This is a genomic window from Bacillus cereus, assembly GCF_015071065.1.
Taxonomy (GTDB): Bacteria; Bacillota; Bacilli; order Bacillales; family Bacillaceae_G; genus Bacillus_A; species Bacillus_A cereus_BA.
The window spans coordinates 230685-288355 of record NZ_VOVA01000002.1 but is presented as its reverse complement, the minus strand read 5'-3'; the positions used below and the strand labels follow the sequence as shown (position 1 = coordinate 288355).

Genomic DNA, 57671 nt, shown 5'->3' with positions numbered 1-57671 from the left:
TCATTTCTGGCGGAATATTTCCGAATGTATCCACCGCTTTATCTAAATTGAAATACTTCTCATCTAATAAAGGACCGTATAATCCTGTTTCAGAGAAATCAAAAGGACTTGTCATAAAAATCAAGTTACGAATTGGCATGTCCGGATGAAGCGCTGCATAAATAGATGTTAACGTTCCACCCATGCAATAACCAAGTAAAGAAATTTCGTCCGATTTTGCAGTTCTCATTACTTTTTTCACTGCTTTTGCAATATAATCGAACACGAAATCATCAAACTTCAAATGACTATCTTCTAAACCAAATGTGCCCCAATCAAGCATATACACATCAAAACCACGATCTACTAAATATTCCACTAAACTATTTCCTGGAGTTAAATCCATAATATACGGTTTATTAATAAGAGCGTATATTAATAAGATTGGGACTCTCTGTGTTTTTTCTTGTTTTGGAATGTAACGATAAAGCTTCGTTTTATTCTTCGTCCAAATAACCTCTTTCGGTGTTAAACCAACTTGTGGTTCTGGTTCGCGTAATAAAACTTCGCTCGCTCTTTTCACACGGCGATATGCTTTGCGATATTCTTCTGGGTACAACTCTAATTGCTTCTCCCATTCCGTTACGAATGTAGTCATTTTTTTATCTCCTTTTCGGTCAATTTCTTTCTAAAAAAAGAAGTGCATTCCTGCTATGGATATGCACTTTTTTCTTACTTCATTACATGTATAATCCGCCGTTAATGTTTAATTGCTGACCTGTGATATACGCACCGTCACGGCATAGATATACTACACCTTTTGCAATTTCATCAGCTTGACCAAATCGTTTTTTCGGGATTTTCGCAACGATTTTTTGACGCACTTCTTCTGGTACTTCTGCTACCATTTCAGTATCAATAAATCCTGGGCAAATTGCGTTTACAGTTACATTTGTTCTTGCAAGTTCTAGTGCTAATGATTTTGTAAATCCTATCATACCTGCTTTTGCTGCTGAGTAGTTCGTTTGTCCAAATCCACCAGCTTGGCCAATAATAGAAGAAATACTAATGATTCTTCCTTCTTCTGCTTCCGATATGTATGGAAGTACCGCGCTTGTCGTATTAAATACACTGTTTAAGTTCACGTCAATTACGCGCTCCCAATCTTCACGATTTAATTTTTTGAATGTACGATCTCTTGTAATACCAGCATTATTAACAAGAATATCAACTTTACCAAAATGATTCACAGCTTCTTCTACAAGTCTGTTTGCATCTTCTACTTTAGAAACATCCGCTTGAACTGCATAAACATCATGTCCTTCTTTTCCTAATTCATTTACTAAGTTTTCAGCTGCTTCTTTACTGCTGTTATAGTTAATAACTACTTTTGCTCCCTCTTGTGCTAATGCTACTGTAATTGCTTTTCCAATTCCTTTTGCCCCACCTGTTACGATTGCTACTTTGCCATTTAATTGAACCATTTCTTTTCCCCCTTAAATGAATTTGTGAACGATTGTTATGAATCATTTTGGTACTCATACTAATTGAGTCCATATATTAATTATGTTTCGTTGTTTATACATGAAAAGAGATTCTCCCTCTCTCTTTTACACGTTATAAACAAACGCGATTATTATTTTTTATTTTCTGGCTTATTTACAGGCTTTACTTCTTCTTTTATAGGTACTTGTAGCTTAGCTAGTACTGCATTTTGCTTTTCTAGCAATTCTAAAATTTGATCAACTTTCGTTTCTAACGTGCGCATATCTTGTTTTACTTTCGTAACATCACGCTTTAATGTAGGAGCTTGTCCTAATGAATCCACTTTCTCTTCTAGAATTTCCTCGATGTTATCAACTTTATTTTCTAAGTTAATAACAAGCGTAGCTACTCTAGCGATATCCTCTCTCGTCGGCACATTCACCTGCTCTAAATAATTTTTTGTCGTATCATTTAATGCTTTTTGATAAAACAAATTCAAATCTAGAACGCTGCCCATCCAAGCAGAATATTCTTCTGTTTTAATTGTTTCATTGAGCGCTTTTCCCCAAAATGTTTCGGTTTGTTCATAAGCATTTTTCCATGCTTGCAATGGATCGAATTTTTGATCAATCACTTCGCCTACACTCCCTTTTTCGTTTTTGAAACAATTCAACCTATTCACTATTTTCTAATATTCCGAATAAAACTGCAAGTATATATTTTATTTTTCTTTATTTTCCAACAAATGTATTGACATTAAAAACAGATAGGTGTAAATTGCACTTATAAGCAAAAAATTCCATCTAACTGATTCATGAGGTGATGCACAATCATGCTACATAATGAACCAGAACACCAAGAAAGTTTGGAAAAAAACCAAGCCAAACAACCAAACTCCATGCCAAAAAACTTCTTAGTTCCTTTCTTACTTCTCTGTCTAAAAGACTGGAGTCTTCATGGTTACAAACTTATTCAAATGCTAATGGACATCGGCTTTTCTTCTGTTGACCAAGGTAATGTGTATAGGACACTACGCAAATTAGAAAAAGAAAATCTTATTTCTTCTACTTGGGATACAAGCGAAGGCGGGCCAGCGAAACGAATTTATTCTTTAACAGAATATGGAGAGCAATATTTAACAACATGTGCGACTTCTTTTGAACATTATCAAAATATGTTGCGGACGTTTTTCACGTTATACACCAATGCATTCTTTCCATTTTCTACTTCTCCAGAAAAGGATGAAAAGGATTCTTCATCTTCACCTGGTGGTACAGCAGAGTAATCTGCGTTCACAATATGCAAAAAAACATTTGGAGGTCAAACAATGGAAACTAAGCCATACGAATTAGTCGATGCATTTTGGAAAAACTGGTCTCAATCTCTTTCCCTCTTCTCTTCAGCTGGGAAACAATTAGAGCAACTTACTTTAGAAACGTTAAAACAACAACAAGACGCTTTGCATAAATTAACATCAGGAGTAGATGGACTAGAAAAAGAACTACACCAATTCACTGCTCAGTTCAATAACCAATATACAGACTATGTGAAGCAATTAACTGGAAACTCCTTAAATGATCAAATTAACGAGTGGCAAGAAAAGTGGAATGAGCTTTCTAATCAAATGCACCAACTTACTGTTTCGCCTACGAAAACATCTTTGTCTATTCTTACTCAAACTAGCGGCCAATTTGAAGAAACAACAAAACACTTTATCGAACAACAACAGTCGCAACGTGAAGAGGTTCAAAAACAGTTAGACGTTTTTTTGGGAGAGTTCAAGTCCAAACAACTAGAACTCGCAAAGCAGTTCGAGGAAAACTCAAAAAATCTATTTACTTCCATCAAATAAGAAAAATGTGGCAACTAACTGCAGCACAAACAAAACTCTTTCTTCCTCCTACTACATCAAGATGGCTTACATTTTTCGATATGGAAAAGAAGGAGGACAAAATGAATCCATTTCAAGAAGCACAAACTGTTCCGGAGCTTCGTTACGATGAGATTCAAGTCGGTGATCAAGCATCACTTACAAAAAAAATTACGGATGAGGACGTTATCAATTTTGCAAAATTGACTGGAGATGTAAATCCTATTCACATTCTAGACTCTTTTGCAAAAACGACAATGTTCAAAGAACGTATTGCCCATGGCATGCTCGTTTCAAGTTTTATTTCTACCATTCTTGGAACGAAACTTCCTGGAAAAAATACGATTTATTTATCACAAAACGTTTCATTCCGTGCTCCTGTCAAAATCGGTGATACACTTCGCGTTGTGGCAGAAGTTATTAAAAAACGGGACGATAAAAAAATCATCACATTGCAAACAAACATATACAATCAATCTGATGATATTGTCGTAGAAGGTACAGCGACAATACTGAAAAAAGAGTAGCAAACTTGCTACTCTTTTTTCTATCCAATAACTTCTAATCACACCGTTTACTTCCGTGTATGAGTACGTCGTTTACACATAAAATAACGTTACCAGATAGCACTTAGCTAAACTGGATTACTCTTTAAGGATGTGTATCAACATGGTGAAAACAAACAAATTACTAGTTCCGGGTGCAGAGCAAGCACTTGAACAATTCAAATATGAAATCGCACAAGAATTCGGTGTAAGTTTAGGATCTAATACAGCATCTCGTTCTAACGGATCAGTTGGCGGTGAAGTAACGAAACGTCTTGTTGCTTTAGCTCAACAACAATTACGCGGATAACTATATAACCTATGGCTTAGAGGCAGATATTCTCTGCCTCTTTCTTTTTTAACATACATAATAGTGCTTCTTCACATACTAGTAAGAGCAAATCGAAAGGAACGATATGTGAAATGAAACGGATTAACATTAGCATGAGTCCTCCCCGTGTTCTTACTTTGTCTTTTATTATGCTATCAATTATCGGTACGTGCCTATTGAAATTGCCAATTGCTACAACAACGTCTATTTCATGGCTCGATGCCTTATTTACAACGGTTTCTGCTTGTACGGTTACAGGGCTTGGTGTTGTGGACACTGGTAAAATATTCACCTTATTTGGCCAATGTGTCATTTTAACACTTATACAAGTTGGCGGGCTTGGCATTATGAGCTTTGCTGTTTTAATCGCAATTATGCTCGGCAGAAAAATCGGCCTTCAAAACCGCATTTTATTACAACAAGCATTAAACCAAACAAATGTCGGCGGAATCATTCGTCTTGCAAAAGCATTATTTTTATTTTCTTTTGCTGTAGAATGTATCGCTACTTTACTTCTCTCTTTTGAATGGGTACCAAAATACGGGATTGCCAAAGGTATATATTATAGCTTTTTTCATTCTATCTCTGCCTTTAACAACGCTGGCTTTTCTGTATGGAGCGATAATTTAATGTCCCACTCCCATAGCATTCTCGTCAACCTCGTTATTTCTTCCCTCATTATTTTAGGTGGGATTGGTTTTACTGTTATCGTAGATATAAAAAGAAAGAAAAACTTTAAAAACCTTACTTTGCACTCAAAACTTATGCTCTCTTCTACTCTTATCGTCAATATTATTGCTACAGCTTTTATTTTCATATTCGAGTTTCATAATTCAATTTCCATGAGAGGTTTTACACCATTTGAAGAAGGTATGGCTGCTTATTTTCAAGCGATTTCGACGCGCACTGCCGGGTTTAACACTGTTGATATATCTGCATTGTCAAAACCTTCTCTTTTATTAATGATGCTTCTTATGTTTATCGGTGCTGGTAGTGCCTCAACTGGTGGTGGAATTAAATTAACAACATTTTTAATTATGCTTTTTGGCGTGTTTAAATTTTTACAAGAACAAGATGATATTGTTGTATTTAAAAAATCCATTAAAGATACGCTCATTGTCAAATCATTAACGATTACCATTATTTCAATTTCGTTTATTTTTCTTTCCATTTTAATTTTAAGCATCACTGAGCGAGTTCCTTTATTAATGAGTGCTTTTGAAGTATTTTCAGCATTTGGAACTGTCGGCCTTAGCATGAATTTGACGCCACACTTAACAATCATTGGCAAAACAATTATTATCTTTATGATGTTTTTTGGAAAGATGGGGCCTTTAACATTAGCCTTTTCATTTGCACGTAAAAAACAAAGAAAAATAAAATATCCAAACGAAGATATTTTAACAGGTTGACAACCGTATAAATTATCCATATAATGAAAATACAATAGCATATCTCCAAAGGGGAGTAGCGTCCAAGAACTATTTCTTGGAAACAAAGTCGTCATTACGTAGAACTTAGTTCTTCCGGCTTTGTTGGCATTTTCATTACATATGTCTAGCAAGACCTTTGCCTATCAACGGCAGAGGTCTTTTTTGTTTTCAAATTTCTTCTACCGTTGATGCGCAGGAGTATGGGGAAACTAAACAGTGGGGAACTTCTTCACTTGTTTAGTCTTTATAGAAATGAGAGGAGAATGTACATGGATGTATCATTATTATTGGAGTATGGTTGGGTATTACTCATCCTAATTGCACTAGAGGGGATTTTAGCGGCTGATAACGCTCTCGTTCTCGCAATTATGGTAAAACATTTACCAGAAGAAAAACGAAAGAAAGCACTATTTTATGGATTAGCAGGAGCGTTCGTTTTCCGCTTCGGATCACTATTTATGATTTCGTTCCTAGTCGATGTATGGCAAGTGCAAGCAATTGGTGCGATTTATCTTATGTTTATCGCGGGGAATCACTTATTTAAAACGTATGTTAAAAAGAATACACATGAAGAAACAGAAGAAAAAGAAGCAAAGAAAAAACAAGAGAACTTTTGGTGGACTGTATTTAAAGTCGAAGTTGCTGATATCGCCTTCGCTGTTGATTCAATTTTAGCTGCTGTTGCATTAGCAGTGACTTTACCGAAAACAGGATTAGGTACGATTGGTAGTCTTGATACAGGTCAATTTATCGTTATCTTTACAGGTGGACTTATCGGATTAGTTATAATGCGATTTGCAGCAACTGCTTTCGTACAAATATTAAAACGTAAACCAGGACTTGAAACTGCAGCATTTTTAATTGTAGGTTGGGTTGGTGTGAAATTAACAGTTTATACCCTAGCACACCCTGCTTTAAATGTCCTTCCGCATTCATTCCCAGAATCTACTCCGTGGAAACTTACATTCTGGATTGTATTAGTTGGAATCGCAGTTGGCGGTTGGTTCTTCTCGAAAGAAGTAGAAGTAAAAGTAGAAAAGAATTTAGACGAAAAAGCGCTGTAATTACAGTGCTTTTTCTTTTTCTCTCGTTTCAATTCCCTCTCTATTTTTAGAAAAAATTCCATTATACTACCTTTTGTAAGCGTTTTCTTAAGTTTTGTATGTCCTTTTTGTGAAATATTGCACAAACTTATTGAAACTATGAACAAATCCATGTACTTTATTCATATAAGGAGTATTTATAGACGATGTACTAAAGGAGCGTATTACTCATGCTAGAACAAGGATTAGATTATGTTGTAAAACTGGCTAAGAGCAAAAAGCACATGCTAGATACAAATCCAATGCAATATTTCATTCGTGCTGCACTTGCTGGCATTTATATCGGTTTTATTATTGTACTATGCTTTAAATTAGGTAACTTTTTTCATATTGCAGATTCACCAGCAACATATTTAGCTTCCTCCATGTTTTTCGGAATTGCTCTGGTACTTATTATATATGGTGGCGCTGAATTATTTACTGGCAATACAATGTACTTCACAGTGGCAACTTTAAGAAAAGAAACAACTATTTCTGATACACTTCGCAACTGGGTTGCTTGCTATGCAGGTAACTTAGCTGGCGCTTTATTCTTTGCCTTACTATTTTACGCAACTGGAATTTTCGAAGCAATTGATCATGGTCATTTAATGAATAAAGTCGTTGAAGGAAAGATGAATACACCTACTATGCAATTATTCTTTAAAGCGATTTTATGTAACTGGCTCGTATGTCTTGCTTGCTTCTTACCTTCTCAAGTAAAAGGTGATACAGCAAAAATATTAATGATGATGATGCTCGTTTTCACATTCTTCTTATCCGGCTATGAGCATAGCATTGCAAACTTATCATTGTTTGCCTTATCTTTAGTTTCACCACATCCTGATACAATTACTTTTGCCGGCGCTATTCATAACTTGATTCCAGTTACAATCGGTAACATTATTGGCGGATCCGTATTTGTCGGTATGGTATATCATTACTTAACAAAGAAAGCACCTGTTGCTAAACAAGAAGAAACTGAATTAGTAGCAGCTCAAACAGAGGAAATTATTCCTTTACAAGCACATATGAAACACTAAAAACTCCAAAGTTTCACTTTGGAGTTTTTAGCTCCCTACATATTTCAAGGCAATATAAGGATTAATTTCTCCTTTTTCCTGCCCTCTCTCTATTCTCTGTTTCATCTGATGCATACCGATGACATCATTTGTATGAAGGTGAATTTCATTAACGGATAAACCTTCCCTGCAGAAAGCTTCTACGAAATCTAATCCACTTTTTTGTCGCCATCCCATATTATAATCGAGGGAAATAATATTCACCTCATTATCCCTAATAATTTGCAAGGTAGATTCTACTGTAGTTGCCAAAACATATCCGTACGGGCAACTTCTTTGATCATCCATATATACATTCATTTCCTATCTCCTCTCTATTTTGCATATGTGACCAACACATAACATATTGCTCCAAGGCTAATAAAGGGTCCAAACGGAATTGGGGTTCTTATTTTTATACGTTTTAACGCTATACCTATTCCGAAAAAACAAAGACTAAAGCAAGATGCTAAAAATAAAGTTATAAAAACCCCTTTCACTCCCACTATAAATCCGAGTAGCGAAAGTAATTTTACATCACCTCCGCCAAGACCATCTGGATAAATCCTTTGCATGCAATATAACAAAATGAATATAGTTCCACTACCAGCTAAACTATCTATCCAAGTAACTAACGGTACAAAAATACATTCTAAAATAAGCAAAAGAGAAAACCAAATTAAAATGCGATTAGGAATTAGCATATATACAAAATCTGTCACTGAAATAATAAGAAGTAAAGAAAATAGCGATAAAGTTATGATGAGCTCTCGTTCTATTCCAATTACATATACAGTAAGAAAAAATACACTCCCTGTAACAAATTCAAATAATACGTACATAATCGGAATTTCCCTCTTACAATTCGTACAACGCCCGTTTTGTATACAAAATGAAATGATTGGAATAAGTTCTTTCGGCTTTAATGTATACTTGCAGTAATGACAATACGAACGCGGCGTAATAATAGATTCCCCTGCTGGAACTCTCATCGCAATTACCATAAAAAAAGAACCAAACACCATCCCTGTTAACAATGCATATAAATAAGTGAACATCCCTTCCTCTCCTTTCCAAAAGAACATAACAAAAAAAGGAGAGAACTTCTACTTCATATTATCTTTATTCTATTAAAAAAGCAGGCCGTTTTCCGGCCTGCTTTCCCCTATTTTATACGATGAAATATACTGCTTTTAATGGTCCGTGTACTCCGACAACAAGATTCATTTCAATATCCGCAGAGTTACTTGGTCCTGTAATAAAGTTAATACAAGATGCTACTGCTTCACCTTTTTCCACACGAGAGTTCATATGTTGAACTGCTTGTGTAATACGAGGTACAAGTGTTTCACGTGGAATAATAGCAAAGTATACAGTCGGTAAAAAGTGTAAAGAACGCCCTTGGCCTTTATGACTCTGTACAACAATCGTACCTGATTCAGCTAAAGTATAATCACTAAATGCGATTCCAATATTCGCTTTTTCCGCTATACGCATATTCTCTTCTTTTTTCTCAGGATCCCATACATTTACTTCAACATTTTGCTTTGGAAGCTCCTCTTTAAATAAAGAAGTCAATCCATAGGAATCAAAACGTTCATCTGCTGATAATATAATAGGTCCCCCGCCGTTTTCAACGATTACTTTTTGAATATCTTCACGTAAACGGTCGTTTGTTGTTTCCACAACAGTTGTATGAATGTTTGTACATTGATTTTTAAATACTTCTAACAATTCTTCTTGTGAATAATCTTTTAACGTTTCTACATTCACATTACTTTTCCATGCTGGACGTTCTACTCCTTCTGTTTTACGCGCGCGCCCAAGTTCTTTTGCGATATTATCTAGAAAGGACTCACGGTTTTGAATTAATCCTGTCATTATTTGTCCCCGCCTTTCTTATGATCTTTATACCAATCACGGAATCTTTCTTTACTTGGAGCCGGGAATTCACGAATATCTGTCCAGTTTTTAAGTGGTCCAACGCCTTTTGATACACGGTTACCAGATGTAAATGGACTCATTGCTACCGGTGCCATTTTTGATCCCATTTTATATAAAGCTGCTGAAGAAGCACCCATGCTAAACATTTTCATTGCTAATTTTTCTGTAAGTGGGGCACGGCCTTCTTGCTCAACGATAACTTGGCGATGCTTTAATAATAAATCATGCAATGGAATTTTTACTGGACAAGCTTCTGTACATGCTCCGCATAAACTAGATGCATACGGAAGCTCTTTGTAATCGTCATACCCACCTAAAAGTGGTGTTAATACCGCACCGATTGGTCCTGAATAAATAGATCCATATGAATGTCCACCAACATGACGATATACAGGACATACGTTAACACAAGCAGCACAACGAATACATTGCAATATTGAACGGAATTCCGATCCAAGAATTTGAGAGCGGCCATTATCAACAACGACTAAATGAAACTCTTCTGGTCCATCTACCTCTTCCTCTTGAATCGGTCCTGCTACTGTTACATAACTTGTTAATTTTTGACCTACTGCACTACGACATAGTAAACCAACTAAAACATCTAATTCTTCCATTGTCGGAACCATACGTTCCATACCCATTACTGCAATTTGAGTTTTGGGAATCGACATAACAAGATCGGCATTACCTTCGTTCGTCACTAAACAAAGAGAGCCCGTATTTGCAACAGCGAAGTTACAACCTGTCACACCAATTTCTGCATCCATAAATTTCTCACGAAGCTGTTTACGAACAAACTTTGTCATTTCGTATGGATCATCAGAATTTTCATATCCAAGTTTTTCTTTAAATACATCACGAATTTGCGTTCTGTTTTTATGAAGTGCAGGCGCAATAATATGTGATGGTGGATCGTTATCTACTTGCAAGATATACTCTCCTAAGTCACTCTCTAACACTTCACAACCGATCTCTTCAAGGGCATGATTCATACTAATTTCTTCAGTTACCATTGACTTCGATTTTACAACTTTCTTCGCTTTCTTCTTTTTCGCAACGTCTTGAATATACTTTGCTGCATCCTCTTTCGTTTTCGCAAAATAAACGTGACCGCCTCTTTTTGATACATTTTCACTTAACTGCATTAAATAATAATCAAGATTTTCTAACGTATGTTGACGAATTTGTTCACCTAGTTCACGCCACTCTTCCCAGTTTCCCAACTCGTCAGCTGCTTTTAATCGATTTGTATATAAACGCGTTTGTGCAGAAGATACTGCTCCGCGCATAAACGAATCTTGAATTCCATCGCCAACGCGATCATTAAATTTTTTCTCACTGATTTTCATAGACATAGCTTATGTTCCCCCTTCATGAGCGACTATTCAAGACCTCAGCAATATGCATTACTTTTACTTCTTTGCCTAAACGCTCAATACGTCCGCCAATGTTTAACAAACACCCACAATCTGCACCGATTAAATAATCTGCACCTGTTTCCATTACACTATCTACTTTTTCATCTACCATTTGCTCAGAAATTGGAGTCATCTTAACTGAAAACGTTCCCCCAAACCCACAACAATTTTGCACGTTTGGCAGTTCTCTCACAATTAATCCTTTTACGTTTGATAATAAAATTCCTGGTGCCTCTTTTACTCCAAGCAGGCGTGTCATATGACAAGATTTATGAATAGTAGCTATCCCTGGTAAACTTGCACCAACATCTGTAACTTTTAAAACATCTACAATAAATTGTGTAAATTCATATGTTTTATCAGCAACCTTTTGTGCACGTTTAGCCCACTTCGGATCATCTTTAAAAACATGCGGATACTCATGAAACATTGTCGCACAAGAGCCAGATGGCGTAACGATATATTCTGCATCTTCGAAAGTTTCAATCATATGTTTCATCGCTTCTTTTGCTGCTTCTACATGGCCGCTATTATAAGCAGGCTGACCACAACAAACTTGTGCTTCTGGAAATTCAATTTCACAACCTAAACGCTCCAATACTTCAACTGTTGCTTTACCGACGTTTGTTTCAAACATATCGACTAAACAAGTAACAAATAAAGTAACTTTCATAACTATAATTCCCCCTCATTACAACTTCGCCAACAATCATATGGTCATCAGATGACTAAGATTAGAAGAAATAGGCTCAACCATGGCCTATCCTCTCCCTCTTCCAAAGAAAACGTTTACTTAATCTCTCTATTTTATCAGAAAATTATAAATTCAAAAGATTAAATTACAAATTTATATCGCTTTTACCTGTGACAATATGTTCTACATTTGTTAAATGATTTAGCATCGCTTGCTGCGCTAATTCCACATCTTGCTTTAACACCGCATTATATATAGATTGATGCTCTTCTAAAAGTCGTTCTGATGTTGTTTGTTCACCATATAAAATAATGCGTCTTGATTCACCAATCGTTTCAGCAATCATCTCTGAAACATGATTCATGAGCTCAAGTAAGATGTTATTATGCGAAGATTCTGCAATTCCCATATGAAAATGAAAGTCTGCTTTTTCGCCAGCCTTCTCATCTCCAATGCTCTTTGCCATTTCATCTAACCAATGTTTCATATTTTGCAAATTAGCTTCCGTACGTTTTGCCGCTGCCGCTCGAACTGCCCCCACTTCGAGTACCTTCCGTACTTCTAATAAATTCAAAATATCCTCTTTCTTCATTAATAACTTGTTATTTAGTGATTTTGTTAATGAAGAAGGATCGAAATTCCTTACATATGTACCTTCTCCTTGTTTCATTTCAATTAAGCCCATTGCTCTTAGCGCACTTAGCGCTTCACGAACAGCAGATCTGCCAACTTGAAACTGCTCAGCTAATTGATGAACAGGAAGCAGTTTGTCACCAGGTTTTAACGTACCATTTTTAATCATTGTTAAAATAGCTTCAGATACTTCTTCGTAAATTTTTTTCGGTTTAATAGATTTGTACTCCAGTTAAATCACCTCAGTATCTTCCAAACAACAATTGTAACGTTTTATAAGAACTTAGCATCCATAACCATTTTAGAACGAATTAGTAAGAAGTACAAATGTTTTGTTCATAAAATAGTCAAATTTTTGATATTTTTTGGATATTAATTAATACATTTACGCGTAACTATTTACCTTCAATATGAAGAGCATATTCCAAAAGTTAGAATATGCTCTCCTCATCTTGTGCTTTTAATTTAATAATAACTGTCGTTCCCTTACCTTTTTCACTTTCTATTCTCCACTCACCATCATGTATATGAACAATTTGTCTTACAATTGCAAGGCCTAAACCTGTTCCGCCATGTTGACGACTTCTCGCTTTATCTACTCGGTAAAAGCGTTCCCCGAGATTTTCTAAATGCTCTCTATCAATACCTATTCCTGTATCTTTTATGTGCAATTCACAGTAATCATCGATTTGCTTTAATGTTATTATGATATCCCCGTTTTGATTTGTATAACGTATCGCATTATCTAACACATTATGAAGTACTTGTTGCATACGATCCTCATCAATCATTGCGATAATTTCAGGATTTAAATCCGTTAAAATACGAAGTTTTTTTTCTATAAACTGTAATTCGTATGTATCTAGTACATCTTCAATAAGCTGTGAAAAAACGATAGGTTGTTTCTTTAGAGGAAAGTGTTCACCTTCTAGCTGCGCTAAATCTAATAAATCATGAACTAGGCGCTGCATGCGATCTGCTTCCTTATGGATGAGTTGCGTTACTTTTTCCTGCTGCGGCCCCTTCGCTACACCGTCTAAAATAGCTTCACTATATCCTTTAATATAACTAAGCGGTGTTCTAAGTTCATGCGAAACATTAGCTAAAAATTCCTTACGCTTTACATCTTCTGTTTCTAAAGAATTTGCCATTTTATTAAAAGCTTTTCCCAATCGTCCAATTTCATCTTCTGAAGAAATTGTAATCCGCTCTGAGAAATCTCCAGTGGCCAAATGATTTGCAACTCGTTCCATTTGCGAAAGCGGTCTCGTAATAGCAATAATAATTTTTCTACCAATCCATATTGTAATTAGAATCATTGCAAGTGCTAACGGCGCCAAAATAAGACCCATATCAAATATTAAGTCTTTTATACTTTTTAAAGGAATATAAGAGTATACAATACCAACTAATTTTTTATTATCTAAAACAGGGATGACAACACCCATAATATTACGATCAAAATGTTCTTCATACCCTATCTTTGTCACGGTTTTTCCATCTAATAGCGCCTGTCTATCCCCTTCACTTATAAGAGAATGATGGTGAACATCAAAAGGCAAACATGCGCTTAAATCACGCGGATTGTATACGAAAAGGACATCTGAACTAGATATTTGATCATATGCCCTTACTTTCTCTTCAAAAGTGGATACTCCTTCACGTTTATCATATTGCGTGGCAAGACGTTTCCCTTCCATTACTAATGAATCTTTTAAATTATCAACGTATAACTTTTCATATGAGTATAAAGATACAAAATAAAGAAAGGAAACTGTTACACATACTGCACATACTACTGTAAGCCAAAGCTTTTGTACCATCGTAAACATACGTTACACCTCAAATTTATAACCTACACCCCAAACGGTTTGAATGTAGTTTCCATTTTCTCCGAGCTTTAGACGCATCGTTTTCACATGCGTATCTACCGTTCTTGTACTTCCTGCATAATCATATCCCCACACCTTTTCAAGCAATTGTTCCCGGCTAAATACTTGTCCATTATGTTGGCAAAGAAAATATAGTAAATCAAACTCTTTTACTGTAAGAGGAATCGTCTCACCATTCGTCTCGACCCTCCTACTTTTTTCATTAATAAGAATCGGTCCAAATTGAATCTCTTCTTGCTGTTCTTGCTTTGTATATCGTCTTAAAACAGCTTCCATACGAGCAATTAGTTCCCCAGGACTAAATGGCTTTACAATATAATCATCTGCTCCCATACGTAAGCCGTTCACCCTATTCCACTCTTCACCTTTTGCTGTTAAAAATATAATAGGTACATCCGACGTCTTTCGAATCTCTTTACAAACTGAAAGCCCATCCATCTCAGGCATCATAATATCTAGTACAACGAAATCGTAATGATCCGTATCTAATTTTCGAAGTGCCTCTTTTCCATTTTCAGCTTCTCCCCACTCGTATCCGAAGTTATCTAAGTACATTCCGACAAGTTGCCTCATATCACTTTCGTCATCTACGACTAGCACGTTATATTTACTCATTGTCCTTCCCCTTCTCTCTCCATGAGTTGAAACGGTCCTTTTCCGACTTTAATTGTTTGTTTTATTTTCATATTCTTCATATCCATTACGCATACTTCATCGCTATCATAACTAGCTACATATCCTTCTGCACCACTTTTCAAAAATGCAAATGGATTGGATCCTACTTCTGCAAATCCTACCTCTTGATACGTACTTGCATCAAACTTTCTAAGCGTATTCGAACCGTGACTTAGTGCATATACATACTTATCATCCTTTGTTATATTCACAGGCATAAACGGAGCATGTAAAGAACGCATCATCTCTCCGCTCTGTAAAGAATACACTAATACTTTCTCATTCACTTGACTTCCATCACCATGTCCACCAATCCATATTTCTTTCCCGTCAGCGCTAACCGTCGCTCCTGTTGATGCTGGCGGAATCATAAAGGACTGTATCACTTCTTTTTTCTTTATATCAATGGTCGTTAGTTTCGTATCATAAAAGTTTAGTACAGATAACTGGTTATGATGCTCTACCATCGTTATCGGCCCTTTTCCTGTTGAAACACTCCCTGTCTCTTTTCCTTTTATCGTAAAGAACCTTACCTTTTGTTCATTTTGATCGGCAGCAAATAATTGTTTTCCATCATCTGATGCGATAACATTAGCAATTCCTTTTCCAGTCTTATATTTGTCCACTTGTCTTCCTTCTGCTAGTGAATATACATACATATATTCTAATTGCTTACCATAAACGAGTATTTCCTCGCCATTTGGAAGTAGCGTCCCCCCTGCAATCGGCTCATTTAATTCCCATGTTGTTAATAGCTTCTTTGTTTTTTTATCAATAAAACTAATACTACCCTCCTTTATATTCGTTGTTATAATAACACTTTTATCTTTAGCAATCGGTGTATACGAACTTCCTTGACACCCTACTAATAGACATAAAAAACAGAGAAGAAAAACATACTTTCTCAAAAGATTCCCTCCATCTTCGGATGATTTCGTTATAATTGTAAAATAACAAATAAATGTGTGGAAAATGTGAAATCTTCCTTTATTAATAAACTTACATATATAATGTACAACAAATAGAATTTGAGGTGTGCAAATTATGCTTTTTCCTGATTTAGCGAATAAAATTGTACGTGAAGTACGCAGATTAATTACTGAAAACATTATTATTATACAAGGAGTTATTATCGCAAGTACAGATGCGGAAAGAATCGGTCAATTTCATGAAGGTGCACTCCGCTGTGCGAAACAAAAGAAAACTGTCATTATTACAAAAGATGATGAACGACGACTGCAAGGTGTAAAAGCTGGAATGAATCTTCCTTTACTATTCCATGACGAAGTAATCGGCGTGATTGGAATTACAGGAGAACCTGAAAATATTTCACAATACGGAGAAATATTACGTAAGATGACCGAATTATTAATTCATGAAAACTACTTTTTAGAACAACTAGAACTTGAGCACCGTTCTTATGAAGCATTTGTCTTTGATTGGCTTCAAAATACAGACTGGTCTTCAAGTTTTCTCGATCGTGCAAAAACGCTTGGCATTGATTTATATAAGGAGAAACAACTTATTTTATTATCAATCGCCCAAGATAATACGATGCTCCAGCGTAAAATTTGGCAACATATGCGCAACATTTTAGCAAAAGAAAATTTATTTGTTCGCTGGGGAAATGATCGGTTTATTTTGTTTACAGCAATGCAATCTAAAGAGCAAACCTTTCAATTTTTAAAACGGTTAAAACAAGACTGTGAAACTTTATTTTCTATTACTTTATACATCGGGATTGGACAAACCGTTACGCCAAGCAATATGAACTTATCGTACGAACAAGCATTACGCGCCCTTTCAGTATCACTTGAGACAAAAAAAATTGTATTTAATGAAGATTTACGTTTAGAAATGTGCTTACAAGATATTTCTACTGAAACTCGGGAACAGTTTCTAGAGCGTACCATTGAAAACTTAGTATCCTCTCCTGAGCTTATGCACACTTTACGTTTATTTATCGATTATAACCAATCTTATAAGCAGACAGCTGAGCAATTACATATACACATTAACACATTGCATTACAGGCTAAAAAAGATTGAAGAACATACAGGACTTGACCCGAAACAATTCAAAGATTTAAATATTTTATACTTCGCACTCCTTTTATTAGATAATCATACAAAAAGTAACGATAAAATAGATTAATCTTTAGATGATTATACATAGAAAGAATCCCCCGACTTTTTTATCATTATAATGAAAGCACTGTTACAACGTTTTTTATTATGACGAAATACGTTAACAGTTTGAGGGGGATTTCCAATGTTAGAAAAGCAAATTATTGATTCATTCGTATCTATTGTTGGCGAAGATAATGTAGATACATCCAATATGGGGCGTTTAACTTATAGTTATGATGCCACTCCAAACTTCCAAGCGATGCCTGATGCAGTCATTGCTCCTCGTAATACAAATGAAGTAGCAGACGTGTTAAAAGTATGTAACACTCATAAAATCCCGGTATATGTACGAGGTTCTGGAACGAATCTTTGCGCTGGAACGTGTCCACTTGAAGGTGGTATCGTCCTTATTTTCCGCCATATGAACAATATTTTAGAAATTGACGAAGAGAATTTAACAATTACTGTACAAGCTGGTGTTATTACACTTGATATTATTAAAGCAGTAGAAGAAAAAGGTTTATTTTACCCACCAGATCCAAGCTCTATGAAAATTTCTACAATCGGCGGTAACATTAATGAAAACTCCGGCGGATTACGTGGTTTAAAATATGGCGTAACACGTGATTATGTAATGGGGCTTGAAATTATTTTACCGAACGGCGATATCATTCGTACTGGCGGTAAATTAGCAAAAGATGTAGCTGGTTATGATTTAACTCGTTTATTTATTGGTTCTGAAGGAACACTTGGTGTTGTTACGGAAGCTATATTAAAACTTGTCCCTATGCCTGAAACGAAGAAAACGATGCTTGCGTTATATGAAGATATTAACGAAGCTGCTCGAGCTGTTTCTGCTATTATTGCAAATAAAATTATTCCGGCGACACTTGAGTTTTTAGACCAACCAACAATTGAAGTTGTAGAAGAGTTTGCACAAATCGGTTTACCAACTGACGTCAAAGCAATTTTATTAATTGAGCAAGATGGCCCGCCCGAGGTTGTCAATCGAGATATTGAAAAAATGGCTAACGTTTGCCGTTCTATGAATGCGGTCGATGTTCGCGTTGCAAAAGATGAAGCCGAAGCAGATGCGCTTCGTACAGCACGCCGTAGTGCACTATCAGCACTTGCAAGACTAAAACCGACAACAATATTAGAAGATGCAACTGTACCACGTTCACAAATCGCTCCAATGGTTGAAGCAATTAATGCAATTGCAAAGAAATATAATATTCCTATTTGTACTTTTGGTCATGCTGGTGATGGTAATTTGCATCCAACTTGTATGACAGATGCCCGTAATAAAGAAGAAATGCACCGTGCTGAACAAGCTTTTGCTGAAATATTTGCGAAAGCGATTGAGCTTGGTGGTACGATTACTGGTGAACATGGTGTTGGCGCAATGAAAGCTCCGTATTTAGAAATGAAATTAGGTAAAGAAGGTATTGCAGCTATGCAAGGGATTAAACAAGCTTTCGATCCAAATAACATTATGAATCCTGGAAAAATGTTCGCGAGAGACTCTCGTAAAAGAGTGGTGGTTGAGCGATGACAACATTAAATAAAGAAAAAATTCAAAAGGAATTTAAAGAACGATTAAGTGAAGATGAACTACTAAACTGTATGCGATGCGGTTTTTGTTTACCTACTTGTCCTACTTACATTCAATCTGGATATAAAGAATCACATTCACCACGCGGACGTATTGCATTAATGAAAGCGGTCGTTGATGGTTTAATTGAGCCAGATGAAGATGTTGAAAATACATTAAATGTTTGCCTCGGCTGCCGCGCTTGTGAGCCTGTTTGTCCATCTGGTGTCAATTATGGGCATTTATTAGAAGAAACTCGTGACATTATTAATCAAAACAAAAAATTCTCGATGCCAGTGAAAGCTGTTCGTAAAGTTGTATTTGAGGGATTGTTTCCTCATCAAAATAGAATGAGAACATTAACTGGGCTAATTGGTTTTTATCAGCGCTCTGGTTTACAAACTCTTTCACATAAGACAGGTATTATGAAACTATTCCCGGAAACACTGGCAACGATGGATCTTGTTTTACCGAAAGTTCCTAAAATGAAAGAAATGAAAAATCGCCCTGAATTTTTACCTGCTGAGGTGGCAAAAAAGAAACAGGTCGCATTCTTCACAGGTTGTTTAATGGATACAATGTTTTTAGAAACAAATAATGCAACGATGAAACTTCTTCAGTTAGCTGGTTGTGATATCGTTATTCCAAAAACACAAAGTTGCTGCGGTGCATTACACGGGCATGCTGGTGAAAAAAATGGTGCAAAAGAATTAGCGAAACGAAATATAAAAGCATTCGAAGACTTAAACATCGACTATATTATTACAAATGCAGGTGGCTGCGGAGCTTATCTGGTAGATTATGATTATTTATTAAAAGATGATCCAGAGTGGGCTGAACGAGCAAAGCAGTTTGTTTCTAAAATTAAAGATATTACTGCTATACTAGTAGAACTAGATTTCCATAAACGTACTGACTTACGACTCACGCCGCAAATTATTACGTATCAAGACTCTTGTCATTTACGTAATGTTATGCGAACATCTTCTGAACCTCGTATGTTACTAGAGGCCATCCAAGGCGCAACATATCGCGAAATGAAAGATGCGGACCGTTGCTGTGGTTCTGCTGGTATTTACAATATTGTTCATTCAGAGTTATCAATGGAATTTCTAGATTATAAAATGGACCGTGTGCATGAAACAGACGCGGCGACAATTGTTACTGCAAATCCAGGTTGTCTACTACAAATGAAATTAGGTATTGAACGAGAAGATCTTTCTCATAAAATGAGAGGAATTCACATTGTAGATTTATTATTAGAAGCAATTGAAACCAACTCGTAATAACTCGTAACATACGTAATAATAGGAAAACGGCTATCTCCTTCGTCTATGTAAAGAGATAGCCGTTTTTTTGTCTGCTACAACATTAAAAATATGTTACTTTATTATAAAAAAGAACAACAGAAACATTACAGTTTTGTAAAAATCAATCCAGTATATTCCTCAAAAAAATGCTAAAACCATTGATACAATAGGATTCTTTATTTTCCATTTAGGTAAATATATCCAAAAACCCTCTCTTAAAACCAAGTATAAAAATGCTAAAAATTCCTTTTATACTCTATGTTTCTCTTATTTCTTCCCTTTTCTTCTCTTAGGATAAATTAGGTAAATTTAAAGTCTATGAATTTTTTTCCATCTTTTTTCTCGCAAATTGTATGCTACGATGGATTTGTCAGTCAGACAGGCTGTCAAAAATAAATCGTGTGAAAACAAATTAAAACTTTATATAGGGGGACACACATCATGAAAAAGCGTGTTTTATTATCTGTAGCTGCTGCAACAGCTCTTACTTTAGGAGTATCTTCTTTAGATGCACAAGCTGCAACAGTACAACCATCTAACATAAAGGTTCAAAATATTCAGCATTCAAAGGTAATGATGAAGCAAATGAGCCAACAAGAATTACAAGCATTCTTACAATCTATGGGAGTTGAGTCATTAGCACAATGGAATCAAGGTCAATTCCAACAAGATTGCTTCATTCCTGGTCAACAGCCTACTGAAAATGTTGTAACTGAACAACCAACAGCTAAGCCAGAAGCTCAAAAGCCTGCTGAGGAAACTCAAAAACCAGCTGAACAAAAGCCTGCTGAAGAAGTTGCTAAACCAGAAGCTCAAAAACCAGCTGAAAACAATAATACTCAAAACGAAACACAAAAACCTGCTGAGCAAAAGCCTGCTGAAGAAGCAAAATCTTTAAGCGAATTCGAACAACGTGTTGTTGAATTGACAAACGCAGAGCGTACAAAACAAGGCTTACCAGCATTACAAATCGATACTGAATTAAGCAAAGTAGCACGCATTAAGTCTGAAGATATGCAAAAAAACAACTACTTTGATCATAACAGCCCTACATACGGGTCTCCGTTTGACATGATGAAGAAATTTGGTATTTCTTATACATCTGCAGGTGAAAACATCGCCCAAGGTCAACGTACTCCAGAAGAAGTTGTACAAGCTTGGATGAACAGTGCTGGACATCGTGCAAACATCTTAAATAGTGGTTTCACTCATATCGGTGTTGGCTATGTAGAAAGCGGCAACTACTGGACACAACAATTTATTACGAAGTAAATAGATTAAAAGAGTCTTCTCCTAATGAGAAGACTCTTTTTTTATGTTTCATAGCTTTCTAATATGTATGCGTATAAATTGTAGAACATAAACAAAATAGACCCGCAGCTTATTACACTAATTAACAAATAAAATCCCCACTTCAGGCTCAAAAGCAATGAAAATAATATGCTGCATGCCATTCCTTGAAAGATTCGCCTACTAACTAAACGGATTTTTTGTAATTTGATCGGTTCTTTCTCTCTATCCTTCACCTTTTTAAACACTTTACTAAACATAAAAAGAAACATACTAATTCCAATCGTTAGTCCTGTCTGAAAGGATATAATACTTCCAAAATTAATAAAGAGAATTAGTATATGGATAAACATCATAAATAAAGTAATACTCTTTATAAATCCACTTATAATGAAATGCGCTCCTTCATTAAACTTATATATATTATGTGAAATAACATATACTAATCCATGTAAAATAATAATAAGGACAGGGATAAATAATACGACAACTTGTTTACTCATAAACTCATTTGCTCCACCATTCTCGTTCCAATGCACTGCCATACGAGTTGGTAAATATGGATAAATACATAGAGTAAGTAAAAGACAAGCGAAAAATATCCCTAGCATATATTTATATTTGATCAAGTAATTCTCACCTCTCTTTTCTCTTAACGGCTTCGCCTCTTTTAGAGAAATCCCTGCAAAAATCTACCTTTTTCAACTTTAAACTTACACTTTACCCATTTTCTCTTTCAAATTTTTTCATTATATCGTTTAAATTTGTAGGGAAAGATACGTCAACCACGATCTCTTCTTTCGTAATTGGATGCAAAAAATTAATCTTCCTCGCATGTAACGCTTGTCCGGACATATATTTTGTTTGCCCACCATATAATACATCCCCAACTAAAGGATTTCCATTATAGCTCATATGAACGCGAATTTGATGCGTTCTACCTGTTTCTAATTGTAACGTTACGAGCGTCGCATTTTGTTTTTTAAAATATTTCTCTACTTTATAATCCGTTATAGCTTGGTCTCCCTTTGGAGAAACGCGGCGCCTTGTAGCATGATGTCGATCTCTTCCGATGGCCGCGTCAATTGTCCCCTGCTTCTTTTTTACTCTTCCTTCAACAAGGGCCGTATACGTTCTTTTAATTTTCCGTTCCATTAATAAACGATCCATAATTGCACCCGCAATTCTATGTTTTGCGAATACAACACCACCTGTCGTATCTTTATCTAACCTATGGATATGACGAACCTTCGTCTCTAAACCTTGCATTTGAAAATGAAAAGCAACAAGATTGGCAAGTGTTCCCGTCCCACTTTTTTCAGAAGGATGTGTATCCATTTGTTCGGGCTTATTTACAATGAGTACATGATCGTCTTCAAACACTACATTTAATTCACCGTATTCCGGCTCTACACCGTACTCCTCCTCCATAAACATATGAACTTGTAACTTATCTCCTTCTTTTAAAAGTTCATTCCATCTCCTCTGTTCTCCGTTAACCGTAACACCTTTTTCCATACGAAGCTGATGTAATAACTTTTTTGGTACTTCCCATTCTACTTTTAACAACGACTCAATACTTATACCATTCCACGTCGCTGGAACCGTAATTTCACACCATTCGCCCTTTTTCTTTGTTTCCATACTATAATCACCTTATTTCTATTGATTCTCTCATTGTAACGGAAAACATACTTTGATGCACCGTCAAAAATAGAGGACAGTCTTATAATCGACTGTCCCCTCACGCTCTAAGCCTTTTCATCTCCTGCAACACTTCTTCAGCTTTTTGTTCATACAATAAATCTTTAAAGAAATCCGCCAATCGTTTATAGTCATTGTACGTATCTAATAAGTCGTCTATTTTCTCTCCTTTCATAACTTGCTGCTTTTGCTTCATTTTTACTGGATAACGATACCCCGATACTTCTTGTATTTTATAATACTCATCCTCTACTTGAATGACTTTTACAAGTTCCTCTTCTTCCGCATCCATCGTATACCCGTCAAATTCTCTAAGTAGTTCATAAATGATATGAGTCCATTCATCTTTTGGATAAAATCCTTTTTCTAACCGATAACCGACAATGCGATACATATGTCCATCTTTTTCAGCAAACTGTACTGTATCATTTAGCTTAAACTTAAAATAACGAAACATTGCCTTCACCTACTTGTATGTAATCTTCTTATCACATACTATGCGCAAAATATAGGCCCTGCTATTCATAAAAAATACTCATCTTATAGATGAGTATTTTTTATGATGATTTTTCTTTTTTCTTTCGAAATGGTAGCCACCAGTTCCAATCTCCAAACAATTTCATTAAACTTGGTACGAGCATAAGGCGAATAATTGTTGCATCAAGAAATATCGCTAACGCAACACCAATTCCCATTTGCTTTACTGGTAAAATATCGGTGAAGGCAAATGCACCGGTAACAACAATCATAATTAAAGCAGCCGACGTAATGATACGACTTGTAGAGACAAGCCCTTCTAGCGTTGCTTTATCATTATCCTTCGTCTCCTCATATAGCTCGTGAATACGTGAAATAAGGAATACTTCATAATCCATACTAAGACCAAATACGAGGCCGAAAATAAAGATTGGTAATACAAATAAAACTGAACTCTCCTCTAATCCGAAATGCCCACCTTCAAATAACCAAATTACAATTCCAATTGTTGCACTTAAACTAAGTACGTTCATAATAATCGCTTTAATTGGAATGAGTATAGAGCGGAATGCGAATAATAAAATGACAAAGGTTGATCCAAATATAACAGACATACCAATTGCAACTTTATCTTTAATTTCATCTTCTAACTCTTGCTGGAACGTTGTCATACCGCCCAAATAGTAAGTAACATCGTTTTCCTTATAATTCTTTTTGAAATCACGAACCCATTGTTTTGCAGTTTCTGTACTTGGCTTCGTATCCAAAAAGACTTCCATTGTTGTTTTATTTCCTTTCGTATACGCTTCAAATACAGGAGCTATTTTCGCAGCTTCTGGCGACTGCAATATTCCAGCAACTTGATCTGCTTTCATTCCATTTAGCCCGTCATATACACTTTTTACCTTATATACTTGCTTATCATCTTTTAACTTTTGAACGACAGCTTCTATCTTTTGTAAACTTTCTTTTTCTGTTATATCTTTCTTCATCTCCACTACTAATGTAACATCAGCGTGTGTTTGGACCGTTTTATTAAAGGCTTCTTCATACTTTTCAAATGCAACTCTCGTATCACTCTTTTCAGGTAACGCTTCAACACCAGGAAACTGCAAGTTAGCTGTACGTAGCGGTAATAAACAAATAACAATAAATGTTATAACAACAATAATCATGACGATTGGATGTTTCATTACAAACTGTGCAAATTTACGCCATACATTTGATGGCGTAGGCGCCGCCTGATTCTTTTTCAATATCCTTTTACCAATTAGAGATAGTAGCGCTGGAAGAAGTGTGAGCGAAAACAAAATGCTCATAATAACGACAATCATCCCGCTAATAGCAACAGACTGAATATAATCTATCTTAAAGAAAAATAAGCCTGATAAACCGACGAATACACATAACCCTGAAAATACGATAGCACGCCCTGCCGTTTGATACGTAATCGCTATCGCTTCTTTCACGGTTCTCTTCGCAACTTCCTCTCGAAAACGATTTACAAATAACAGTGCGAAATCAATTGATAATGCGAGCCCAATCATCGGCGCAACATTTAACACGAAAATAGACAGCTCTTTATCACTACCTATAAAATATAAAATCCCCATCGTACTAATGACACTAAGCGCGCCATTTACAATCGGTAAAATAGAAGCAAGCAGACTACCAAATGAGAATAATAGTACGAGAAACGCAATAGGTATTCCAATCATCTCTGCTACTTTTAAATCATTTTGCGTTCTTTCATTAATCTCTTGATTAATTTTCGGATACCCTGTCGGTGTTACTTTTAATACGCTATTACTTTCCTTCTCGATTTTTCCGGCGAATTGTAATGTTTTTTCCATTCGTTCTTTATTTGTTTTCCCAGAAAATAAAATCGTCGCATAACCGATATCATCTTGTAACATCTCTTTATTTTGCATTGGATGATGGAAAGATTCGTATGTTTCCTTCTCTTGAATTTGATTTATTATCCCCTCTATACGCTTTTGGAAATCCTCATGCGAAGTATCCTTTTCCTTCTCAAAAACGAGTAAAAGTGTATCTTGAGACTGCTTAAAATCTTTATCTAAAATTTCTTTCGTCTTTTGATAATCCCCTTCTGTCTGGAAACCATCACCGCCCAATACTCCTGGAAGTTTTGGAGCAAAAGCACCGAGCACTATCGCAAGTAGTAGTAATGCTACAATTACTGTATAACGAAATTGATACAAAAAAGTCCCTATCTTCCCCCACTTATCAATTTTATGTACATTTGTCTTCACACATTTTCACCTACTTTATATAATTCACTTATCATTTATACTGTATCACATCTCCTCATAAACAAAAAACGTCTAGAAAAACTATAATACTAGTTTTTCTAGACGTTTTTCTATCTCTCGTTATTAAGTCCCAATCTCTCGGTAAGTAAACGATGACAATAAATTGCTATGATTAACAAAATGCCACCTGCGCAGTAACCTGCTAAAATATCGGTTGGATAATGTACATTTAAAATGACTCTACTTAATCCAATCAATATAATTAATATGCTCATCGAAATCGTAATACCACATTTTCCAGCTATACTTTTCAAATTCGCAGCAATGATATAGGCAAGAAAACCAAATGTCATAATAGATAGCATTGCATGTCCACTTGGGAAGCTATATCCAAGTGCGTCAAGTGCCTCGTTTAATGATGGACGGTCTCTTTTTACAATTTCTTTTATCCCTTTATTAACAAGATGTGTCGTTAATATAGCCATTGGATACACGATCATAGCAGCATAATAACGCTTTTTCCAAAAAACGAGCAAACTTACAATTAGTGTCGTTATAACTCCAATTGCAGATCCTAACTTTGTAAAATATGTGAAGAATGTAATTGAGCTTTCTGTTTGTAATCCTTTTACCATCTCTCGGACATATGTATCCACTGCTGTAACTCCGCTTGCTTGTACTCTCCAAGCGATAATGCCGAATAAAGCAAATAATAAAATCATACAAATGAACTCATATCGATGTAACTTTTTCTTCAAACGATTTCCTCCTACTTATGAAAAAATGCGATTTCTACTTTAGAAACCGCATTTTCTTACTTATTTACCTTTTGTTTTTAACTCTGTCCAGGAACGATCGTAATCTTTTAACTTATCGTCCACATCAACAAGCCATTCTGTACGATCTAATTCTTCTTTCGTTAAGAAAATCATGTGGTTTTCACGATATTCTTTACTATGAAGAGGACGAGCTTTTTCATTTGGATTACTGTAACCAATTGACTCATAGTTTTTCACACTTACTTTTTCATCTAATAAGTAATTCATAAACTTCTCTGCAAGTTCTTTATGTTTCGCACCTTTTGGAATTGCTAACGTGTCAGCCCAAATTGTGCCGCCTTCTTTTGGTACAACGTATCCTACATCTTTGTTATCTTTCGCGATGAATGCTGCGTCTCCAGACCATACAGTCCCGATCCACGCATCTTCTGTAATGAATTTTTGTTTAATGTTATCTGTATCGAATGCTAATAAGTTTGGAAGTAACTTCTGTAAATCATTTGACGCTGTCTTTAACTGTGCATCCTCTTTCGTGCTATTAGAGAAACCGTTTTTCTTAAGTCCCATTCCTAATACTTCACGAGAATCGTTTAATAAAGTAACATGTCCTTTATATTTCTCGTTCCATAAATCCGCCCAGCTTGTAGGTGTTTCTTTCACATACTTTTTATTGTATGCAATTCCTGTTACACCCCAAGTATATACTAGAGAATACTTATTCTCTGGATCAAACGCAGGTGTTTTGAAATTAGAAACAAGATTCTCGATATTCGGGATGTTCTTCTTATCTAAAGGCGCTAATAAGTCCATCTTCGCCATCGTTTTCACCATGTAATCCGATGGCTGAATTAAATCATATGTCGCGCCACCAGCTTGTAATTTCGCAAGCATTTCTTCATTACTTGCATATTTATCATAGTTAATTTTCACGTTATATTTCTTTTCAAAATCTTTTAAAACTTGCTCATCAAAGTTGTCAGCCCAACTATAAATATTCAATTCTTCTTTCTTCTCACCACAGCCCGCAAGTACACCTGCAACAAGGCCGAAGCTAATAGCTGCGCCAGCTAATGTCTTCATCAATTTCATTGATTTTTTACCTCCTCGTTCTTTCTATATCATTCGTATTATAAAGGAAGGTGTCCTCCAGAGTTTTCTTCACCGTCTGCACCTTTATTACGGAAGATTTCCGATAGCACCATTAATCCTACAATTACAACAATTAATATTGTAGACAGAGCATTAATTTCAGGTGATACTCCGCGCTTAACCATACTATAAATGTATAATGGCAATGTTGTTGATCCTGGTCCTGATACGAAGAAACTAATTACAAAATCATCAATCGATAATGTGAATGTTAATAATGCGGCTGAAATAACTCCTGGTGCAATTGCTGGAAACGTTACATAACGAAACGTTTGCCACGGCGTTGCTCCTAAATCGTTTGCAGCCTCTTCTAAATCACGTCCCATACCAGAAAGACGTGCCGCTAAAATAACAACAACAAATGAAATACTGAATGTAATGTGTGCAATAATAATTGTTGTTTTTCCAAGTTCCATACCTAATTGACTAAATAGGATAAGTAAAGATAATCCCATTAAAATATCAGGAATTAAAATTGGTAAATATACAAGACCGTTAATGGCCCCTTCAAAACGATATTTGTAGCGATGTAATGCAATCGCAAAAATCACACCAAGAACTGTCGTCACAATTGTCGTTATAAGAGCAATCGTAATACTATTTACAAACGCATCAATAACATCTTGTTTTTGAAATAAATCTGTATACCAATGGAGTGTAAAGCCCTCCCATTCCGCATTAATGCGAGAATCGTTGAAGGAATATACCATTAAAACCATCATTGGAAAATACAAAAACAATAAGATTAACCAAGAATAAGAAACTAAAAACTTCTTCATTTTTGCCTATTCCCCTCCGTTTCCATCATATTTATATACTTTCGTTGCACGATAATATAAGTAAATTAACAGAACAGAGAATAGAACAACAATCATAGATAACGCGGAACCAAACGGCCAGTCACGTGAACCTAAGAATTGGTTTTGAATTACGTTTCCGATTAATGCTACTTTCGATCCACCCATAACGTCTGATACAACAAACATTCCGATAGAAGAAACGAATACTAAAATAGAACCAGTTGTAATCCCTGACATCGTCATCGGTACTGTTACATTCCAAAATGCCTTTACTGGTGTTGCTCCTAAATCATAAGCTGCCTCTAGCTTACGCTTATCAAGCTGCTCAATTGCTGCATATACTGGTAAAATCATAAATGGTAATAAAGAATATACCATTCCGAGTATTACAGAAGGTGTATTATATAGCAGATTTAAAGGTTCACTAATAATACCTAGTTTCAATAGCAATGTGTTTACAAGTCCTTGTGAACGTAAAATAACAATCCATGCGTATGAACGAACAAGAAAGTTAATCCAGAACGGAATCGTTGCCAATAATAGAAGGATAGAACGATATTTACGATCAACAATTGTAATTGTATAGGCAAATGGATAACCGATTAATAAACATAGTACTGTAGTAATAACAGCTATCTTCACTGTTTCCCATAACGTCCCCATATATAATGGATCAAACACACGCGCTATGTTATCTAATGTAAATTTCATCTCCACTGTCCCGTATGCTCCGCGCTGCATGAACGCAAATGCTAATACGAACAGAAGTGGAATTAGGAAGAAGAGTAACAGCCATACGACTGTAGGTAATGCGAGTAATTTCCCTTTCTTCAATTTAAGGTCACCTCATCCTCTTGCTCCCAGCCTACATATACATTATCTCCAATGCTCCACTGCGTTGCTTCTTCAGCAGTTTGGTATGCCATTAGTAATTCCGCTGTTTTCTCCTCACGTACATATAGCTTTTCCATATTTCCAACAAATTCAATATCTTCAATATGCCCAAGGTGGTATTCTTTTAAAATTGGCTCTTCAACCGAGCGAACTTTTACATTTTCAGGGCGAACTGCTACGTAGTTTTCCCCATTTTTCACGATATTATTTTCACCGATGAACGTCGCAACGAACAATGTTTTCGGTTTATTATAAATTTCTTTAGGCGTTCCAACTTGTTCGATATGCCCTTTATTCATAACGACAATACGATCACTCATGCTCATTGCTTCTTCTTGATCGTGCGTTACATATATGAACGTAATTCCTAAATTACGTTGTAAGTTTTTCAATTCACGTTGCAAATCTTTTCTTAACTTAAAGTCAAGCGCTCCAAGTGGCTCATCTAATAATAATACACGCGGGTTGTTTACAATTGCCCTTGCAATCGCCACACGCTGCTGCTGTCCACCAGAAAGCTTCGTAGGTTTGCGGTTACGGAACTCAAGTAACTGCGTTAAACGCATTGCCTCTTCAGCACGTTCTTTCTGCTTTGCTGCTGGTACTTTTTGCATTTTCATACCGAAACAAATATTTTTTTCCACATTCATATGTGGGAATAGTGCGTAATGTTGGAACACTAAATTCATATGACGCTTGTATGGCGGCAAATCGTTAATCTTTTCATCATCTAATAAAAGATTCCCTTTAGTTGGCGTTTCAAATCCTGCGATCATACGAAGTAAAGTCGTTTTCCCGCAACCACTCGGTCCTAAAATTGTTAAAAATTCTCCTTCTTTAATATCTAAAGAAAGAGGGGGGATAATCACTTGATTTCCAAAATGTTTTTCTACTGCTTCAACTTTAATAATCTTTTTCATTTTCCCGTCCTATCTACCTTAAATTTTAATTTTTATATTCATGAATAAATATTTATGTTCTATAGACTATTTTTTGTTTCGATCCAAACAAAAATGGTTGTTTAGCAGCGTTCTCTTCTATTCTTTATGTAGTATGTTTGATTCATTTTCGCATGATACATATGTCGAACAGAAAAACCCCTTCAGTTGCGAAGGGGTTTTTATCATACGGCTACGCCTACTGATAAACACCATCATCATTTTAACAACTTTCGTATGAATTTTAAAGCACTTTTTGTAGAAGAGTAACGAATTTTCATATCGAATGCTGTAGATTGGGACAAAATGCTTTTATAATGGGAAAAAGTCCGAAAACTTTGTTCACCATGATAGCTGCCTAATCCACTGCTCCCAACGCCCCCAAAAGGTAAATATGGCGTTGCAAGGTGATATACGACATCATTTATACATCCTCCGCCATATGAAATATTACTCGTCACTTTCTTTTGCACTTCTTTATCTTCAGAAAATACATATAGTGCTAACGGCTTTGGATGGTACTGAATCGTTTCAATTACCTCTTCTATTTTGTCATATTCTATAATTGGTAAAATTGGTCCGAAAATTTCATCTTCCATAACAGTACTTTGCCATGTAACATTCGTTAACACTGTAGGCTCGATGTGTAATGTTTCTTTCGTATAATTCCCGCCAATCACAGGTTTACCATCTTGCAAAAATGTACATAAGCGTTCAAAATGACGCTCACTCACAATTCGTACGTAATTGTCATTTTGTAAAGCATCTTTTCCATATTGCTCTGCGATTTCATGTCGTAATGCCTCGATTAACTGCTCTTTCACTGAAGAATGAACGTACATATAATCAGGCGCTACACACGTCTGCCCAGCATTCAAAAACTTGCCCCAAACGATACGTCTTGCGGTTACATCTAGCTTTGCATCTTTATGTACAATACATGGACTTTTCCCGCCAAGTTCTAACGTAAGAGGCGTTAACTTTTTTGCCGCTGCTTCCATCACAACTTTTCCGACGCCAACACTACCTGTAAAGAAAATATAGTCAAACGGTTCCTTTAAAAGTGCAGTGCTTTCCTCAACACCGCCTTCTACTACAGATACAAGCTCTTCTGGGAATAATTCTTCTAGCATTCTCGTAAGCACTTTCGAAACGTTTGGCGTTAACTCTGACGGCTTTAAAACGACTGTATTTCCGGCTGCCAATGCTCCTACGAGTGGTGCAATTGCTAATTGAAATGGATAGTTCCACGGTGCGATAATAAGCGTCACACCATACGGTTCTGGCACTACTTTCCCCTTCGATCCAAAATGAGTAAGAGCTGTGCGAACACGCTTTGGTTTACTCCAAGATGAAATATGCTTCATTTGAAAAGAAATCTCTTTTAGTACATATCCAATTTCTGTTGTAAATGATTCGTGAACTGATTTATTCAAATCTAATTTCAACGCTTGAAAAATCTCATCCTCAAAACGCTGAATTCCTTCATAAAGCTTCTTCAAATTATTCTTTCTCGTCTCTACACTTCTCGTATGTCCTTTGTAAAAATATTCCTTTTGTTTATTTACAATAGAGGAAATACTCATTCACTCACCTTCTCCCACTATGTTTATCCTGCTATTAACGAGCAGTAAGACTCTCACCTCAAAATCCAGCGAATTCAAGGAAGTTAATAAGCAGTGGGGATGGACAAAAGCCCCACCGATTAAAGTTTCACTTTATACAATTCTTTCATTATTTATATAGACTTTATATGTAACAAATTTCTATTCGTAAAGTTACATTATATATGACTTTTTACTTTATATAAAATTCATTGCTCACAAAAAAACTACCGAAAGAACATCTCTCGGTAGTTTTACTGTATTAACGGTATAAACGAACAGCACCTGCAGAGTTATCATCAGCTTGTCCTACTACTTCAAACTTCAGACCAAGCTTCGGTAAAATACGTCCTGCATCTGGAATCTGCTCATTAATATACTTTTTAGAGTCATCGAACTTCGGTACCCCTGGTAATCCATCGTATACGAATGTTCCACGCGTTGGAGATACAACTTTCCAAGCTGGCGTTTTGTCGAATGAGAACGCCGAATCAGCAATTTGGAATCGAGTACTGCTTGTAAATGTTGGTTTGCCATTTAAAGTTCCTGCAATTGCTTCTGGATGAGAGTCAACTACACCAAGGAAACCATGTCCCGGATGTATACCAACCCAGTTATCTGTGTAAGCTGAATCCGCATACCATACAACCATACCAGTGTTATATACTGGACCGCGAGCAAATTTCAATGCGTTATCTGAACCAGCATAGTTTCTCCACTCAACATAGTAGTTATGTTTTTTCTTCTCTGTTCCGTTAGATACAACGAAACCATCTAATTTAAATTGTGATGTACCTTCTGCATCATCTGAGAATGCAACTTTACCATCTACTGTTAATGACGCATTATCAAGAGCGAATCCGTTTAACGCTAAACCACCATCAGTAATGTAATCAAATGTTAATTTCACTTTCTTACCTTTGAATTGACTTAAATCATATGATTTATCAATCCATTTTCCATTTGTTGTAGCTGCATTTCCACTATTTGCTTTCTCACCAATTCTTTCAATTAACGTTTGTTGACCGTCTTCTGTTACAGCGTGTACTTCAAGGAAATCGTACTCTGCTTCGATTTCATACAATGACTTGAAATCAAATTTCGCAGTCGTTGCATTTGTTAAATCGAACAGCGGTGTTTCCATCTTTGTATGAAGATCGTCACCTTTTGTGCTGTAGTAATACTGTTTACCAAATGCAGGCTGAATTCCTTTTACATCTTTATCTGGTAAGTTAACACGAATCAGACCTGGACGATCTGACTTCGTAACACTTTGGTCTAAGTATGTTGCTAGACCGATACCTTTATTTAATTTCTCGTAATCTACCTCTACGATATTTGCCCAGTCACCACCTATTGTTTTTTGGAAAAACTCTTTATTTTGTGGTGAGAAACTCGTTGGTGTTGTTCCAGCAATTTTACCAGCCCAGCTACCGCCACTCATAATAGACCAAGCTTCAACCGGCTCACCATCACCGCTATATTGTGTATCATACTCATCCGGAAGACCTAAATCATGGCCATATTCATGTGCGAATACACCAACCGCGCCATCTTCTGGTTCAATTGTGTAGTCGAATGCTGCCATCTTTCCGCCCCAATATGGAACTTTCGATTGCGTACCTTCAATTGGGAACGGTTTTGGCCCAACTGTCCAGCGATGTGACCAAATTGCATCATCACCTAATTTACCACCGCCAGCTTCTTGTCCAACACCCGCATGAATAATCATTAAGTGATCGATTAAACCGTCCGGTTGATTTTGATTTCCATCACCATTTACATCGTATTGATCGAACTGATCAAACTGTGATAAATCAAGTCCGCTATCTACAGCCGCTTTTAATGCATCTTTTACTAGATCACGTGGTCCTTTTGGTCCTTTATTATCATGGCCTGTTGCTGCATCAGCACCGTAATCAGCTGCTTTACCAGGAACCGTTAACCATTTTGTAACTGTTCCGTCCACTGTGTAGCTACCACCAGATTGCTCTTCATAATATTGTTTAAACGTTTCAATTTTACTTCCATCATCTAACGTAAACGGCTCGTTACCGAATAACATTTTTTCATAATGTTCTTTATTAAAATCTTGCGAATACATATAACCAGGCTCTTTATCAATATTGTTATGCTTGAAATCAGCGTACTCTACAAGTAAAACAAGTACTTTATCTTTACGAACTTCACCGTTATATGCTTTTTGTTTTGCCGGAGAAGTTGGTACTTTACCATTTAGTCCGCCTTTAACTGGGCCTGTCGCTGCAGGTGTACCTGTCGCAGGTTGGTCTAATTTTTCTTTCGTGTCTGCTTTCGCATCTTTCACTTTCTTTAAAAAGTCAGATGCATCTTTCGTAAGTTGGTCCCCATTTACCGCTTCTTTCCCAGGATTTTCACCCTTCTTCTTCTCTACATACTTTTCGACAGCTTTCTTTGTTTCTGTCCCTGAAGCAGATGAATCAATTACCCCACGTTTTTTTAGCGCATTTGCTAATCTCTCTTCTGGGATTAAGTGATCATCAACTGGGCTTGTAGCTGTCTTGTTCTCCGGCGTTTCAGCATATGCAGACTGGCTTCCAGCACCAAACGACAGGCCTAGAACAGCTGTCAAAGCAATTGATGATAACACTTTAAATGGTTTCTTTTTCATCCCTTATTTCCTCCCCTAATATAAAATATGTATTACATATTTTATTTTATTAAATATTCAATATTTTTTCAATATTTAGTCACATTATGTAATTTTTTTAATGTATTTGTAAAAATTACATAGTTAGCATACGAATATATCACAATTCAACAATGTTTTCTGAAAATATTGAAAAGTTTTGACGGAAACCTTATAATTTCCATAGGGGGAATTAAATGGGGATTTTATCTTTGTTTCATCTACACAATATTCGATAATTTGACACATAAAATATAAAATTCGGTTAATTATCGTCTACTATGTAGCAGCAATTATGACCAATAATTAGGGAGGAATTACATTTGTACAAAGATAAGGCTGACTCACTAGATCAAGAATGGATTGATTTAATACTTGAAGCTCTAGATGCTGGCATTGCCCTGCAAGATATTGAACACTTTTTCCAACGTATGAAGCATACGAGCCAGGCTCAATAGCCTCGTTCTTTTTAACGAAGTTTATGTTATAATAATGACATCATAAGACGACTACATATTGATAGAAAGGTGCGCAAATATGATAGGAGAACGTATAAAACGCCTTCGTTTACAAAAAGGCATTTCACTAACAGAACTCGCCGAAAAAGCTGGTGTAGCTAAATCTTACATTAGTTCTATAGAACGGAATTTACAAAAAAACCCTTCCATTCAGTTTCTTGAAAAAATTTCAGCTGTTCTACAAATTCCAGTTGATACTTTACTTCACGATGAAACAACAACAGAAAGTCATCTAGACTCCGAATGGACACAACTCGTTAAAGATGCGATGAGCTCCGGTGTCTCAAAAGAACAGTTTCGTGAATTTCTCGAATTTACACAATGGAAGAAAAATCAACAATAATACATATGAAAGAGTGCTTAAAACAAGCACTTCTTTTTTTCTTTATAAAAAAAAGCGGGGAATCCCCGCTTTTTGATTTATTATTTTTCTTCGCCATCTGTTTGGCTTGCGTTGAATGTCCATTCTAAGTTCAATGAATCGCCTTGGAATTTATTTTGATCTTGACCATTATCTTCGAATACAAATTGTACCCATAGGTAATCCTCTGTACCAGCTTCTAATCCACCTTTTTCTCCCCACTCAGGAGCAAAGATATCTTTAGCTACAAGATCAGGATCAGCATTTTGTAAATCCGCTAAAGTTGTTTCATATACAGGCTCACTTTGCTTATCCCAGTTCCAAAGGAATTTTACTTTAATGTGCTTACCAAAGTCTTCACCAGCATTATCGTTTTTTGCATCTGTAATACTGTACTTTGTCGCTAATTTAACATCTTTAATTGCTAAAGTACCGCTGTTCTTTAATAAGAACTCTTTCTTAACAGAATCCCCTGGTTTTAAATCTTTAATATCTACAAGCGTTTTAGGGTTTAATGTAAGATCTAACGTCCCAGCTGCAAATGTATTATTCGATACTTCTTTATCACTAAAGAATGCAAATGTTCCTCCACCAATTAAAGATAACCCCAATGCTGCTGATGCAACTCCCATACCTAATTTCTTTTTCAGACTCACAATCAATTCCCCCTAGCTGTTTTTTGTATTTTTATCTCTTATTTCAAAATAAGAGGTGTAACTAAAACTATATTAGCTTAGCTAATATTTGTTCTTTTTTAAAAACCTTAAGTTCATTATAACGAACAATTCTATATAAGTACAATATATTTTTTGATTATTTTTATTTCTCAACATTTTTTCCTTTTTCCAGAAAATTATGTAGGAATACAATAAGACTTTAATCCGTGTTTTCCTGTCCATCCCCACTGATTATTAACCTTCACCAAGTGGTGGGCTGCCAACTAACTCGCATTCGTTAAATTTTTGGGTGAAGGCCTTATACCCCAAAATAGTGAAATAAGAAAAACAAAGCAAATAGGTGAGTAGTAGGGCTCTCTCACCTATTTGCCTTATGATTGTATTTATTCCTTCCGAAATGCTGCTGTATTTTACTTACTATTCCTATTTCTTCTGTTCTTCTTGTTTCTTACTTTCTTCTAGCTTTTTTGCTTCTTCCTGTTTCTTACTTTCTTCTAGCTTTTTCGCCTCTTCTTGCTTCTTACTCTCTTCTAGTTTTTTTGCTTCTTCTTGCTTCTTACTCTCTTCTAGCTTTTTCGCTTCTTCTTGCTTCTTACTCTCTTCTAATCTTTTCGCTTCTTCTTGTTTCTTGCTCTCTTCTAGTTTTTTCGCCTCTTCTAGTTTTTTCGCCTCTTCTAGTTTTTTCGCCTCTTCTAGCTTTTTCGCTTCTTCTTGCTTCTCAGCCTCACTCACTTGCTTTGCTGTCTCATCTACTAATAATTTCTCAAAAGCTTGAATTTGTTTATCAATCACCTGCAAATTAACCTCTTTATCAACATATTCACAGTTTTCTTTAACTGAATGAAAACCAGCATTCACATACGAGAATACTTGCTTAGTGGATTCACTTTTATCTCCAGTTAACTCTTCTTTCACTTTGTTATAAGGATTTTCTATTGATTCATATACTTTTTGTAACAGTTCCCTCTCAGCAACAATTTTCTCACGTCCTTGCTTCCACGTAACAAGCGCCTGTTCTAACTCTTGAGTGGAAGTGACGGTTAATTTCGATTTCATCTCTTCATACTCGTGCAAAATTACTTCCTTATGTTGCTTAGCTTGTTCTGTCAACTGATCAACTGTTTTTGGAAATATACTTGCTGTAGAAATAGTAGCCTGCACTTTCGTTGCATGAATGAAAGTTGCTTCTGTATACGTCATCATTTGAGAACCTAAATAAAAAGTAATAGAACACAAACATGGCAATATAAGCATCTTTTTGAATTTGCGAGGTGTCTTCAGCATTTTAATCTCTCCTATCGAACATCTCGTTCTTTATCAAGAACTATAACTTTATTATAATAAAGTGAATTACAAAATGATATAAAAATTATGTTTCTTTTTACATTTCTCTTTTAACACAAAAAGAGACTACCACTTTTGATAGTCTCTTTTTGTTGTCATTATTATTTCGTTTCACCATCGCCTTGTTGTGCATCAAACGTCCAAGTTAATTGTAACTTATCGCCTTGGAATTCATTTTGATCTTTTTTATTATCAACGAATTCAAATTTCACTTTGAATTTATCAGATTTACCTGCAGAAATACCTTTTTCATCCCAGAACCAAGCAGCTAAATCATTATTTACTGCTGTAAGTGTATCACCCTTCAATTTATCTAATGTAGTCTCTTTCACAATCGTCTCATGCTTATCTACATTTTTTAAGAATGTTACTTTAATATGTTGACCAAAATCTTCTTTATTATCTTTCTTCGTATCTTCTACACTATAGTCTGTTTTTAATAGAACCTTTTTAATATCTAAAGAGCCTTTATTTTCTAGTTTAAATTCTTTTTCAATTGTATCACCAGGTTTTAAATTCGATACATTAACAACTGTTGATGGATTTAAAGATAAATCAAGCGTACCAGCCGCAAATGTATTATTTGACACTTCTTTATCGCTAAAGAATGCAAATGTTCCTCCACCAACTAATGCTGCTCCTAGTACTGCTGATGCGATACTCATCCCTAATTTTTTCTTTAAAGTCATGTCCAAATCCCCCATAATATATATATTTGTTAATTTCCTAGTAGGAAATTATAACTAAGATAACTAGACGGATTGTTCTACTTTTTTATCTTTCTTTTCTCCGTCGATGCTACGAATAGCGCCAAAAATAGAAATCGCGGAATAACCAAGTAAAAAGACTCCTGGAATAATAAGAAGTAATGCTGCTCCCGCTTTTGAACTCGCATAATTCAGTCCATAACCAACGTATGGAACTGTAATATCCGCATACTTTCCGATTACATTCTCTGCAAGTACTGGTGCTAAATCTGGTCCGTTGTTGTTATCACCTTTTGTTTCATACATTACTTTTCCATTTGTATCTTTCACACCGATAATACGGTGAGTGATAATTTTGTTATCTTTCTCTTTAAACGTAATAACATCACCTTTTTGATATTTAGAACCATCTTTCGTTGGCTCTATCGCAATGATTGATCCTGTTAAAAATGTTGGTTCCATCGATCCTGAAAGAACGCTCTTAAATTGATATCCCATCACTGTTGGATCACCACCACTCGCTTTTGAAGAAATAACTACAAAAGCTAAACAAACCATTACCGCAAATAAAACAAATGAGATAACGTTGCTAATCACCTTCCAAATTAATTTCATCGTCTCTCTCCTTCTCCGTTGTTTTATATTATTTGAAGTATGCAATATCCGCTCATGTTCTTTAACAAGAACATGAGTAAATAATATAACGAACAATATGGAAATGCAATAAGAAAATTTACAATTATTAGTTAAATAGACTTTTAATATATGAAAACAAAAAAGACTGTGACAAAACCTCTTCACAGTCTTTTACTAGTCATTTTATTTTTCTTCTGATTTCATTCCTTTTGTATTTCGGCGCAGCACTACATACAAAAGGGCTCCAAATAATATAATCGCACCTATCCCTACACTTATCATTTTCACATTTGAGTCCTTTACTTCAGGCGCAACTGTATCTTTTTTAGGCATCGCAAACGTAACATCTTCTTTTGAAAGAACATTTATCGTCGCAATTGTTTGATTATTTTTCGAAATATCCACCGCACCAACTACCTCACCACGATGGATTCCCTTATGATACAAAGATTCTTTATCTAATGAAGCTGCCCTGAAAGTAGTTCTCACATTTTTCCCTTCATCTTTCTTAAGCATAAGCTCTGCACTTTTTTCAAGTTCGCTATCAATATCTTTATTTAAATACGTTGTCTTTTGATGCCAACTATGTTTATCAAGTACAGTTTGCTTCGTAAATTGTCCAAAAGAATATTCCGCCATCTGCTTCAAATCTTCATAAATTTCAGGTCTTTGAGAAGCCATTACTACATTTATAATACGATTTCCATCCTTCTCATTTAATAAAACGAGCGTATTGCGCGCTTCATTCGTAAATCCTGTCTTACCACCAATGCTATATGGATTTTCAAAATAAGTAGACTTATTAAAAATAGACACTGTTTGCGTAGATGTCGTAACCGTCGTTCTTTTCGTATTCATCGCTTGTAAAATTTCAGGATACTTTTGCACACCTCTCGTAATCATCGCCATATCATATGGCGTCGTATAATGATTGGGATCATGCAATCCATTTGGCGTTACAAAATGGCTATCTTTAGCCCCTAATTGCTTCGCCCTTTCATTCATCATATTAGCGAAATTTTCAACACTTCCTCCAATACGCTCCGCAATCGCATACGACACATCATTCGCACTCAGCACCATTAAAATCATAAGTGCAGTATTTCTATTAATAGTCTCACCAGGTTGAAACTCAATTTGATAATTACTCTTCTCTTGATCTAATGCTAATTGTGAAAACGTAAATTGATCCTCTGGCTTCGTATGCTCCATCAATAAAATCGCCGTTAACACTTTCGTCATACTAGCAGGGAACGCACGATGATGTGCATTTTTGTCGTACAACATATCTCCTGTTTTCGCATCAATCGTAGTTGCAAACTGACTAAAAACATTTGGCCCTTCCGCAGGTGGCGGTGCCACTTGCTCCGGATTTACTCCAATATTCGTCTCAGCATATAACGTCATAGGTGTCAAAAAAAATAAACAAATAACCATAATAAAAACCGAAATTTTCTTAAAATTTACCATATGACTCTCCCTTTTCACTTTACTTTCACATTCTATAAAATAACTCTACCAATCTATATGTAATTTGTATTAAATTGGAAGAATATTCACTATTTTTTACTATATCATACTTTTACGATAAGGAACATAAATATACAATAAAAAATAAGAAGGAATTACTCTTTCTTATCCTTCTCATCAATCAACGAATCTATTAACTTTTGCCCAGCTTCCTCAGCCGTAATCTCATCTGTCATACCCATAAATGACCAACCTTTAGAATCGACCCACTCAACGAACTCTTGCAAAAACTCATCATGCGTCACATCCACATCAAGAATCGAACCATCAATCGAAATCGTTCTATTTCTAGACACACGCATCTTAAACGTTTTTCTTACCATTACAATTATTCTCCCTCTACTCCTGAATATTTATAAATATCTTGTACTTCTTTTATACATGATTTCTTGAAAATTGTAAAAAGGATATATTGGCCAATTTGCATATTAAAAATGAAAATCTCTTACTATATAATCCTCACACTACATTCATTTGGTCATAAATTACGGAATACATCCATATAAAAAACAAGCCAACTTACATTTTATCACACTAAATACACTTGACTTTAGTACAATCAAATGAAATATATTAGAAAACACTTTCAAATGAGGAGGAACTCCATGGCGCGTTGTACGTATTGTAAAACGAAGTGGAAAATAAAAGATGTATGGTCAATACTCGTGACATTTGAAAAAGATTGTCCATATTGCTTCGGAAGGCAATATCTATCAAAGAAAACATTGAACGCTATGCCAGAACTTATAAGCTTACCTTTACACTTCTTATTCCCTTTTCTTGTTGATTTAAGCGATAAAGGTCCTTTGGATTGGTATCGGAAATCATAACACTTCAGCATTTTCTACTTATTAAATATAAAAACATACATACTAATATACCTCTGAAATAAACCTATTTTCTATTACACTACCTCTTTAAAAACTTACTATATAAAAACATTGTAAATTTTCAGTTAATTATATATAATTGCTTTAGCATAATGATTAAAGATGCTATTACATAAACATTTTTGAAGATCCCGTAGCTCAGCAGGGAGAGCGCCACCTTGACAGGGTGGAGGTCGTGAGTTCGAGCCTCTCCGGGGTCATAAAAAGAGACACCATATCAACCTACTAGGTGATACGGTGTCTCTTTTCTATCCAAATTACTTCCCACCAAACATCTTCTCCAAAGACTTCGCATTAGCAAATAACAATTCCTGCAGATTGTCATCAGCAACGATTTTGTATTCGCCATCTTTGTCTTTCTTTAAGTTCAATGTAACTTCGCGAGTTGCCATAGCTGCCTCTTTATCCGCTAAGTTTTTGATGATAGTTGATGTCATTGTTTTTTCTATTGTTTTTTCAGATTGCTCTTTGTCTTCGCTAAAGGCACTAGCAAAGGCCATTGGCATAACTTCTCCCATTGCTTTTGTTACGGCAACGGATAGATCAACAGATGTAACTTTTACTTTAACTTCTGCTTTGTCATCCTTTTTCGATACTTCTTCTAGCTTTTCAAATTTAAAGCTTTTCGTAATTGCGCTCAGCATTGCTTTTCCATCAGCATCATCTGTTTTTTCATTTAGTTTACTAAACTCTTTATCACTTTCAACAAATGTGCGAGCTTTTTCTAAATCACCTTTTTGTATCGCTGTTAAAAATTCTTCAGCAGTATCTTTCGGATTTGCACATCCTGCTAGAACACCCACTGTTAATCCTACTACCATCATTAGCAGCAATAATTTCTTTATCTTTTTCACGTTCATTCTCCTCTTATCTTTCTAGTAAGTCATCACTATATAATAGTATGAAACTGACATTACAAACATTTTTTAGTATATCATTTATATGATTTGTTTTCTATTCTTTCCAGACAAACAAAGAGCCTCGTAACATTTCTACAAGGCCCTTTTTCTTTCAATCCGTATCCGTAGCACAAAGTAACCACATTTTATGCTCCTTACCATCCAACACCATCCAAGTAATATCCCATGCAACATCGTAAAACCAATCTGTCCAAGGCCGATAGCTTTCGAACACTCTAATATCCTCATATCGATCTTGGAACATGTATTGGCATACATTGTTCGCTAATTGCTTCGCGATTACTGGTCTCTCTGAAAAGCCTTTATATGCTCCTCCTCTTATAATTTGAAATACGATACTCCCATCAAGCATTACCGCGCTATTATATTCAAATTGAAACTTATATTTTTCTGATGTATGTATTTTTAATTCCTCTAAGTTATTGATTATATCTAAAGAGTTGAAGATTTTTTAAAAAAAGTGCTTGTATCTGTCTATTTCATAAGGTATTTCTTTGAAAAAATTTTCGTTATGTACTTTAAAACAGCTTATTACTGCTCCAGCATTTAAGTTTTGTTTTTTAAATGTGTTTATAAATTGCTCAATAGATGAGTCATTCGTTTCTATTTTTTCAAAAGTTCCTGCTTTCCATCCCATGATCTCCACTACTCTCTATTTATATTTGTTTCTTCATTCTATAATACTTGCTTTAACATCGGCCTTGCTACTCTATATTCTTCACTATTAGGTTCTTTTACAACTAAAGGCAGCCTTTCATCCTCTTCTTCTAAAACCATTTCACATACTTCTGTTTTTTCTTGTAATATGTTGGATTCACTATCTTTAGTAGGCTGTTTGCTTGTTTCAATTTTCTTCGTCACTTCGCCAAGTTTTTGCCCGACTTTTTCTGCTTTGGCAGGTTCATTCGTAACATAGTATTCCTGGTCCTCCCATACTAATATAGGTGGTACATGTTCTCGTTTGTTACATATTATATAAGTAATACTAGCTATAAGTAGTAGACATATTGCTATAAAGAAGATAGCTTTTTTATTCATATACTATTCTCCTTATCTATTGTTTTATTGGATTATATAATATAGATTATATACAGCAAATGGATTTTATGGTAATTTTTAGTTTTATTTTTGAAAAGAAAAACCTTACAAAAGTAAGGTTCCGTTTTTAAATTCTATAATGTTTTATTAATTAAAACGATCATTACGATAATCGCTATAAACATAACAACTAAACAGCCGATCATTTTATAAAATCCTCGTTTCGTTAACGTCCCGCCTTGAACGTCTTTACGAATGAATAGGAACACCGCTAAAAATAAAACGATCCCCATACCAAAAGCGTACATCATTTGCATATATTAATCTTCCTTTCTCTCTTACATCTTAATATCTTTTCGACAAAACAACAAACGATATAAATACTGTACTCATCGTAAGTGCCATTAATATGTTCAATAGTTCAACCGCAGATAGTGTAATTACTTTTAAGTTTAAGCCAATAGAGAAAAGAAGATAGTATGCCGTTAGCGCAAAAAAGCTGAAGAACATTCCTTTATAACGAATGAGTTTCATTCGCTCATCTTTTTCTTTAAATTGCGGGTGTAAGTAACTTAGACAAAAACACATAATCATCATTGCAAGCACGGTATAAGTTGGAACTGGCGGCGCGGAATGCGTCATTATACCTGCTAATAACATTGTTCCACTCATAATTAAAAAGATAATTCCCATAATGAAAAAGTACTTTTGTGAATAATTCATCCTTTCTCCCCCTCTTCTTTTCCTTCATAAATAAATACATGTTCTATCGTTGTCTGAAATGCTTTTGCTAGTTCAAATGCTAAAGGAAGTGATGGATCATATTTCCCCTTTTCAATTGAAATGATGGTTTGTCTAGAAACCCCGAGTTTCTCAGCCAATTTTTCTTGAGATAGTCCAAATTTTTTTCGGTATTCGACCATTTTATTTTCCAAGGAAATTTCTCCCTCCTTCCTTAGATCGAGTATATATGTAAAGCACACTTTACGTCAAGGTTCCTTTACATTTTTTTAGATTATTTTGCATTCTATTTATATAGAAGAAACTTTTTCAAATTCAGCACGTCTATTTTGAAATGAAACATGGAACAATGTATATATCCTTTACTATATCCACTCCCCGTTTTTGTGAAAATTTAATATCTCCATATTTGTTGAATCTTTTAAAATATTTCATTCTTCTCTTTATCGAGTGAAATGCGCTATTGTTTTTACGTTGTTTTTCGCCATATTTATAGAAACTAACGGTTTATGAAGCATTTTTTATGTATAGCCACTTTTTTTGTAGAAATCCTTCATTTTCCTTTCAATATTTAACACTATCGATATAAAGTTTATGGTAAATTCATAATTTTTTATTTTTTATACTATATTCCGTTATATTGTTGTATAATATCAATGAAAGCGCTTGTTATTTCAATATACATAATTCGAACTAAATTTTATCGAAACATTCCAACAGTTATACCTATATTTAAATGCAACAATTATAGTTATTAATGTAGGTATACCAAATATATCCACCCCATTTTTCTGTAAAATTACTTTATAACATGAAAGATTAACTTGGGTGATAAGTTATTGTGAATGTTTTTTTACAAAACAGATAAGTAATAGTGTTTGGTATTATGTAAATTATTGTAATAACATAAGAGTAAAGACAACACTTACATTAATTATTAGTTCATCAATTATTGAAAAAGAGCAAAATGCACCTTTTGTATAGGAAAAGGATTATATGCATTGGGAGGTTTAAACAAATGACGAGGAAGAATACAACGACAAACCCTTGGGCCAAGTTCCATGGTCCGAACCTTGGTTATGTTATTGAACAGTATGATCTTTACGTAACTGGAGCAGGTTCTGTTGATCCGGAATTACAAGAGCTTTTTGAAATTTTTGGAGCTCCTTCGTTTCAAGATGATGTCGTAACAGGGGACAACACAGCAACACATTTTTCTCCTCAAAACACAGGGAACATTGAAAAGATTCTTAAAGTCGTTCAACTTGTTGAGCAGATTCGTTCTTTCGGGCATACATTGGCTCACATTAATCCGATGGAAGATGCTGCAAATGGACAATCTCTTATCGAGAAAACAATGAACGAACTGAGCGATGCTGATTTGAAAGCGATTCCAGCTAAAACAGTATGGCAAGATGCACCAGAGGGTATTCACACTGCACTTGATGTAATTCATAGATTAAAAGACGTTTATACAAAATCTTTAGCTTATGAATTCTCACATATACAAGATAGTGAAGAACGCGCGTGGTTGCATCAAATGGTGGAATCAAATTCATTGCGTCAACCATTATCAAATAAAAAACGAACTGCTCTTTTAAAACGTTTAACTGCTGTTGAAGGTTTCGAGCAATTCTTGCATAAAACATTCGTTGGTCAAAAACGTTTCTCAATTGAGGGCGTTGATATGCTTGTACCTGTACTAGATGAAATTGTTTCAGAAGGTGCTAAGGGCGGCGTAGAAGATGTCATGATTGGTATGGCTCACCGTGGTCGTCTAAGCGTACTCGCTCACGTATTAGAAAAGCCATATAATCACATGTTTGCAGAATTCAAACATGCAAAAATAGAAGGTGTAAAGACAAATGCTGGCTGGACTGGCGACGTGAAATACCATTTAGGTAGAGAACAAGTCGTTGGTAATGAAGAAGTTAGCACTCGTGTTACATTAGCAAATAACCCGAGTCATCTTGAGTTCGTTAACCCTGTTGTTGAGGGTTTCGCACGTGCAGCTCAAGAGAATCGTAAAAAATCTGGTCTTCCAGAACAAGATACTACAAAATCATTCGTAATTTTAGTTCATGGTGATGCTGCATTCCCTGGTCAAGGTGTTGTGTCTGAGACACTCAACTTAAGTAGATTGAATGCGTACCAAACTGGCGGAACGATTCATGTTATCGCAAATAATGCAGTCGGCTTTACGACTGATAGCTATGATTCTCGTTCTACTAAATATTCAAGCGACCTTGCAAAAGGTTTCGATATTCCGATTGTTCACGTGAATGCTGATGATCCGGAAGCTTGTCTTGCTGCTGCAAACCTTGCGATCCAATATCGTACGCTGTTCAAAAAGGACTTCTTAATCGATTTAATCGGTTACCGCCGATATGGTCATAACGAAATGGATGATCCAGCAGTTACACAACCACAAGTGTACAAAAAAATTAAAAATCACCCAACTGTAAGAGCAATTTATGCAGATCAATTACAATCTGCTGGCGTTCTGAATGCAGATGAGGTTGAAACAATTACTCAGTTTATACAAGAGGAATTAAAGGCTGAATACGCACAAGTGCCACCAGCTGATACGAGTGCTGCAACAATTCACGTTAAAGTTCCAGAGGTTGTTGCAAAAGGAATCCAGCCGATTGACACTGGTGTTTCAATTGACTCGCTTCGTGCAATTAATGAAGGACTATTATCTTGGCCTGAAGGCTTTAACGTATATCCAAAAGTGAAGAAAATTCTTGAGCGCCGTAAAGATGCTCTTGAAGAGAACGGTAAAATTGAATGGGCACTTGCTGAATCTTTAGCATTCGCTTCTATTTTACAAGAAGGTACGCCAATTCGTTTAACTGGTCAAGACTCACAGCGTGGCACATTCGCGCATCGCCATATCGTATTACACGATACTGATACAAACGAAACATATTCACCATTACATCGTTTACCGAACATTAACGCATCATTCTCTGTTCATAACAGTCCGTTATCAGAAGCTGCTGTTGTTGGTTACGAATATGGTTATAACGTATTTGCTCCAGAAACTCTTGTTATGTGGGAAGCTCAATACGGTGACTTCTCAAATACTGCGCAAGCATTATTTGATCAATATGTTTCAGCAGGAAGAGCGAAATGGGGGCAAAAATCAGGTCTAGTTCTTCTATTACCACACGGTTATGAAGGTCAAGGACCGGAGCATTCTAGTGCACGTCCAGAGCGTTTCTTACAATTAGCTGCTGAGAACAACTGGACAGTTGCAAACTTAACGAGCGCGGCACAATACTTCCATATCTTGCGCCGTCAAGCATCTGTCTTAGGAACAGAGGCTGTTCGACCATTAGTAATTATGACGCCGAAAAGCTTATTACGTCACCCACTTACACTTTCTACAGGTAGTGAGTTAAGTGAAGGATGTTTCCAACCTGCTTTAGAACAAGGAAACCTTGGTGCGAAACCAAACAAAGTAAAACGCCTTGTTTTAAGTACAGGTAAAATGGCAATTGACTTAGCAGCAGAAATCGAAAGTGGTAAGCATGAGTACAGCCTAGATGAAGTTCATATGGTTCGTATCGAGCAGTTGTACCCATTCCCTGCTGAAAAAGTTCAATCTATTATTAAACGCTTTAAAAACTTAGAAGAAATCATTTGGGTTCAAGAAGAACCTCGTAATATGGGCGCATGGCATTACATGGCTCCAATTCTGTTCGAACTAGCTGGGGATAAAGTGAAACCAGGTTACATTGGACGCCCGGATCGTTCTAGCCCATCTGGTGGCGATCCATTCGCTCACAAAGCTGAGCAAGAATTAATCGTTGCACACGCTTTAGATGTGAAGTACAACTTCCGTCAAGATAAACAAGAAATTGAAGTTTTCAGCAACTGAAAGTAACAACGAATTTCATTAGCCAGACCTTGGGCAGATATTCTGCCCAAGTCGAGCTAATACATGGAGATTACCGAGGATTAAAGAAGACAAAACACACCGTTAGGCAAATAAGGGGAGGACATTTAAAATGATCGAAATTAAAGTACCTGAGCTTGCAGAATCTATTTCAGAAGGAACTATTTCACAATGGCTTATCAACGTAGGCGACAAAGTTGAGAAAGGTGGCAGCGTTGTTGAGCTTGAAACAGACAAAGTCAATGTAGAAATCATTGCAGAGGATTCAGGTATTGTATCGAAGTTACTAGGCGAACCTGGAGATACAGTTGAAGTTGGCGCTACTATCGCAATTTTAGATGCAAACGGTGCAGCAGCAGTAAGTACACCTGCTCCGGCTAATGAACAACCAAAACAAGAAACTACTGAAGCACCGAAAGCAGAAGCTCCAAGTGCTGAACAAAATAAAGCGTTGCAAGGTTTACCAAATACAAACCGTCCTATCGCATCACCAGCTGCTCGCAAAATGGCTCGTGAATTAGGAATCGACTTAAACGACGTACGTAGTACAGATCTACTTGGACGTGTGAGACCACATGATGTACAAGCTCACGCTGCAGCGCCAAAAGAAGCACCAGCTGCTCCAAAACAAAGTCCGGCTCCAGTTGCAAAAACTGAATTCGAAAAACCAGTTGAGCGTGTGAAAATGTCCCGCCGCCGTCAAACAATTGCAAAACGTCTTGTAGAAGTTCAACAAACATCTGCAATGTTAACTACATTTAACGAAGTTGATATGAGTGCAATCATGGAATTACGTAAAGAACGCAAAGATGCTTTCGAGAAAAAACATGATGTACGTCTTGGCTTTATGTCATTCTTCACAAAAGCAGTTGTTGCAGCATTAAAACAATTCCCATTATTAAATGCTGAAATTCAAGGCGATGAGCTTATCATTAAAAAATTCTATGATATCGGTATTGCAGTAGCAGCTCCAGATGGATTAGTTGTTCCAGTTGTACGCGATGCTAACCAATTGAACTTCGCTGAAATTGAAAGTGAGATTCGTAATTTAGGTCTGAAAGCACGCGATAATAAACTTTCATTAAAAGAGCTACAAGGTGGTACATTTACGATTACAAACGGTGGCGTGTTCGGTTCTCTAATGTCGACACCAATCCTAAATAGTCCACAAGTAGGTATTCTAGGGATGCATAAAATCCAAGTACGTCCAGTTGCGATCGATAACGAGCGTATGGAAAACCGTCCAATGATGTACCTTGCACTATCTTACGATCACCGTATTGTTGATGGTAAAGAAGCAGTTAGCTTCCTTGTTGCTGTTAAAGATATGCTTGAAGATCCAAAATCATTATTATTAGAAGGTTGATAGATTATTAATCTATTAAAGGCTGTAGAATGAATCATTCTACAGCCTTTTTTTAGTGTGTTCATACGGGACAAATCCCACTACATAGACTAATAATGTGTGCCTACAAAATGTAAGGAGGATTAAAATGAGTAACCTTCCAGCTTACGCAAAACTCAAAATAAATAAAGATACTTTCTTCCTCCCTGATTCAAATGGGGGTGTCTATTTTCGAAATAACTCCAGTTCATTCCGTATGGATGGTGATGGAATTTATGACTGGATTGAGAAATTAATGCCTATGTTTAACGGTAATCATTCTTTGACAGAAATAACCGACGGTCTCCCTCTCCCCTATCAAAATCGAGTATTTGAAATTGGAGAGATTTTATATGAAAATGGTTTCGTTCGTGATGTAAGCCAAGATGCTCCCCACGAATTAAACAGTGCATTACTCGACAGATACGCTTCGCAAATTGAGTTTTTAGAAGCTGATTCCCATTCAGGCGCTTTAAAATTCGAAACGTACCGCGCAGCAAACGTGCTTATAATTGGTTCTGGTGATATGCTTACTTCCCTAGTTTCTTCTTTATTAAAATCTGGTTTACCTACATTTCATTATCTTGTTACAGATCGTGCTGAAACAAACTACGATCGAATTCATGAACTAAACGAACGTGCATATGCAAATGATGACAATGTACGTATTCAAGAAATAGATATTACAATTGATCGCCCTTTGCATGAAGTATTCGAGCCTTTCGACTGGATTTTATACGTTTCCCAGAATGGAGATATCGAAAGTTTAAGAGCAATCCATGCTATTTGTAGAGAGTTTAAGAAAAATTTCATACCAGCTATTTGCTTATCAAGAATTGGTTTAGCTGGACCTGTCGTAACCGCAGACCGTGAAGAATGCTGGGAATCAGCTTGGCATCGTCTACACGAAACTACTTTACAAAGTGAAAATCCACCTGAACCTTTCTCACCAATTACATCTGCAATGCTAGCAAATATTATCGTTTTTGAGTTATTTAAACATGTCGCTGAAGATTCACACAGGCAGCATAATCCTCAATTCTTTTTATTAAACTTGGAAACACTTGAAGGAAAGTGGCACCCTTTTATAAAACATCTTCTCGCAACCGATGAAATCTTTACAATTGATACGGTGCAAAATCTTCAAGAAAACCTTGCCCATCGTTCCGGACAATATACTTCAACTGAACTTTTTCGTTTTTTTGATACGTTAACTTCTAAAGAAGCTGGCATATTCCACATGTGGGATGAACAAGATTTAAACCAATTGCCTTTATCACAGTGCTATATTCAAGTTGCAAATCCATTATCAGATGGACCTACCTCTCCCCTTCCTACTATCACTTGCGGTGGATTAACTCATAATGAAGCACGCCGCGAAGCTGGTTTAACAGGAGTTGAAACATATGTAGCTGAAATGATTCATCGTCTTATCCCAGAACATACTGATATCGGTATTGGTGCTGGGGAAACGATGACAGAAGGTGTATACCGAGCACTACAAAGACATTTAAATAATAAGTTATGTGAACGCCAATCACATATGCTAGAAGAGATTACAGAGCTTGATTTAACCGAAATTCATGATAAACATTGTAGGTTTTACTACAATGCTCTCTCTACAATTCATGAAACGCCTAAAATAGGAATGAGTGAGGAGTTACTTGGTTTTCCTGTCGTTTGGATCGGTATAAATGATAGATGGTATGGAGCGGCAAATATTAATATAACATTGGCGTTGAGAAATGCTCTGCAACAAGCACTCCTCCATATTCAAAATGAAGAGATTCCTTATAAAGCTAATATGTTACCGGAATCATCCATTGTTTTATATAGTACGGATTCTGTTAGAGTAGCAATACAAGAAGAGGAAGAAGTTCCAGGCGAACAGTCTTTACAAGTTGCTTTGCAAAATTTAGCGGAAAACAACTTGTATCCATTCGTTTTTGATTTAGCTATTGAGTCATTTTTAAGAGACAACTTAGACGGTGTATATGGGGTATTAATTGCAAAGGAGGATGACCAATGACTCAAAACATAGTACTTATAGGAGATGGCCTACTCGCAGAATATGTACATGATCAATTGTGTATGCAATATTCAATCATCCGCCAACATACAATTACAGAAACTCTCCCTGAAAATATTCATCTCGCTCTCGTATTACATGACGGTTCTCCTTCTAACATTCATCAAGATGCTGAGCTTATCTTTCGTTCAAACAATATTCCGTGGCTTTGTGGGTTTACTTCATTTGGTGAAGGTATTATCGGTCCTTACGTGAGATCCCGTAAAGCTGGATGCTCCCACTGCGCTGATGGACGCCGGTTTATAGCTGGCTTTGATCAAAAAGAAATGTGGGAATTACAGCGGAAATATACGTTAAAAGCAGATAACGTGACGAGGCGTGATGTACGTGCCACCCAAAATGGGATGTTACAAATGTGCCAACTCATTCATGCTGAAACAGAAAAGATATTAACTAACGGACATTCTTCTTTAGAAAACGAACTCATTTTACTAGACTTACAAACGTTACAATGTACTCGGCATTCCTTTCTTCCAGACCCTCTCTGCCCAGTATGTGGCACTTTATCTGACGATACAGCAGATGCAGCGCAAATTTCTTTACAACAAAGTTTGAAAACGAGCAGTGACACTTATCGCTGTCGTTCCATTCACGAGCTAAATACATTTTTAACGAAAGATTATTTAGATTATCGAACTGGAATTTTAAACGGCAAAATGCAACATTCTTTATTACCGTTTGCTGATGTCATTATCAACATGCCCTTACTGTTCGGAAATGAAGGTGTCGCGGGTAGGACTCATTCATTTGCACTTAGTGAAGCAACCGCTATTTTGGAAGGGCTAGAACGATATTGCGGCATGTCACCTCGCGGAAAAAAGACGAATATGAATGGTAGTTTTCGGGATTTAGAAGATATCGCACTAAACCCTCTAACACTTGGTGTACACACGAATGAGCATTATAATAGCGATGCCTTTCCGTTTAAACCATTTGATCCTGATTATCAACAAAACTGGGTATGGGGATATTCTTTATCACAAGACGGACCACTTCTAGTCCCAGAATCGCTCGCCTATTATAGTCTTGGTCATCGAGATGCTTTCGTATATGAAACATCAAATGGATGTGCCCTTGGTGGTAGTTTAGAAGAAGCCATTTTTCACGGCATATTAGAAATCGTAGAACGCGATGCTTTTTTACTCACATGGTATGCAGAATTGCCTCTTCCCCGTCTCGATCTTAGTTCCGCAGAGGATACTGAATTACAGTTAATGATTGAGCGCTTGCGTACAATTACTGGATATGAATTACACGTTTTTAACGCAACGATGGAACATGGTATTCCGAGCATATGGGTGATTGCGAAAAATACGAGGCAAGATGGTATGAATCTCGTCTGTGCTGGCGGTGCGCATATGGAACCAATTCGCGCTGTAAAAAATGCCATTCATGAAATAGCGGGCATGTTACTTATAACAGATGAAGAGTTCGAACAAAAAAGAGAGAAATATGAAAACTGTTTACAAGATCCATATCTCGTTACGCAAATGGAAGATCATAGTATGCTATATGGATTGAAAGAAGCTGAAGAGCGTCTTCACTTCCTTTTACGAGACGATGCTCCGGTGCAGACGTTCCATGAAATGAAGGCTCTACAATCATTTGATATGGATTTAACATCCGACCTTCATCAACTTTTAAACCGTTTGCATCAATCTGGACTTGAAGTAATCGTTGTAGATCAAACCGTACCCCTTATAGAAAAAAACGGATTACATTGTGTAAAAGTCATTATTCCAGGCATGCTACCGATGACGTTCGGTCACCATCTCACTCGGATTACAGGACTGGATAGAGTCTATACCGTACCGATGACACTTGGATATAGAGCTGAGCCTTTAACGAATGAATGTTTAAATCCACATCCGCATCCTTTTCCATAATTCATAGCGAGGGGGAAATTTGATGCAACTGGATACTTTTTTACACCATCTCCATTTTTCTATTAATGAAATTATGTCGTCCGATAAAGAGATTGATTGGGAAGACGCACCACTTCCTTATAAATTATATCGAAATGTACCAGTCATCCCTCTCTCTTTAGAAATTCCTTTAACTTTGCGGAATTCTTCTACTAAACCTAACTTAGAGGAACTCGGTCATTATCTTTGGTACTCATTTGGTTTAACACAATTATGTCAGCCTACTACTAACCTAAAAAATAATAAAACAACGACTCTATTTCGAAGGTTCATCCCTTCTGGGGGTGCTTTATATCCAAATGAATTATATATGTATTTAAAAATTGATCATTATCCAGACGGCATTTACCATTACGACGCCGCGCATCACCGGCTTATCTTACTTCGCGAAGGAAATTTCGATTCTTATCTTACAGAAGCACTCGGCAATCGTTGCAACATACATTCTTGTTTTGGTGCTGCATTTGTATCCACTATGTTTTGGAAAAACTTCTTTAAATACAATAACTTTTCGTATCGTCTGCAAGGATTAGATAGTGGTGTTCTCATCGGTCAATTACTTGAATGCGCAAAACAATTCGGTTATACAAATGGTGTATATTTTCAGTTTCTAGACCGGGCAATGAATCATTTACTTGGACTGTCAGAAGGTGAAGAAAGTGTGTATGCTGTTATTCCTTTAAGTACAGAACCCACTGCAGATTGGTTTCACAATGATCATCGTGAAAATAAAACAGTTACTTCTTATAACTTACTGCAGCAAATCCCGCCGTTAGCCCATGAGCATTTCGTTCGTTCAAAACATGTAGATGACTATCCGATGATAAAAAAAATAAACGCGGCATCTATGATCGAATCCACCGAATACTTTCAAACGTTAACACATGCAGAACATTATCAATATAGTTCCCATACTGTGCAGCTACCGCAAGCAGAGCGTTTATCGTATGATTTCTTACAACTTTGTAAAAAACGATATTCACCTGATTCTGACTTCATTTTAACGAAATGGGATGCATACGAGCTCGCTACTCTACTACAAGAAGCGAGCCTCTCCTTCCCTTATTACAACGACCTTGATGGCAAATATTTAAATAAAAACGCACGAGTCTCACTATATGGATGTTTTTATAACGTAAAAGACATAGAAAACGGCGCTTACGCTTATAACAGTAGGACACATTCCATACAGCCATTTCGGCACGGAGACCTTCGTTATTCTCTGCAATCCAGTATGACGATGGATAACGTAAATCTTTTTCAAGTACCACTTTGCTTGCATGTAGTCGGAAATAAAGATTACTATACAAATACATTAGGCTATAGAGGATACCGCATTCACCAAATGGAAGCTGGTATACTCGTTCATAAACTCGTTTTTGCTGCGACAGCTATGGGGATGGCCGGTCATCCTTTACTTAGTTTTGATACAAATTCATGTGATCAATTGTACGGGATTGATGCAGGAAATGAAACTTCACTCATTCAAATTCCGGTTGGGGCGTATCGGGCACGAAATTGGCTAAAAGGGTCCTTGCATAATTAGAAGCACGCCGGTAGACGGCGTGCTTTTTTAAAGGAGTTACATTATTAAAGGCGAAATAAATATATATTCTTATATAAAAGGAGAACTGAAATTGGGTATTTTCCAACGATTAATCGAGCAAGCGAAAAATCCTCGTGGAACAATTGGTTCCTCTATGCTTTGCATTATGAATGCTGCACATACAAGACTAACAAATTGGGCTTTACAAAAAATACATATACGTGAAGATGCAGTTATATTAGATATCGGTTGCGGAGGTGGGAAAACAATACATAGCCTTTCAAGACTAACTCCCCACGGAAAAATATACGGCATTGACTATTCAGAACAGGCTGTTGAAAACTCAAAGAAAACCAATACGAAGGATGTAGAAACAGAAAAAGTAATCATTCATCAGGCAAGCGTTTCCTCTATTCCATACAATACGAACTTCTTCGATCTCATTACCGCCTTTCAAACCCATTACTTTTGGCCTAATGTTGAACGCGATATACAAGAAGTATTTCGCGTATTAAAACCGAACGGATCCTTTTTATTAGTGGCTGAAACTTTCAAAATTCAATATCATATGGAGAAATTTAAAACGACCGAAGAATTAGTAAACCTTTTTTATAAGACGGGATTTACAAGCGTGAAATGTTACGAAGAAAGAGGGTGCCTTTGCGTAATCGGAAATAAGTAAAAAGCAGACCTTTCAAGGTCTGCTTTTTTACTAGATTACTTTAAAGATACTCTTAATTTGTCTTGCAAATAACCAATTTTTCGTACCGTAGTTATCATTCAGACTATCTAAACTGATAGATTTCCCGTTAGCAAACTTTAATTCTAACGTTGTATTTTTATCATTTGTTTTCAAGCTGCTATTTGTAATATCATCGTACTTTAACTTTTCAATTTCAACATATTCTTCTTTCTCTTCTCCGATAACGACGTGATCTTGGAAGAAGAACAATACTTCTACTTTCTTACCGAAACAAAATACGTTTTTCGTATAAATTAATGTCGCGTTATCAAGTCCGACACATACTTCTTTCATCTCTTCAACAACGTTTCCTAAGTCTTCTTCGTTTCTTGCATTTGATTCAGCAATCCATTCTTCGATTGTATTCATGTTAATTGCCATACTGTGCCCCCTGGTTCGTTCATTGCTTTGTTAAAAAAATAAATACTATATGACAATATAAGCGATACGTACTATGTTTTCAAGGGTGAACGGTATATTCAAAATAAAGTGAAACTTTAATTATTCCCCTTTAACGAAAAAAATAGCACTTTAAAAAGTGCTATTCCACTCTCCTTGCTGCTTGTTGAATTGGATCCCAAACGCTGTTATATGGTGGTGCGTAACTTAAATCAACATCTTCTAAATCGTGAATGCTCATTTTATTGAAAAGCGCCATCGCGATAACATCAATTCGTTTATCTACGCCTTCTTCCCCAATTACTTGTCCGCCCAATAGTTGTTTCGTATCGGAACGATATAATAATTTTAAGTAAAGTGGCTTAGCACTTGGATAATAGCCTGCCATATTTGTTGAATCTACTTTGACCGTCTTATACGGGATGTTTAGCCCTTTCGCTTCTTTTTCATTTAAGCCCGTTCTTGCGAGCGTCAAATTCATAAATTTAATAATGCCTGTACCTAACGTACCTTTAAATGCTCTTCGTTTATCAACCATATTGAGTCCCGCAAGTCGCCCTTGTTTATTCGCAGTCGTTCCAAGCGGGATATGATCATGAATTTCCTTTATAACATGGTAATGTGTTGCACAATCGCCAGCCGCATATACGTCTTTCACATTCGTTTGCATATAAGCATTTACTTCAATTGCACCTTTATGATTTTTACGTATATTTGTCCCCTCAAGAAAATCAGTATTTGGCTGTACACCGACAGATACTAAAACGAGATCGGCCTTATACGTACCTTTATCTGTTTCAATTTTTTCTACTCTCTCTTTTCCTTTAAACGCTTTTACATTTTCATTTGTTAAAATTTCAATATTATGTTTGTCTGCTTCTTTATGTATATATTCCGCCATATCCGCATCATAAATCGTGCCAATATGGTCGTTTCGCTCAATCATTCTTACTTTCTTTCCAAGTTCTACAAATGTTTCTGCCATCTCTAGACCAATTGCACCGCCGCCAATAATCGTTACGTGCTCAACACTATTTGTTTGTAAAGTGTCTACTATACGCTCAGCATCCGGAATTGTTTTTAAAAGATGAACACCTTGTAAATCTTTACCTTCCCAATCCGGCATAACAGGACGTACACCCGTCGCGATTAATAATCGATCATATGGAAATTCAAAGACATCTTTCGTCTCTGTATGAGTTGCATACACAATTTTATTTTCAGTATCCACTTTCGTTACTTCATGACGCACTTTCGCATCAATGCCATATTTATCACGAAACGTTTTTACATCGCGTGCAATTAACTTTTCAGTAGAGGCGATAACACCACTAATCACATACGGTAATCCGCACTGAGCGTATGAATAGATTTCACCTTTTTCTAACGTTACAACATTTGCAGTTTCATCGTTTCTAACAATTTGCATTGCTGCGCTCATACCAGCTGCATCTCCGCCAATAATGACATAGTTCACTTTACCACTCCTTCTTTTTTACATACTCTTTACAATTTCCATATTATATAGAAATAACACCTACTTTCATTGTAAAGAAAGAGAATTTAATCTACAAATTTGGTGCACAAGACTATGTATAAATGGGTAATCGTCGTGCCTTATAAACAAGATGTTTAATATGCTATAACAGTAACTATTGAAAGTAGG

Annotated in this window: 56 protein-coding genes, 1 tRNA gene and 1 pseudogene (1 of these 58 only partly in view); 21 read left to right on the top strand and 37 right to left on the bottom strand. The window is 36.1% G+C overall.

Annotation, left to right across the window (positions count from 1 at the left end; all coding sequences use genetic code 11):
- The 3 genes from phaC to phaR form a co-directional block, all read right to left on the bottom strand.
- Nucleotides 1-637, bottom strand: partial view of a class III poly(R)-hydroxyalkanoic acid synthase subunit PhaC gene (phaC, locus tag FT637_RS07435; RefSeq protein WP_000206840.1) — the 5' portion only. The gene continues 449 nt to the left of window position 1, outside the view; 637 of the gene's 1086 nt are visible here — the first part of the coding sequence; its start codon is at nt 635-637; the stop codon falls past the left edge of the window.
- 82 nt (nt 638-719) lie between these two features.
- Nucleotides 720-1463: an acetoacetyl-CoA reductase gene (locus tag FT637_RS07430; protein ID WP_193645750.1), complete on the bottom strand. Its 744-nt coding sequence runs from the start codon at nt 1461-1463 to the stop codon at nt 720-722.
- Nucleotides 1464-1615: 152 nt separating this feature from the next.
- A complete protein-coding gene (gene phaR, locus FT637_RS07425) occupies nt 1616-2098 on the bottom strand; it encodes a polyhydroxyalkanoic acid synthase subunit PhaR (protein ID WP_193645749.1) in 483 nt (160 codons plus the stop codon).
- Nucleotides 2099-2296: 198 nt separating this feature from the next.
- Here phaR and phaQ point away from each other — a divergent pair, with 198 nt between their 5' ends.
- The 7 genes from phaQ (at nt 2297) to FT637_RS07390 (ending at nt 7768) form a co-directional block, all read left to right on the top strand.
- The gene (phaQ, locus tag FT637_RS07420) at nt 2297-2749 is read left to right on the top strand and encodes a poly-beta-hydroxybutyrate-responsive repressor (RefSeq protein ID WP_048526790.1); all 453 of its coding nucleotides are present in this window, start codon (nt 2297-2299) and stop codon (nt 2747-2749) included.
- A 42-nt stretch (nt 2750-2791) separates the two neighbouring features.
- Entirely contained in the window at nt 2792-3316 is a 525-nt protein-coding gene (phaP, locus tag FT637_RS07415) for a polyhydroxyalkanoic acid inclusion protein PhaP (RefSeq protein ID WP_193645748.1), read from the top strand.
- Nucleotides 3317-3417: 101 nt separating this feature from the next.
- Entirely contained in the window at nt 3418-3861 is a 444-nt protein-coding gene (locus tag FT637_RS07410) for a MaoC family dehydratase (protein WP_001067911.1), read from the top strand.
- A 142-nt stretch (nt 3862-4003) separates the two neighbouring features.
- Nucleotides 4004-4189 (top strand): alpha/beta-type small acid-soluble spore protein, encoded by a 186-nt coding sequence (locus FT637_RS07405; RefSeq protein WP_000241212.1) that lies wholly within the window; start codon nt 4004-4006, stop codon nt 4187-4189.
- A gap of 113 nt (nt 4190-4302) precedes the next feature.
- Nucleotides 4303-5622, top strand: coding sequence for a TrkH family potassium uptake protein (locus FT637_RS07400; protein ID WP_193645747.1), 1320 nt, complete (start codon nt 4303-4305; stop codon nt 5620-5622).
- A gap of 290 nt (nt 5623-5912) precedes the next feature.
- On the top strand, nt 5913-6707 hold the full coding sequence (locus FT637_RS07395) for a TerC family protein (protein ID WP_144507070.1): 795 nt from the start codon (nt 5913-5915) through the stop codon (nt 6705-6707).
- 209 nt (nt 6708-6916) lie between these two features.
- The gene (locus FT637_RS07390; protein WP_193645746.1) at nt 6917-7768 is read left to right on the top strand and encodes a formate/nitrite transporter family protein; all 852 of its coding nucleotides are present in this window, start codon (nt 6917-6919) and stop codon (nt 7766-7768) included.
- A 27-nt stretch (nt 7769-7795) separates the two neighbouring features.
- Here FT637_RS07390 and FT637_RS07385 read toward each other — a convergent pair whose 3' ends face one another.
- From FT637_RS07385 to FT637_RS07345, 9 genes are all read right to left on the bottom strand, one after another.
- The gene (locus tag FT637_RS07385; protein ID WP_193645745.1) at nt 7796-8107 is read right to left on the bottom strand and encodes a cyclic-phosphate processing receiver domain-containing protein; all 312 of its coding nucleotides are present in this window, start codon (nt 8105-8107) and stop codon (nt 7796-7798) included.
- 14 nt (nt 8108-8121) lie between these two features.
- The gene (locus tag FT637_RS07380) at nt 8122-8844 is read right to left on the bottom strand and encodes a prepilin peptidase (protein WP_193645744.1); all 723 of its coding nucleotides are present in this window, start codon (nt 8842-8844) and stop codon (nt 8122-8124) included.
- Between the two features lie 112 nt (nt 8845-8956).
- A complete protein-coding gene (locus tag FT637_RS07375; protein WP_016104238.1) occupies nt 8957-9667 on the bottom strand; it encodes a LutC/YkgG family protein in 711 nt (236 codons plus the stop codon).
- Nucleotides 9667-11088 (bottom strand): LutB/LldF family L-lactate oxidation iron-sulfur protein, encoded by a 1422-nt coding sequence (locus FT637_RS07370; protein WP_193645743.1) that lies wholly within the window; start codon nt 11086-11088, stop codon nt 9667-9669. Before FT637_RS07370 ends, FT637_RS07375 begins: the two co-directional genes overlap by 1 nt.
- A 16-nt stretch (nt 11089-11104) precedes the next feature.
- Nucleotides 11105-11824, bottom strand: a complete 720-nt coding sequence (locus tag FT637_RS07365) for a (Fe-S)-binding protein (RefSeq protein WP_193645742.1) — start codon at nt 11822-11824, stop codon at nt 11105-11107.
- A 166-nt stretch (nt 11825-11990) separates the two neighbouring features.
- Nucleotides 11991-12680, bottom strand: a complete 690-nt coding sequence (locus FT637_RS07360) for a FadR/GntR family transcriptional regulator (RefSeq protein WP_319805945.1) — start codon at nt 12678-12680, stop codon at nt 11991-11993.
- 229 nt (nt 12681-12909) lie between these two features.
- Complete coding sequence (locus FT637_RS07355) at nt 12910-14310, bottom strand: sensor histidine kinase (protein ID WP_193645741.1); 1401 nt, start codon at nt 14308-14310, stop codon at nt 12910-12912.
- Nucleotides 14311-14313: 3 nt separating this feature from the next.
- Nucleotides 14314-14985: a response regulator transcription factor gene (locus FT637_RS07350; protein WP_193645740.1), complete on the bottom strand. Its 672-nt coding sequence runs from the start codon at nt 14983-14985 to the stop codon at nt 14314-14316.
- Nucleotides 14982-15953, bottom strand: coding sequence for a YncE family protein (locus FT637_RS07345; protein WP_193645739.1), 972 nt, complete (start codon nt 15951-15953; stop codon nt 14982-14984). Before FT637_RS07345 ends, FT637_RS07350 begins: the two co-directional genes overlap by 4 nt.
- Before the next feature lie 136 nt (nt 15954-16089).
- Here FT637_RS07345 and FT637_RS07340 point away from each other — a divergent pair, with 136 nt between their 5' ends.
- The 4 genes from FT637_RS07340 to FT637_RS07325 all read left to right on the top strand — a co-directional run bounded on the left by FT637_RS07340 (nt 16090) and on the right by FT637_RS07325 (nt 21350).
- Nucleotides 16090-17199 (top strand): CdaR family transcriptional regulator, encoded by a 1110-nt coding sequence (locus FT637_RS07340; protein ID WP_193645738.1) that lies wholly within the window; start codon nt 16090-16092, stop codon nt 17197-17199.
- Between the two features lie 117 nt (nt 17200-17316).
- Complete coding sequence (glcD, locus tag FT637_RS07335; protein ID WP_193645737.1) at nt 17317-18729, top strand: glycolate oxidase subunit GlcD; 1413 nt, start codon at nt 17317-17319, stop codon at nt 18727-18729.
- On the top strand, nt 18726-20054 hold the full coding sequence (locus tag FT637_RS07330) for a (Fe-S)-binding protein (RefSeq protein ID WP_193645736.1): 1329 nt from the start codon (nt 18726-18728) through the stop codon (nt 20052-20054). Before glcD ends, FT637_RS07330 begins: the two co-directional genes overlap by 4 nt.
- Before the next feature lie 465 nt (nt 20055-20519).
- Nucleotides 20520-21350, top strand: coding sequence for a CAP domain-containing protein (locus tag FT637_RS07325; protein WP_002117266.1), 831 nt, complete (start codon nt 20520-20522; stop codon nt 21348-21350).
- Between the two features lie 41 nt (nt 21351-21391).
- Here the strand turns inward: FT637_RS07325 and FT637_RS07320 are convergent, their stop codons facing one another.
- The 11 genes from FT637_RS07320 to inhA1 all read right to left on the bottom strand — a co-directional run bounded on the left by FT637_RS07320 (nt 21392) and on the right by inhA1 (nt 34636).
- The gene (locus tag FT637_RS07320) at nt 21392-21997 is read right to left on the bottom strand and encodes a DUF1648 domain-containing protein (protein WP_193645735.1); all 606 of its coding nucleotides are present in this window, start codon (nt 21995-21997) and stop codon (nt 21392-21394) included.
- Between the two features lie 91 nt (nt 21998-22088).
- On the bottom strand, nt 22089-23012 hold the full coding sequence (locus tag FT637_RS07315) for an RluA family pseudouridine synthase (protein ID WP_193645734.1): 924 nt from the start codon (nt 23010-23012) through the stop codon (nt 22089-22091).
- Between the two features lie 100 nt (nt 23013-23112).
- Nucleotides 23113-23529 carry a hypothetical protein gene (locus tag FT637_RS07310; RefSeq protein WP_002149692.1) on the bottom strand — a complete coding sequence of 139 codons (417 nt, stop codon included), beginning with the start codon at nt 23527-23529 and terminating at the stop codon, nt 23113-23115.
- A gap of 100 nt (nt 23530-23629) precedes the next feature.
- Nucleotides 23630-25822 (bottom strand): MMPL family transporter, encoded by a 2193-nt coding sequence (locus FT637_RS07305; RefSeq protein ID WP_193645733.1) that lies wholly within the window; start codon nt 25820-25822, stop codon nt 23630-23632.
- A gap of 110 nt (nt 25823-25932) precedes the next feature.
- Complete coding sequence (locus FT637_RS07300) at nt 25933-26580, bottom strand: phosphatase PAP2 family protein (protein ID WP_193645732.1); 648 nt, start codon at nt 26578-26580, stop codon at nt 25933-25935.
- Between the two features lie 60 nt (nt 26581-26640).
- The gene (potD, locus tag FT637_RS07295) at nt 26641-27690 is read right to left on the bottom strand and encodes a spermidine/putrescine ABC transporter substrate-binding protein PotD (RefSeq protein WP_193645731.1); all 1050 of its coding nucleotides are present in this window, start codon (nt 27688-27690) and stop codon (nt 26641-26643) included.
- A 38-nt stretch (nt 27691-27728) separates the two neighbouring features.
- Entirely contained in the window at nt 27729-28529 is an 801-nt protein-coding gene (potC, locus tag FT637_RS07290; RefSeq protein WP_002149696.1) for a spermidine/putrescine ABC transporter permease PotC, read from the bottom strand.
- Between the two features lie 6 nt (nt 28530-28535).
- Entirely contained in the window at nt 28536-29384 is an 849-nt protein-coding gene (gene potB / locus FT637_RS07285; protein WP_002126118.1) for a spermidine/putrescine ABC transporter permease PotB, read from the bottom strand.
- Nucleotides 29381-30364 (bottom strand): spermidine/putrescine ABC transporter ATP-binding protein PotA, encoded by a 984-nt coding sequence (gene potA, locus FT637_RS07280; protein WP_193645730.1) that lies wholly within the window; start codon nt 30362-30364, stop codon nt 29381-29383. Before potA ends, potB begins: the two co-directional genes overlap by 4 nt.
- Nucleotides 30365-30600: 236 nt before the next feature.
- A complete protein-coding gene (locus tag FT637_RS07275) occupies nt 30601-31968 on the bottom strand; it encodes an aldehyde dehydrogenase (protein ID WP_193645729.1) in 1368 nt (455 codons plus the stop codon).
- Between the two features lie 280 nt (nt 31969-32248).
- Complete coding sequence (inhA1, locus tag FT637_RS07270) at nt 32249-34636, bottom strand: M6 family metalloprotease immune inhibitor InhA1 (protein ID WP_193645728.1); 2388 nt, start codon at nt 34634-34636, stop codon at nt 32249-32251.
- Between the two features lie 341 nt (nt 34637-34977).
- On the opposite strand from inhA1, the gene FT637_RS07265 reads away from it, so the two are divergent.
- Nucleotides 34978-35112 carry an anti-repressor SinI family protein gene (locus FT637_RS07265; RefSeq protein WP_002011474.1) on the top strand — a complete coding sequence of 45 codons (135 nt, stop codon included), beginning with the start codon at nt 34978-34980 and terminating at the stop codon, nt 35110-35112.
- Between the two features lie 79 nt (nt 35113-35191).
- Nucleotides 35192-35515 carry a helix-turn-helix domain-containing protein gene (locus FT637_RS07260; protein WP_002064339.1) on the top strand — a complete coding sequence of 108 codons (324 nt, stop codon included), beginning with the start codon at nt 35192-35194 and terminating at the stop codon, nt 35513-35515.
- An 80-nt stretch (nt 35516-35595) separates the two neighbouring features.
- On the opposite strand, the gene calY is transcribed toward FT637_RS07260, so the two are convergent.
- From calY to FT637_RS07230, 6 genes are all read right to left on the bottom strand, one after another.
- Complete coding sequence (calY, locus tag FT637_RS07255) at nt 35596-36189, bottom strand: biofilm matrix protein CalY (RefSeq protein ID WP_193645727.1); 594 nt, start codon at nt 36187-36189, stop codon at nt 35596-35598.
- Nucleotides 36190-36633: 444 nt separating this feature from the next.
- Nucleotides 36634-37494: a DUF4047 domain-containing protein gene (locus tag FT637_RS07250; RefSeq protein ID WP_193645726.1), complete on the bottom strand. Its 861-nt coding sequence runs from the start codon at nt 37492-37494 to the stop codon at nt 36634-36636.
- 161 nt (nt 37495-37655) lie between these two features.
- Nucleotides 37656-38243 (bottom strand): TasA family protein, encoded by a 588-nt coding sequence (locus FT637_RS07245; protein ID WP_193645725.1) that lies wholly within the window; start codon nt 38241-38243, stop codon nt 37656-37658.
- Between the two features lie 63 nt (nt 38244-38306).
- Nucleotides 38307-38876, bottom strand: coding sequence for a signal peptidase I SipW (sipW, locus tag FT637_RS07240; protein ID WP_193645724.1), 570 nt, complete (start codon nt 38874-38876; stop codon nt 38307-38309).
- Between the two features lie 204 nt (nt 38877-39080).
- Complete coding sequence (locus FT637_RS07235) at nt 39081-40367, bottom strand: D-alanyl-D-alanine carboxypeptidase family protein (protein ID WP_193645723.1); 1287 nt, start codon at nt 40365-40367, stop codon at nt 39081-39083.
- Nucleotides 40368-40522: 155 nt separating this feature from the next.
- Complete coding sequence (locus tag FT637_RS07230) at nt 40523-40750, bottom strand: hypothetical protein (RefSeq protein ID WP_002064332.1); 228 nt, start codon at nt 40748-40750, stop codon at nt 40523-40525.
- 282 nt (nt 40751-41032) lie between these two features.
- On the opposite strand from FT637_RS07230, the gene FT637_RS07225 reads away from it, so the two are divergent.
- Entirely contained in the window at nt 41033-41257 is a 225-nt protein-coding gene (locus FT637_RS07225; protein ID WP_113937739.1) for a hypothetical protein, read from the top strand.
- Nucleotides 41258-41444: 187 nt separating this feature from the next.
- A tRNA-Val gene (locus tag FT637_RS07220) sits at nt 41445-41517 on the top strand.
- Between the two features lie 57 nt (nt 41518-41574).
- Here the strand turns inward: FT637_RS07220 and FT637_RS07215 are convergent.
- From FT637_RS07215 to FT637_RS07190, 6 genes and pseudogenes are all read right to left on the bottom strand, one after another.
- Nucleotides 41575-42171: a hypothetical protein gene (locus tag FT637_RS07215; RefSeq protein WP_193645722.1), complete on the bottom strand. Its 597-nt coding sequence runs from the start codon at nt 42169-42171 to the stop codon at nt 41575-41577.
- A gap of 157 nt (nt 42172-42328) precedes the next feature.
- Nucleotides 42329-42874 (bottom strand): annotated as a pseudogene (locus FT637_RS07210) (hypothetical protein).
- A 38-nt stretch (nt 42875-42912) separates the two neighbouring features.
- Nucleotides 42913-43275: a hypothetical protein gene (locus tag FT637_RS07205; RefSeq protein ID WP_193645721.1), complete on the bottom strand. Its 363-nt coding sequence runs from the start codon at nt 43273-43275 to the stop codon at nt 42913-42915.
- A 134-nt stretch (nt 43276-43409) separates the two neighbouring features.
- Entirely contained in the window at nt 43410-43592 is a 183-nt protein-coding gene (locus FT637_RS07200) for a DUF3976 domain-containing protein (protein ID WP_113769155.1), read from the bottom strand.
- 28 nt (nt 43593-43620) lie between these two features.
- Nucleotides 43621-43998 (bottom strand): permease, encoded by a 378-nt coding sequence (locus FT637_RS07195; RefSeq protein ID WP_193645720.1) that lies wholly within the window; start codon nt 43996-43998, stop codon nt 43621-43623.
- Nucleotides 43995-44210, bottom strand: a complete 216-nt coding sequence (locus FT637_RS07190; RefSeq protein ID WP_193645719.1) for a helix-turn-helix transcriptional regulator — start codon at nt 44208-44210, stop codon at nt 43995-43997. The genes FT637_RS07195 and FT637_RS07190 overlap by 4 nt, the downstream gene beginning before the upstream one ends.
- An 824-nt stretch (nt 44211-45034) precedes the next feature.
- On the opposite strand from FT637_RS07190, the gene odhA reads away from it, so the two are divergent.
- From odhA to FT637_RS07160, 6 genes are all read left to right on the top strand, one after another.
- Nucleotides 45035-47902, top strand: a complete 2868-nt coding sequence (gene odhA, locus FT637_RS07185) for a 2-oxoglutarate dehydrogenase E1 component (protein WP_193645718.1) — start codon at nt 45035-45037, stop codon at nt 47900-47902.
- A 130-nt stretch (nt 47903-48032) separates the two neighbouring features.
- Nucleotides 48033-49286 (top strand): 2-oxoglutarate dehydrogenase complex dihydrolipoyllysine-residue succinyltransferase, encoded by a 1254-nt coding sequence (gene odhB / locus FT637_RS07180; RefSeq protein ID WP_193645717.1) that lies wholly within the window; start codon nt 48033-48035, stop codon nt 49284-49286.
- Between the two features lie 127 nt (nt 49287-49413).
- Complete coding sequence (locus tag FT637_RS07175; RefSeq protein WP_193645716.1) at nt 49414-51333, top strand: putative thiazole-containing bacteriocin maturation protein; 1920 nt, start codon at nt 49414-49416, stop codon at nt 51331-51333.
- Nucleotides 51330-53279 carry a TOMM precursor leader peptide-binding protein gene (locus tag FT637_RS07170; protein ID WP_193645715.1) on the top strand — a complete coding sequence of 650 codons (1950 nt, stop codon included), beginning with the start codon at nt 51330-51332 and terminating at the stop codon, nt 53277-53279. Before FT637_RS07175 ends, FT637_RS07170 begins: the two co-directional genes overlap by 4 nt.
- 22 nt (nt 53280-53301) lie before the next feature.
- Nucleotides 53302-54864: a SagB family peptide dehydrogenase gene (locus tag FT637_RS07165; RefSeq protein ID WP_193645714.1), complete on the top strand. Its 1563-nt coding sequence runs from the start codon at nt 53302-53304 to the stop codon at nt 54862-54864.
- Nucleotides 54865-54955: 91 nt separating this feature from the next.
- Nucleotides 54956-55546, top strand: coding sequence for a class I SAM-dependent methyltransferase (locus FT637_RS07160; protein WP_193645713.1), 591 nt, complete (start codon nt 54956-54958; stop codon nt 55544-55546).
- A 30-nt stretch (nt 55547-55576) separates the two neighbouring features.
- Here FT637_RS07160 and FT637_RS07155 read toward each other — a convergent pair whose 3' ends face one another.
- Both FT637_RS07155 and FT637_RS07150 read right to left on the bottom strand, forming a co-directional pair.
- Nucleotides 55577-55987 (bottom strand): DUF3908 family protein, encoded by a 411-nt coding sequence (locus tag FT637_RS07155; RefSeq protein WP_193645712.1) that lies wholly within the window; start codon nt 55985-55987, stop codon nt 55577-55579.
- Nucleotides 55988-56147: 160 nt separating this feature from the next.
- The gene (locus FT637_RS07150; RefSeq protein WP_193645711.1) at nt 56148-57482 is read right to left on the bottom strand and encodes an FAD-dependent oxidoreductase; all 1335 of its coding nucleotides are present in this window, start codon (nt 57480-57482) and stop codon (nt 56148-56150) included.
- Between the last annotated feature and the right edge of the window lie 189 nt (nt 57483-57671).

Bases quoted from the DNA above. Each gene is read 5' to 3' on its own strand.
- FT637_RS07430 (WP_193645750.1), bottom strand. From the start codon at position 1,463: ATGGTTCAATTAAATGGCAAAGTAGCAATCGTAACAGGTGGGGCAAAA.
- phaQ (WP_048526790.1), top strand. From the start codon at position 2,297: ATGCTACATAATGAACCAGAACACCAAGAAAGTTTGGAAAAAAACCAA.
- phaP (WP_193645748.1), top strand. From the start codon at position 2,792: ATGGAAACTAAGCCATACGAATTAGTCGATGCATTTTGGAAAAACTGG.
- FT637_RS07410 (WP_001067911.1), top strand. From the start codon at position 3,418: ATGAATCCATTTCAAGAAGCACAAACTGTTCCGGAGCTTCGTTACGAT.
- FT637_RS07405 (WP_000241212.1), top strand. From the start codon at position 4,004: ATGGTGAAAACAAACAAATTACTAGTTCCGGGTGCAGAGCAAGCACTT.
- FT637_RS07400 (WP_193645747.1), top strand. From the start codon at position 4,303: ATGAAACGGATTAACATTAGCATGAGTCCTCCCCGTGTTCTTACTTTG.
- FT637_RS07395 (WP_144507070.1), top strand. From the start codon at position 5,913: ATGGATGTATCATTATTATTGGAGTATGGTTGGGTATTACTCATCCTA.
- FT637_RS07390 (WP_193645746.1), top strand. From the start codon at position 6,917: ATGCTAGAACAAGGATTAGATTATGTTGTAAAACTGGCTAAGAGCAAA.
- FT637_RS07385 (WP_193645745.1), bottom strand. From the start codon at position 8,107: ATGAATGTATATATGGATGATCAAAGAAGTTGCCCGTACGGATATGTT.
- FT637_RS07380 (WP_193645744.1), bottom strand. From the start codon at position 8,844: ATGTTCACTTATTTATATGCATTGTTAACAGGGATGGTGTTTGGTTCT.
- FT637_RS07375 (WP_016104238.1), bottom strand. From the start codon at position 9,667: ATGACAGGATTAATTCAAAACCGTGAGTCCTTTCTAGATAATATCGCA.
- FT637_RS07370 (WP_193645743.1), bottom strand. From the start codon at position 11,088: ATGTCTATGAAAATCAGTGAGAAAAAATTTAATGATCGCGTTGGCGAT.
- FT637_RS07365 (WP_193645742.1), bottom strand. From the start codon at position 11,824: ATGAAAGTTACTTTATTTGTTACTTGTTTAGTCGATATGTTTGAAACA.
- FT637_RS07355 (WP_193645741.1), bottom strand. From the start codon at position 14,310: ATGTTTACGATGGTACAAAAGCTTTGGCTTACAGTAGTATGTGCAGTA.
- FT637_RS07350 (WP_193645740.1), bottom strand. From the start codon at position 14,985: ATGAGTAAATATAACGTGCTAGTCGTAGATGACGAAAGTGATATGAGG.
- FT637_RS07340 (WP_193645738.1), top strand. From the start codon at position 16,090: ATGCTTTTTCCTGATTTAGCGAATAAAATTGTACGTGAAGTACGCAGA.
- glcD (WP_193645737.1), top strand. From the start codon at position 17,317: ATGTTAGAAAAGCAAATTATTGATTCATTCGTATCTATTGTTGGCGAA.
- FT637_RS07330 (WP_193645736.1), top strand. From the start codon at position 18,726: ATGACAACATTAAATAAAGAAAAAATTCAAAAGGAATTTAAAGAACGA.
- FT637_RS07325 (WP_002117266.1), top strand. From the start codon at position 20,520: ATGAAAAAGCGTGTTTTATTATCTGTAGCTGCTGCAACAGCTCTTACT.
- FT637_RS07315 (WP_193645734.1), bottom strand. From the start codon at position 23,012: ATGGAAACAAAGAAAAAGGGCGAATGGTGTGAAATTACGGTTCCAGCG.
- FT637_RS07310 (WP_002149692.1), bottom strand. From the start codon at position 23,529: ATGTTTCGTTATTTTAAGTTTAAGCTAAATGATACAGTACAGTTTGCT.
- potD (WP_193645731.1), bottom strand. From the start codon at position 27,690: ATGAAATTGATGAAGACATTAGCTGGCGCAGCTATTAGCTTCGGCCTT.
- potC (WP_002149696.1), bottom strand. From the start codon at position 28,529: ATGAAGAAGTTTTTAGTTTCTTATTCTTGGTTAATCTTATTGTTTTTG.
- potA (WP_193645730.1), bottom strand. From the start codon at position 30,364: ATGAAAAAGATTATTAAAGTTGAAGCAGTAGAAAAACATTTTGGAAAT.
- FT637_RS07275 (WP_193645729.1), bottom strand. From the start codon at position 31,968: ATGAGTATTTCCTCTATTGTAAATAAACAAAAGGAATATTTTTACAAA.
- inhA1 (WP_193645728.1), bottom strand. From the start codon at position 34,636: ATGAAAAAGAAACCATTTAAAGTGTTATCATCAATTGCTTTGACAGCT.
- FT637_RS07260 (WP_002064339.1), top strand. From the start codon at position 35,192: ATGATAGGAGAACGTATAAAACGCCTTCGTTTACAAAAAGGCATTTCA.
- FT637_RS07250 (WP_193645726.1), bottom strand. From the start codon at position 37,494: ATGCTGAAGACACCTCGCAAATTCAAAAAGATGCTTATATTGCCATGT.
- FT637_RS07245 (WP_193645725.1), bottom strand. From the start codon at position 38,243: ATGACTTTAAAGAAAAAATTAGGGATGAGTATCGCATCAGCAGTACTA.
- sipW (WP_193645724.1), bottom strand. From the start codon at position 38,876: ATGAAATTAATTTGGAAGGTGATTAGCAACGTTATCTCATTTGTTTTA.
- FT637_RS07235 (WP_193645723.1), bottom strand. From the start codon at position 40,367: ATGGTAAATTTTAAGAAAATTTCGGTTTTTATTATGGTTATTTGTTTA.
- FT637_RS07230 (WP_002064332.1), bottom strand. From the start codon at position 40,750: ATGGTAAGAAAAACGTTTAAGATGCGTGTGTCTAGAAATAGAACGATT.
- FT637_RS07225 (WP_113937739.1), top strand. From the start codon at position 41,033: ATGGCGCGTTGTACGTATTGTAAAACGAAGTGGAAAATAAAAGATGTA.
- FT637_RS07205 (WP_193645721.1), bottom strand. From the start codon at position 43,275: ATGAATAAAAAAGCTATCTTCTTTATAGCAATATGTCTACTACTTATA.
- FT637_RS07200 (WP_113769155.1), bottom strand. From the start codon at position 43,592: ATGCAAATGATGTACGCTTTTGGTATGGGGATCGTTTTATTTTTAGCG.
- FT637_RS07195 (WP_193645720.1), bottom strand. From the start codon at position 43,998: ATGAATTATTCACAAAAGTACTTTTTCATTATGGGAATTATCTTTTTA.
- odhA (WP_193645718.1), top strand. From the start codon at position 45,035: ATGACGAGGAAGAATACAACGACAAACCCTTGGGCCAAGTTCCATGGT.
- odhB (WP_193645717.1), top strand. From the start codon at position 48,033: ATGATCGAAATTAAAGTACCTGAGCTTGCAGAATCTATTTCAGAAGGA.
- FT637_RS07175 (WP_193645716.1), top strand. From the start codon at position 49,414: ATGAGTAACCTTCCAGCTTACGCAAAACTCAAAATAAATAAAGATACT.
- FT637_RS07170 (WP_193645715.1), top strand. From the start codon at position 51,330: ATGACTCAAAACATAGTACTTATAGGAGATGGCCTACTCGCAGAATAT.
- FT637_RS07165 (WP_193645714.1), top strand. From the start codon at position 53,302: ATGCAACTGGATACTTTTTTACACCATCTCCATTTTTCTATTAATGAA.
- FT637_RS07155 (WP_193645712.1), bottom strand. From the start codon at position 55,987: ATGGCAATTAACATGAATACAATCGAAGAATGGATTGCTGAATCAAAT.